Below are 57,671 nucleotides of genomic sequence, written 5' to 3' on the forward strand. Positions count from 1 at the left end.
CGCCACTAATTACTTAAGCAAGCTTAAGTAACTCGTTCGACTTGCATGTGTTAGGCACGCCGCCAGCGTTCGTCCTGAGCCAGGATCAAACTCTCAAATTAAAACTAATTTTGCTGGCATTACTTTTGTTGCTTTGTTGCTTACAACTTTCATCGTAAGTCTTATACTATTTTGTTTAGGTTGTGTGCACTATTCTATTTTCAAATACCTATGTTGTTCTTCCTTATATCTACAATGCTTACTTCCTAGCCTTGTCCGCTTCTCTCGGAGCGACTCTTACTATTCTAGTGCAATTCATCAATTTTGTCAACTGTTTTTTTCATTTATCGTCATTATAATTTATACCCTTTATAATCAAATACTAAACATGCAATTTTAGCTTTCCACTATTAAATTTCTATTCTTCAGAACAACTTGTTAGTGGATTTCTTATTATAGACTCTCTTCTTAACATTGTCAACACTGTTATTGATAGTAATTTTTCCCATATGATTGTACTCATCTTTATCAATGTATATTCTGTCCAATAGCAAACATTAAAGTTTTAAGAATCCTCATAATCGGATTATGAGGATTCTTCATTGTAATATTTGTTGTTAAATATTCTTAAGTATCACTTGTGTCATCTCTTTAGTTCCTAATGCATTATCCCCTTTAGACACTATATCTAAAGTTCTATGTCCCTCATCAAGAGCTTTTTTAACTGCAAACTCTATATTTTCTGATTCTTCACTTAAATTAAATGAATACTTCAGCATCATAGCAATTGACATAATTGTTGCTATAGGATTTGCTTTTCCTTGCCCTGCTATATCAGGTGCTGATCCATGTACTGGTTCATACATACCCTTATTATTTTCTCCTAGACTAGCTGAAGGTAACATTCCAATAGACCCCGTTATCATACTTGCTTCATCTGATAAAATATCTCCAAACATGTTTTCTGTTACAATTACATCAAATTGTTGTGGATATCTCACTAGCTGCATTGCTGCATTATCTACGTACATATGATTAAGGGTTACATCTGGATAGTCTTTAGCAACCTCTTCTACTGTTTTTCTCCAAAGACGCGAACTCTCTAAAATATTAGCTTTATCTACACTAGTTAGAATTTTGCTCCTTTTTTGAGCCATGTTAAATGCCACTTTTGCTATTCTCTCTATTTCTTGTTTTGAGTAGATCATAATATCATATGCAGCCATACCCATTTCAGTTTCTTTATACCCTCGATCACCGAAATAAATACCGCCTGTTAATTCTCTTACCACACAAATATCTAATCCCTCTCCTATGATCTCCGGTTTTAATGGGCATGCGTCAGATAGTGCTTCAAATAATATTGCAGGTCTTAAGTTTGCATAGAGTCCTAGTCCTTTTCTCAAACCTAACAATGCAGCTTCTGGTCTTTTATCTCCTGGTAGATCATCCCACTTAGGTCCGCCTACAGCCCCAAGTATTACAGCATCACTATTTCTACATATTTCTAGAGTTTCTTCAGGTAATGGATTATTGTAAACATCATAAGCCACTCCACCTGCTAAAACTTCCTCGTATTTAAAATTATGCTTGTATTTTTTCCCTATTTCATTTAAAACTTCAATTGCCGCATCTACAACTTCAGGCCCTATTCCGTCACCTTTTATTACTGCTATATTATACTCCATCATATTCCTCCTATGCTCAGCATTTATATACTCTTGTTATATACTAGTATCGATGTTATCTACCTTTTCCTAAAGTTATTCTACCTTAAAAATCAAACTATACCCTATTTGATGTCGCCACCTTTATCCCCACATTAACAAGCACTAAGACTCCCGTCTTAGGTTGCGGGCTTCTAGCTTCTTTCAGTCGCTACAAGCCTCGCCAACCCTGATAGGGGCAATACCATTCAATTTCTTTAACCTTTCAGGTTAGACAAACCGGGTATTGCGCCCGCTTCAAGATTTTAAGATGATAAAAAAGATAAGTGAGGGATGAAGAAAACCCCTTCTGCATAGAGTTTCACTTTATTTTTCTCGAGTTTCTATATCTTTAGTTAATTTATATTCTATTGAATCTACTAATGCATTTACACTTGCTTCAATAATATTTGTAGAAACTCCCACAGTTGTCCAATAATCCTCGCCATTTGTAGATTCTATCAGTACTCTTACTTTTGCTGCAGTATTTGTCCCATCTAATACTCTTACCTTATAGTCTGATAAATGGAAATCTTTTAATTTTCCATAAAATAGCCCTAGTGCTTTTCTTATGGCTTTGTCGATCGCATTTACTGGTCCATTTCCTTCTGCAGCGGTTATTTCTGATTTACCATTAACCATAACTTTTATCATAGCAGAAGCAGTACAACCATCTTTCCTACCTGCTTCTTCTTCTATTATCTTATAATATTCTAAACTAAAAAATGGTTTATAAAGTCCTAAGTGTTTTCTAATTACTAATTCAAAAGAAGCTTCAGCGCCCTCAAACTGGTACCCTTGGTTTTCTAAACTCTTTAATATTTCCACAATTTCCTTAGTTTCAGTAGAGTTTTTTGTTATAGATGAGTCAATTTTATTTATCATATTTATAACCATATTTTTACCAGAAACTTCTGACATCAAGAATTTTCTATCATTGCCTACTTTTACTGGATCTATATGTTCAAATGAGCTCTTTTCCTTTATAATACCATCAATATGCATCCCACCTTTATGGGCAAAAGCATTTACTCCCACATATGGCATGGAATGATCTAGTGTAATATTTGAGACTTCTGCAATATACCTAGCTGACGGCGTTAACTCACTCATCATCTTATCTTCTATGCATTTATATCCCATCTTAATTTGTAAATTCGGTATTATCGTAGAAAGATTCGCATTTCCTGTTCTTTCCCCAATGCCTAGAAAAGTACCTTGGACATGTCTCGCCCCAGCTTTTACTGCCATAAGCGAACTAGCAACTCCAACTCCTATATCATTGTGACAATGAATACCTAAATCACAAGTTAAATTTAATAATAATTGCTTTGTAATATCATAGACATCATCAGACAGAGTTCCACCATTAGTGTCGCATAGCACTAGACAATCCGCCCCTGCTGACTCAGCAGCTTTTAAAGTTTCTAACGCATATGTGGAATTAGACTTAAATCCATCAAAAAAATGTTCTGCATCGTATATAACTTCTCTTCCTTGGCTTTTAAGGTATTTTATAGTATCATAAATCATCTTTATATTTTCTTCTAATGTAGTCATTATTACGTTTTTAACATGGAAATCCCAACTCTTTCCAAATATGCTAATAGCTTTCGTATTGGCAGATAAAAGATCCTGTACATTTTTATCTTTAACTACATCCGTGTCTTTTCTCCTTGTACTACCAAAAGCTACTAAAGTCGCATTTTTAAACGGATACTTATTTATTACATCAAAATATTCTCGATCTTTTAAGTTGGATCCTGGATTACCTGCTTCTATATAATCTATACCTAAATGATCTAGTTGTTTTGTAATCTTTATCTTATCTTCTAGGGAATAGGAAATTCCACTTCCCTGGGCTCCATCCCGTAGGGATGAATCGAATATATGAATCTTTTCATTCATGTGTCTCACCCGTTTTTCCTTAACTTTTAAATTTCCAAACTAATCTGCCGCTGGATTGATTTCACATTACATATTTACTATCTCACCTTGCCCACCTTCAGATGTTCTCTATTCTCCAGCATTTATAGGATTTTTGATGTGGTCATATCTAATACTGGTCTGCTATGAAATCTTCTATGGCCTCTCCTGGAGGCACAATTGGCAGTACACAATCATCTTTGTCTACTTTACATTCTAATAATATCGGACTAGACAATTCTCCTAAATTATCGACAAAATCTTCAAGATCATCTAAATTATCAACTTTTTTAGCTTTTATGCCATATGCTTTAGCCAAACATATATAATCTAATATATCTGAATTATCTGTTGCCATATATCTTTTTTGACTAAACATTTTTTGCCATTGTCTTACCATACCTAATGTACTATTGTTAACTAGTACTATAAGAATGGGTATCTTATACTCTGCAATAGTTAATAACTCATTACAGGTCATTCTAAATCCACCATCTCCGATGAATAAAATAACTGGTTTTCCTGGATTGCCAATCTTACTCCCAATAGACGCTCCTATACCAAAACCCATAGTTCCAAGACCACCCGATGTAACGAAGTTTGTTTGTTGATTAAAATTCCAGTATTGAGCTGTCCACATTTGATGTTGCCCAACATCAGTTACAATGATAGCTTCTTCATCATATTTTTTATTAATGGTCTCAATAATATTCTTCGCGACGAAGTCTCTATCGCTACAGGCAACTGGCATTTTCCATTGGTTAATAGTTGAGTTCCAATCCTGCCGACTATTTATCTCTACTTTTTCAATTACCTTTTCAAGAGAACCTTTAATATCACATATATAGGATAAATATGTGATCATATTTTTATCTATCTCGGTATTATCAATGTCAAAATGGATTATCTTTGCATTTGGAGCAAACCTATCTTTTTTTCCTATTACTCTATCGCTAAACCTAGCTCCTATAGCTATAAATAGGTCGCATTGTGTCACTGCTAAATTTGCTTCTTTAAATCCATGCATTCCTACTAATCCCAATGATAGGGGAGCCTTACGGTCTATAGTAGATAATCCCATCAGAGTATTTACTACTGGTATACCAGCCTTTTCAGCTAATTCGACCATTACCTGCGACGCTTTAGAAATTTTGACTCCTCCACCAGCATATATAACAGGTCGTTTTGAATCATTAATTAAGGTTGCAACAATTAAAGCATCTTCTTCTTCTATAACTTTCTCGGTACCATTATTTTGTACTATACTTCTGGGTTTAAAATCAATCTTAGTCATAAATACATCTTTAGGAATATCAATTAGTACAGGTCCGGGTCTATCTGAATTAGCTATATCAAAAGCCCTAATAACAGCACCTTCTATATCGTCAATACTTCTTACCAGAATATTATGTTTTGTTATAGGCATGGTCACACCAGTTATATCTATTTCTTGGAATGAATCTTTTCCAAGTAGTGCATTTCCAACTTGACCAGTAATTACTACCATAGGGACAGAATCCATATATGCTGTAGCAATTCCTGTAACTGTATTTGTAGCACCGGGTCCTGACGTAACCATGCACACTCCTGTTTTGCCAGTAGTTCTAGAGTATCCATCTGCTGCATGGGCAGCACCTTGTTCATGAGCAGTTCTATATATCTTGAAGTGCTCTTGTTCATCATACAACGCATCGAATAAAGGTATTACTGCTCCACCAGGATATCCAAAAATAGTATCTACATCTTGCTTCTTTAGACACTCTAATAATATTTGAGCTCCACTCATTATACCCATAATATGTTCCCCCTTAAAATCCAGATGTGCTAATGTCCTACCCAATAGTTTTTACCTATTCACTCAGTTCCCCAACTTTTTTATCTATATTTATTTGTAGTATTTCTCATAAAATTAGTTATGCACAGCTCCTGTAGATGCAGAAGACACGCTATCACGGTATTTTTTCAAAGCTCCCTCTACTTCTGGCAGTTTTATTACTAATCTTTTTCTTCTTTCTTCTAATTCATCATCGTTTACTTCCATATTTAGGGTTCCATTAATAATATCAATATTTATTCTGTCTCCATTTTCAACTAAAGCTATAGGGCCACCTTCACATGCCTCAGGAGAAACATGTCCAATTGCTGCACCTCTTGTCCCACCAGAAAATCTACCATCGGTGATAAGTGCAACGTCTTTATCTAACCCCATTCCAGCCAGCGCTGCTGTTGGAGCAAGCATTTCTCTCATTCCAGGACCACCTTTAGGACCTTCAAATCGAATGACGATACAATCCCCTTTATTGATTTTGCCATCAAAGATAGCTGCAGATGCGTCTTCTTCACAATCAAAAACTCTAGCTACTGTTTGTTTACACATCATTTCTTTTGCTACAGCAGATTGTTTTACTACTGCTCCGTCTGGAGCAATATTACCTCTAAGAACACGTATCCCACCTGTTTCACTATAGGGTTGTTCGATATCTGCAATTATATCATTACCAACTTTTTCTTTACCTTTGATCTGTTCGCCAATTGTGAGACCGCTAACAGTTAAAGCCTCTAGGTTTAACAGATTTTTCTTGCTAAGCTCATTCAAAACAGCCATTATACCACCTGCTTCATGTAGATTTTCTATATGGTTCGGTCCTGCAGGACTTAATCTACATAGATTTGGTGTTTTTTGACTTATTTCATTTATTTTATCTAAGTCAAATTCTACTTTTGCCTCGTGGGCAATCGCTGTTAGATGCAAAACAGTATTTGTTGAGCATCCTAAAGCCATATCAGCAGTAAGTGCATTTTCAAAAGCTTTATCATTTAAAATATCTCTTGGTTTGATATCGTTCTTTACAAGCTCCATTATCTTCATACCTGATAATTTGGCCAACCTTTTTCTATCAGCATATACACTAGGTATAGTCCCATTACCAGGCAAAGCCATTCCTAGAACTTCAGTCATACAATTCATAGAATTAGCAGTAAACATACCAGCACAAGAACCACATGTTGGACATGCTGAATTCTCTAATTCTATCAGTTCTTCTTCTTTCATATCCTTGTTACTAACCGCTCCAACGCCTTCAAAAACAGTTATAAGATCTACTTTATTCCCTTTGTATTTACCAGCAAGCATTGGTCCACCACTAACTACTATAGCAGGTATATTTAATCTAGCTGCTGCCATTAACACGGCAGGCACTGTCTTATCACAATTAGGTATTAATACAATACCATCTAATCCATGCGCTTTTACCATAATCTCAATGCTATCAGCTATTAACTCCCTACTAGGAAGTGAATACTTCATTCCAATATGATTCATACTTATGCCATCACATACTGCTATAAAAGGAAATTCCATGGGGGTTCCCCCAGCCATGATCACCCCTTTTTTGGCAGCCTCTGCAATAGTTCTAAGTTCCACATGTCCTGGTACTATCTCATTAAATGAATTTGCTATTCCAATTAACGGTTTTCTCAGTTCCTCATCGGTATATCCGCTGGCTTTAAATAGAGATCTATGTGGTGATTTTTGAAATCCACTTTTTACATCTTCGCTGCTCATTTATTTCATCTCCTTAATTTTTTGCTTTAAGCCAAGGCATCATGCTTCTTAATTTCTTGCCAACTTTTTCTACTAAGTGATCACTTTCAATTCTTCTCATAGAGTTAAAATATGGTCTATTAACATTATTCTCGCTCAACCATTCTTTAGCAAAAGTTCCATTTTGAATTTCTTCTAATACTTTTTTCATTTCTTTTCTAGTATCTTCTGTTACAATCCTTCTACCAATTCTATAATCTCCATATTCAGCAGTATCACTGATTGAATATCTCATTTTTTCAAATCCACCTTCTGCAATTAAATCGATAATTAGTTTCATTTCATTTACACACTCAAAATATGCACTTTCTGGTTGATACCCTGCTTCGACTAAAGTATCAAATCCAGCCTTCATAAGTTCAGTAACTCCCCCACAAAGAACAGCTTGCTCTCCAAATAAATCTGTTTCTGTTTCTTCTTTAAAAGTTGTTTCTAGTACTCCTGCTCTTGAACCACCAATTCCTGCCGCGTATGCTAATGCAATTTCTTTAGTGTCTCCGGTAACATCTTGATGAATTGCTACTAAACAAGGAACTCCTTTTCCTTCTTGATACATTCTTCTAACTATATGGCCTGGTCCTTTTGGAGCTATCATAAATACATTTACATCTGTTGGTGGAACAACTTGACTATATAGAATGTTGAATCCATGTGCAAAAACTATAGATTTTCCTTTTGTTAAGTTCGGTAGAATATCTTCTTTAAACAAAGAAGGTTGTTTTTCGTCATTTACTAATATCATAATAACATCTGATTCTTTCGTTGCTTCAGAAGTAGTAGCTACTTTAAGTCCAGCTTCTTCTGCAATAGACCACGATTTGCTTCCTTTATATAATCCAATTACAACGTCAACACCACTTTCTTTTAAATTAAGAGCATGAGCATGACCTTGACTCCCGTATCCTATAATGGCTACTTTTTTTCCTTTAAGATAATCTAAATTACAATCTTGTTCATAATACATTTTACTCATTGATAATTCCTCCTAAGATTTGATTAATTATTTTATACTTACTATCATATAATAAAAATCCTTCATTCCTACAAGTATAAATATACTCATAGGGACGAAGGATTTATAATCATCGTGGTACCACCCTAATTTACAGTTTCTTAAAACTGACTCAACTTTTCAGGTCGGAAGTTAATCTACAACCCTATTTATATATCGGTAAAAACCGTCCTAACCTACTAAGAGTACTTTTCAGCTAAGATACTCGGAAGTGAGTATTGCATACCAACCTAACGCTAATTTCCACCATTCATTAGCTCTCTTTAGTTAAGTCTATAGGTACTTTTCTCTTCGTCATCGCATTTATTATATTAAATTATATTAGACATATTATAAGTCTACTAAGGTAAAGTGTCAAGTGATTTCTAATATTTTCACTTCATTTTTAAAGTGTTATACTCTCTGTACCCTTATGTCGTTGCTACTTCGCTCTTTATGCTACTTTTATACATACTTCTTCCATCTAATGAAAAACTCCGTTCAGAAAATTCACCTTCACTCACATTGGACAATAGTTTATTCATTGCATACATTCTTGCATCTACTATGTCTAAATAATGTAACAATTCTGCCTCTGGTATAAGAGGCTTTTTAGGACTACCATACTCTGGATGATAGTGATGAGATAGTATCATATGTTGTATTAATAACTTAATTTCATCATCAATATCTAGCTCTCTAGCAACCCTGTCTATTTCGTTAATGCCTTGAATAATATGTCCCAATAATTTTCCTTGTGTTGAGTAATTCTCCACTATCCCTAATTCATTTGATATAATTTCATCAACTTTTGAAAGGTCGTGCAGAATAACTCCACTATATAGTAAGTCTGTATTAATAAATCCATAGGACTCACTAATTTTTTCACCTAAATTAAGCATAGTGGTTATATGAAATAGCAAACCACCTTTAATATCATGATGATGCGTTTTTGCTGCAGGATAATATTTTAATTTTTCTTCTTTACTATTAAATAAGACCCTCGTTAATTCTTTAATTTGATCATTAGATATTTTATCTATATACTCATTTACTTCTTCTATCATACACTCTGAGGAAGTTGGAGCAGCTTCTACATAATCTTCGATATTCACCTCATCAGACTCTACTACTAATCTAATTTTATCAATATTTAATTGCTTCTTATTATTATATTTTTGAACCATACCTGATACTTTAACCATAACTCCAGTCTTAAACTTATTTAAGTCTATTTCTACAGCACTCCATATCTTTCCATTTATTTCTTCTCTATTGGTGTCAGCTAGATTTACGTCTATATATACTGACTCATTTTTAGAAGTTCTTGCTTCTATCTTCTTTATTATAAAAAATTCTAGGATTTTCTGATTGTAATTAAATTCTTGAATATTCATTTTAATCTCCTTTTCATACTATATTTAGAGTAGCTTGATTAACATTAATCAAGTACAATCTTGTTTAATTAACAAATAGCCCAATAAGACCAAACAATGCTAAAGTACATATATACGTTAACTTTCTAAGATGTCTATTGGAGTTTTTATAAAATCCTAATGCACCCAAAGCGCCAAACCAAGCAAATACTGGATTATAATATTTTAAAAAGTACAAAGCACACAATCCTGATAGCCAAAAATATTTATTTTTACTAAAAACACGTTTTACTTCGCTTTTAGCTTCTTCATACCGTAATTGTCTATTGTCAATTTTATAATTATCTTTTTTTTTCTTTTTTCTTTTCATACTCCTACCTCACTTCACTTCACTTAGAATTATAGTATTTTTAAGATAAATATTCAACATATTATATATTACAGATTTCTACTATACTATCAAGTCGATTATTATACTTGTAGCTTTCCGTCAATTCTTAAAAGAAGGTTATCATCTACTACCAAATGTCTAAGATCGATTTAGCGTATACTTTTATAGATATTCTTACCAAGTCAGGCTCCTACTCAACTACAAGAAACACGCTTTGCGAGTTTCTCGTGGTTACCCGGTAGTCGCCAAATGTCTGCAATCAGCCACTTGGCTCATTTACTTCGCGATAATAAAAAACAGAGCCAAAAGATGACTCTGGTCTATTATACTTGTCTTTTTGTTCACAAAAGCTAACTAGCTAACTACTTTAACCTATGGTCTTGTATCTACTTCCTGTTTATCAGCGCCCATCAGTGTCACTTTAGTAGTCTCTGTTTTGCCATTGAGAGTATACCTTACTTGTACTGATTCACCAGGAAGCTTATTATATATAATTTCTCTTAATTTCAACATGGTATTTACTTCAATGTCATCTATATGAGTAATAATAGCATCTTTAACTAAGCCTGCTTTCTCTGCTCCTGATTCTGGTTGGACTTCCATAATTAAGATTCCCGCTTTTAGGTCAATATCTTCGTCGGAGCTATAATATCTTGCTATTTCTCTATCTAAACAGCTTATACCCATCATAGTTGGCTTAAATTCGCCATTATTAATAATCTGATTAACAATAGGCTTCGCTATATTAATTGGTATAGCAAAACCCATACCTTCCCCGCTATCAATCTTATAAGTATTGATACCTATAACATTCCCTCTATTATTCAATAAAGGTCCCCCACTATTTCCGCTATTAATTGAAGCATCTGTCTGAATTAAGTCTTCGGCAATTGTATTCCCACTAATAATACTTCTATTTAACGCACTAACTATGCCAGCAGTTACTGTTCTTTCAAATGTTAACCCTAATGGATTTCCAATAGCTATAGCCATCTGTCCTACCGCTAAACTTTCTGAGTCTCCAAGTATTGCCACAGGTAACCCAGTTGCATCGATTTTGATGACTGCTAAATCCAAAATAGCATCTGACCATATTTTTGTAGCCTCCAAAGAACGCCCATCCTTTAATGATACTGTAATTTTTTTGGGGTCTTCTGTTACTACATGATGATTTGTGAGTATGTATCCATCTTGTGTTACTATAAACCCTGACCCAATCCCAGTGCTTGTGCGCTCGCGCATAAACATATCTTGTGATATTTCAACAGTTTGTACTCCTACCACTGTTGGAGTCACAAGCTCCGCAACCGCTTCTACAGTTGTAGGTGGATCATCAGAAGTTGAAATTGACTCCATAAAGTCATTATTTACATTAGGTTGTTCTTGAGTAATATTTGTTTCCCTAAAAAAATTAATAGCTATAATTCCTACAATTATTCCACCTATTAGAGCTCCCACTAGTCCAACTGCTAATATCTTCATTAAGCTTAAAACTCTATAATTACCATTTTCGTTCATAGCTAATAGCCTCCTTTTAAAAACTAAATAATGTACTAGGATTAAATCGTGATGCAACTTCTAGCACTACATCTTTTTGAACCTTTATATTATTCTGAGTTAATAATGAACTTGTAGTTTCAAAGGCTAATTCTGGAAAGTTATTTTCTTCACTTAAATGTGCTAGAATAACTTTATTAAGTCCTTCATTTACGAGCCTTAAAATAATTTCCGCAGCATCCTCATTTGATAAGTGACCTATTTTGCTTAAAATTCTTTTCTTTAGATAATATGGATATCGTCCTACTTTTAACATCTGAACATCATGATTTGATTCAATCATTACTAAGTCACACTCTTGTAAATTACTTAATATTCCCTCCGTTACTTCTCCTGTATCTGTTATAATTCCAATTTTCTGTTTACCATTTGTAATAGAAAATCCAACTGGCTCACCTGCATCATGATGTATCAGAAATGGCATTATAGATAAGCCATTAATACACAGTTCATTATTTGATTTAAATATTATACAGTTGTCTGCTGCTATCTTTCCAAGACTTTTTGATGCAATATCCCATGTTCCTTGGTTTGAATAAATCGGTATATTATATCGTCTAGATAAGATTCCTACTCCTCTTGTATGATCAATATGATCATGTGTTATTAGTAATGCATCTATTTCTTCGGGCTTCACGTCAATTTGTTTTAGATTTTCCACTATTTTTTTCCCACTTACTCCTCCATCTATGAGTATTTTTGTGTTGTTATCCTCTAAGAACAAGCAATTTCCGCTACTACCACTATATAAGCTACAAAATTTCATATATTACTCCTTTTATTTATACTTTCATTGCTATTAAAATGAATAATCTTATATAATAATATCAGAATTTATAATTAAATAATATCCTTAGTTCCTTAAATCAAGCTTAATTCAAGCTTTCCGTGATTAATATATCTATCTAACTAGAATTCGATATACATAAATAACACTAGTGTGACTTAGATAAATCAAGTACGCTAGTGTTACTTATGTTACTTCTTTAATATAAGTATAATCTCTTAACTTCGGATTCCAAAAACAATAATCAAGTATTAGAAAGTTTTTAGTATTTCCAACGTAGTTTAAGTTGAGCTTTTGCTAATTTTTGCTCCTAAACTTCTTAACTTACTCTCTAAGTGTTCATAACCTCTTTCTATATGTTTCAAATCTGTAACTTCAGTCGTACCTTCAGCAACTAGTCCAGCTATAACCATTGCTGCTCCAGCTCTTAAGTCTGTAGCTTTTAAGGTAGCTCCACTAAGACTCTTCCCTCCATTTATTACTGCTACTCTACCATCAACAATAATATCTGCTCCCATTCTTCTTAATTCATCTACATATTTAAACCTATTTTCAAAGATACTCTCAGTAATTGTACCTGTTCCTTCTGTTAAACACATCAAGACAGCCATGGGCTGTTGAAGATCAGTAGGAAATCCAGGATATGGTAATGTTTTTACGTTTATAGATTTCAAGTGTTCTTCTCCAATTACCCTAATAGAATCATCATACTCAATTATTTGAGCTCCCATTTCCAAGAGTTTTGCAGAAATAGATTCTAAGTGTTTTGGAATAATATTTTTTATAAGCACATTACCTTTAGTTGCTACAGCAGCTACCATATATGTACCTGCTTCAATTTGATCTGGAATAACCATATATTCACAACCATACAATTTATCTACGCCTGTGACCTTAATTACATCTGTACCTGCACCTTTAATATTAGCACCCATTAAATTTAGAAAATTTGCTACATCTACTACATGGGGCTCTTTTGCTGCATTTTCTATAACAGTCACACCTTCTGCTTTAACAGCTGCTAACATAATATTAATTGTAGCACCAACGCTGACAACGTCTAAGTAGATAGATGCACCAATAAGGCGCTCTGCCGAGATATTAATAATACCATGTTTCAACTCTACTTTAGCACCTAAAGCCTCAAACCCTTTAATGTGTTGATCTATAGGTCTCACGCCTATGTCACAACCTCCTGGAAAAGGAATAACAACTTTCTTAAACCGACCTAATAATGCACCTAGTAAATAATATGACGCTCTCATTTTACGCGTTTCATCATCTAACATCTCATATTGCTTAATATTCTCAGCATCGAATATTACAGTATTATCATTTAACTGTGTAGTTTTAATACCTAATTTTTTTAATATATTAATAAATCTATTGACGTCTTTTATGTTTGGAATATTTTCAATTTTACATAAACCTTCTGAAAGAATGGTAGCAGGTATCAACCCTAACGCAGCATTCTTCGCTCCGGCAATAACAACCTCACCATGTAGAGGAGTTCCTCCTTCAATTATAAATCTTTCCATAATACCTTCCCTTCATTTCGTTACTCGCTTCATCGCAAAATTATATCATATTTTAATACGAACACAAAATAAATATATAGTAATTAAAGTGTAAATTTTTACTACACTTTATTATATATCTTATTTAGCTTATAGTAAATATTAAACAGTGAAGTATTATTATATCCAATTACTAGAAACTATAAACTACATTAGGTTAATGATTTTCTACCTTTGAAAAAGAAAATGACAATAATCCTATGGAAAGTGCAAACAACTTAATCAGCTACTCCTTTCAAGGGAGCAAGTGACAACGACGGTCACTGCGAAACTACAGGTTAAATCTATGTCATTGAGTTATACTCTACATACTGTCACAACGATTTATGATATAATATCCGAACCAGCAGATTGGTTCGCAGAAGTCATATGATTTTCCGTTCTTGCACGAGAAAAACAAATGACTTCTATGAACAAGTGCCAACGACTGAGACCGCAAAGCGGTCGAAGCAATCTGCGTAGGATAAAGCAGACTCTACTTACAACCACCCAAAATATGATATAATTAAGTTATACAGACATTGAGCTAAATCGCAAATAGGAAGGTGTACAACTTGAATAATTTTAAATTTTTAATTAATAATGATGACCTTGGAGTTAGTATAGTTGAGAATATTTTCATTAACCATTATATGCCAAATGCACAAGGTGATTTTGTAAAAGTATATTTGCTAGGCTTAAAATACTGTAGAAATAGCGATCTTTCCTCTATTTCTAATAATATTATAGCAAAAACCTTAAATATATTAGAAAGCGATGTAAAAAAAGCATGGGAGTATTGGCAAAATCAGGGTATAATCTCTTTTGAAAAAGAAAAAGAGGATAACTACATAATTAAGTACTACCATATATCATCTTTAATGCTCAAAGGTAAGACTTTGCCAAATAATGAAGATGAGCCAGATACTTCTGTATTACAAGATATGTACAAAGCTGTTGAATTTATATACGGAAGACCATTAAGTCAAAAGGAGCTCTCTACTATATCAAGCTGGCTTGACGATTTATTATTTATTCCAGAAATGATTCTTCTATTGGTTGAATACTGCTTTGACCTAGGTAAACGGGATATTAATTATTTAAATAGAGTTGCACTAAACTGGTATGATAAAAAACTTACATCTTATGATGAAGTAATGCACTATTTAAGCGATTATAAAGTTAAGAGAGAGCAATACTACAAAATCATGAATTATCTGGGTTTTAATCGTTCACCTACTAAAGCAGAGATAAACATAATGGATAAATGGCTAACAGATTATAATATGAGTTTAGAAATGATATTTGAGGCCTGTAAACAAACTCTAGCGATAGACAAGCCTAATTTTAAATATATAGATAAAATACTAACTGAATGGAATAATAAAAAATATTCTAAAATAGAAGACATAGAGGACAAGAAGACAATCTCTAGAAAGCAAAGTAAAGAAATCAAATCTTCACTAGGTGGCTATGATTACGATTTATTAGAAAAAAAATTAGAAGAAAAAATGTGGAGTGAAAATAATGAATGATAATATATACAAAGAAACTATTATGGAATTCCAAAAAAATAGGACTCTAAAGGAAATAGCATTAAATAAACGTCGTCAGGAAATCTATAGCAAGCACCCTCGTTTAGAAGAAATTGCTACCCAATTAAATTATTTAGGAATAGAATTAGCTAAGCTATCAAGTTTTAATAACCTTGATATTTCTCAGAGTATTAAGAGATTTGAAAAAATGTCTTGTGATTTAATTTCTGAAAAAAAAAGCATCTTAATAAATAATGGCTATCTACCCAGTTATCTCGAAATAAGCTACGATTGTGAGTTGTGCCTAGATACAGGTATTAATAACAATAATACTTGTTCATGTTTTACAAAATCCTTAATTAACAAGTATTATCAGCAATCTAATTTAGATACCGTTTTATTAATAGAAAATTTCGATAATTTTAATCTTGACCTGTATGATAACAATAGTGAAAAATTTGGAGTCTCTCCTAAATTAAATATCCAAAATATTTTTCTCAAAGTTTTAAACTTTGTTCAAAAGTTTGATAATGAATATACTAATTTGTACTTATATGGTAAACCTGGTCTTGGAAAAACGTACCTATCTCATTGTATAGCAAAAGAATTATTAGATAAAGGTCACTCTGTAATATATCAAACTGCTACTGATTTGATTGATTCTATTAGGAGAAATAAGTTTAATAATAATGGTGAAAATAGCATAGTAAATTTTCTATACGAGTGCGAACTACTAATCATTGATGACTTAGGAACAGAAAGTCTTACAGACTTTGCCAACAATGAGTTATTTAATTTAATTAATAAGCGTTTAATGGATAAAAAAAAGAATGTAATCTCTACTAATTTAACACTGCAAGAACTTCAAAATAGGTATAATAGTCGCCTTACATCAAGGATAATGGGTAATTTCAACTTTTTAAAATTTGTAGGCGATGATATTAGATTGAAACAAGCAAACCTCCTATAAAAAGTTTGGTTATTGTATCCATGCTAGTAAAGGCACCTTGTCTTACAGTAAAAAAGCACCCGTATGGGTGCTTTTTTACTGTAAGACATATGCTGTCATAGTTCTTCTTCCAAAATTCACTGCTTCACTTCGTGTATTAAAATATATATCAATTTTATTACCTTTAATAGCGCCACCTCTATCTTCTACAACGAACACTCCACCATTAGATGAGTTTTTAAACCCTGGTATATACATTTTAGTTCCAAAAGAATAATTGGCTGATGCCGCTATAGTTCTATTCGCTTTAGGTGTAGTTCCTGAGGCAGTAGTATGCCCAACATAATAAGCAGTTGCCTCAACAGTGATAGTTTTTGTAAATTTGTGATTACCGCGGGATGATGCAATAAGATTGTTTGTTCCCACTTCTTTAACTTGGTTTATTGGTTCTTTAGTAATCTTTTCCTCCACTACTTCTCTATCATGTTCTACCCCATTGTGGTATGTCACTTTTTCTTTTATCACTTTTGTTCCATTGCTACCTCTTTGAACAATCTTAGAATTACCAATATCTAATTTATTGTTCTTTTTTTCTAGAGACTTATATTTTAAAACAATATTATCAGTTTCAAATTCTTCTTCTACTCTTATTATATCAATATATTTTTCGTTATCTTCAGTGATATATTCAACAATATCTAGTTCTCTAATTTCTATATTAAGATTTTCTAGAATTTTCACTTCTTCTTTTTCTGATGATAAAAAATTATATTCTTTACTATCCACTGTGACGGTCACGGGTACTGCTTTGACAATGTGGATTTCATCTCCGTCAACTATATTTGTATCTAATGAAGGCTCAACTTTATCTTCTTCTCTTAGACTTATATTTTGGGCAACCAAAATTTCTCCTACTGTGTGCTTCCCTCTAAATGAATGCTCTGCCTTATTATCATCAAGATTTATAACAATGCTTTTTTCTGCAAAGCTAATGACTAGTATCATTACCAGTAAAAAGAATGTGACTATTCCCATGAATAAAAGTTTCTTATTTGTTAATAAGATCCTCATTTTACTCAGGTCCATTATACTTTACCTCCTAGTTTTTTAATCAACGACGTCATAATATACTAAATATATTTATTTGTCAACTTTCAGTATCAATACAGTTACAACTTTGTTACATATTAGTTATTATACTATCAAATCTATTCAATTATACAAAGATTGTTGACAATATCGATATATTTTATACTTATTTGAAAGTTTTTTTAGTTGATTAAGTTTTAACTAGTGGTTTATAGAACGATTTTGTCAAATAGTTCTAAAGTATTTTTCTTTATATCATTCATAAATATTTTAATATCTACCTCTCTTAATTTACATATTTCTTGAGCAATATACTTTACATATATTGGATTATTTGTTTTGCCACGATATGGTACAGGTGTAAGATACGGGCTATCTGTCTCAATTAAAATTCTATCTTTCGGTACCTTTACAGCTATCTCAGGCAGTTTATGAGCATTTTTAAATGTTATAGGCCCAGATAAAGAGATATAAAAACCTATATCTAAATATCTTTTTGCTAATTCCCAACTCCCACTGTAACTATGTAGAACTCCTCTAAGATTATTACTATTATTTTTCAATATATTATAAGTGTCTTGATGAGCATCCCTACTATGAACAATTATAGGTAGATCCCTTTTTTTAGCTAGGTCTATCTGTGCCTCGAAGACTTTTTTTTGAATATTTTTAGGTGAATACTCATAATAATAATCTAATCCAATTTCACCAATTGCAACTACTTTTTTATTGTCAGTTAGCGTATCTAACTTTTCAATTTTTTCTTCTGTTGCATCTTTCGCTTCGTGAGGGTGATATCCAACTGCTGCATAGATAAAATCATACTTCTCCGCTAATTCTATACTTGATATTGATGTTTCTAAATCTACTCCTGGATTAATTAAAATAGTCATTTTTTCTTTCTTAATTAAATTTATAATCTCATCTAAATTATCTTTATATCTATCATCGTTCATATGCGCATGTGTATCAATCAACATATATTTCTTCCCCTAAAAAATTATTTTTTACAGTTAAAACTTTTAATATTAAATCTATAGTAAAGACACCTCTTAATCATACTTAAGATGCTCTGTTTAATTTTATATAATAAGTTTATTGCCTTCTTCGTTTAACCAATTTTGCCTACGTTCATAGTCAGGCATTATTTTCTTAACTTCTAGCCAAAAGCTTTTAGAATGATTTAGTTGTATAAGATGGCATAGTTCATGAACCACCACATAATCTATTATCTCATCCGGTAGCATTGCACACCTTAAATTAAATTTCATATTGCCAAAGTTTGAACAACTTCCCCATCGATAAAACAGTTTTTCGATATAAATTTCTTTTGGTTGTACATTTATTATTTTCTTATATTTTGTTATTTTTTCGACAATAATTTTTTTCGTCTGATTCTTTAACCATTCATCAATTGCTATTTTTACAATTTTTGAGTTTTCACTATTTGTGTATAGTGAAAAATAGTCTTTTTCCTTAGATAGATAAGGTATCTCTACTGCCGTTATAATTGTCTCCAATGGATAATTATTTCCAAGATAAATTATCTCACCACCTAGTATGTATGAATCTATTCCATCAAATCTCTTTTCTATCCAAGATTTATTATCTACTAGTACTTTTTCTATTTCTTCCTGGGGAAGATTTTTAGGCGCCTTAACCAATAAATTTCCATATTGTAGCCTTAGTTGAACTACTTTATTTTTTTTTATTTTATAATTTATTTCTTTATCTTCTAATTTAAGTGTAGGCATGTAATCATCCTTTTCAAATTTTCTACCTAATCGGACTGTAGGAACATTTGGCTTAATTCTTCGCGATAGATCAAAATCCTCTTAGATACAATAAATAATTGATATTTATTGCATCCAACAGGATACTTAGCACCATCTCTACCAAAATATGATCAATCTATAAAGACTCTCTACTCTTCTTAATGATATCTAATTTGTCGATCAATTTTGGATCTTCTTTTTCAATTAACATCTTAAATGATTCAATGCTTGTTAGAAAATTATCTAATACATTTACTAGTTTGTCTTTATTAGCAATAAATAATTCGCTCCACATCTTAGAATTTATCATTGCTATACGTGTCATATCTTGAAAGCTTCCACCCTCGTAATTTGAAATATCATCGTCAACATTTATATCTACCATAGAAGAAGCTATTACATGGCAAAGTTGGCTTGTAAATGCAATTTTCTCATCATGCTTTTCTGGATCAGTATATACGACATTTTCAAACCCTATAGCTTTAATTATTTTCTCTAAATAGTCGACATTATCACTTTTGTTAAATTTCGTAGGCGTCAATATATAGTTTTTACCTTTGAATATTTTCTTATCTGCATATCCAAATCCTTGCCTTTCCTTACCTGCCATAGGATGCCCTGGTATATAGTCAATATCATCTCTTAATACTTCCTGAACAGATGATACTATTTTTCTCTTAACTCCAACTATATCTGTAATAATACATCCTTTCTTAAAACCATCCATGTTTTTGCAAATGAATTGAACTGCATCATCTAGATACAAGCATATCATAACAAAATCACATTCCCCTAAAATAGCGGAATTTATTTTTGTTAAACCTTCATCTATCAATCCTTTTTGTTGAGCATAATTTGTTATTTCTTTATTTATATCGAATCCATATATTTTTTGAGGATATAGATCTCTAAATGCATCAGCAAACGAGCATCCCATCAGTCCTAGTCCTACAATTAAAATATTTTTACCTTTGAAATCACTATTATCCATTTTGTTATATTACCTTTCCTTCGATCTGAGCATAGCTTCTTAACTTATACATTAAATCGTCAAAAACAGTTGGTTTTAATGATTGTTGCCCGTCACATAGCGCATCCTCTGGTGAATTATGCACCTCTATGATTAGCCCATCTGCACCTGCAGCTATTGAAGCTTTTGCCATTGGTTCTACTAACCACCATAGACCAGTTGCATGACTAGGATCTACTATAACTGGTAGATGACTCTTTTTCTTTAAAATTGGTATTGCGCTTAGATCTAAAGTATTTCTCGTCATATTCTCGAAAGTTCTAATTCCTCTTTCACATAAAATTACATTTTCATTTCCTTCCTTCATTATATACTCTGCTGACATTAACAGCTCTTCTATTGTCGCTGATAAACCTCTCTTTAATAGTATAGGTTTTTTTAATTTGCCTAATTCTCTTAATAATATAAAGTTTTGCATATTTCTTGCACCGACTTGTATTATATCTACATCGTCATTAAAAGCTTGAATCATTTCCGTTGACATAATCTCTGATACTATAGGTAGGCCAGTTTCTTTCCTCGCAATCTTTAGTAAGTTTAGTCCATCTAACCCTAAGCCTTGAAAACTGTATGGCGAAGTTCTAGGCTTAAATGCTCCTCCCCTTAAAAATTTAGCTCCCGATTTTTTTACATCACGGGCTATACTAATAATCTGCTCTTCACTTTCTACAGAGCATGGTCCTGCAATAACTCCAAAGTTGCTGCCTCCAATAAGATTTTTGTTTACATCTATCACTGTATTGTCTGGATGAAAAAGTCTATTTGCTTTTTTATATGGTTCTTGAACACGCAATACCTTTTTTACTATTTCATGAGACTCAATTGAACTTACGTCAAGTGTTCTTGTATCTCCAATTAGCCCAAGTATAAGATTATCTAAACCCTTGGAGTAATTTACCTGCAACCCCGACTTTTCTATCAAATTTAGTAATCTTTTAATATCTCTTTCTTCAGCATCAGCTCTTACAACAATAATCATTTCTATTCCTCCTTCAGATTTTAAGAATAGTATCTTAGATACTTATTCAAGTTTGTATTAAAGTTTGGACGCGAACCAAGCAGGTCAAACTTATAAAGTATAAAAAAAAAGACTCTATCGAGTCTTACAAAATACAACATATTTGTATGGGACTACTCCATTTTTAGATTTATAACACATCTATTTTTTTGTACGACAAATTTACCAGCGTTATAATAATAACCCCAGCTAAAGCTATAAAAATAATCTTGATTTATCATTTTTATACTTGTTGTATCCATTTGCCATCCTCCTAGTAATTATATAAGGTGTCCCTATACTTTATTTAACATATTTTTACCAAATGTTAAATGTTTTTTTCATTATACTTGATAAGCTAATTGAAAGTCAATGTATATATTAATTTAATTACAGTAGTATATTAGCTCTTCAATTTCACAATAATATTTAGTGCAATTTTAAGACAGTCGTACTAGTAGATTTACTTTAACATACTGTCTTTAAAATCACACATTATATTATATGCTTTCCATCTGGCATGGACACTTTCGTCTTGGCTTGCTATTGTCAACTCTTAGCTAACTATGTTTCCTGGTTCTATATCTCCATCTGTAGTAATCAAATTCAACTCATTTTTATTACTAGCAGCGAGAATCATGCCTTCCGATTCTATTCCTCTTAGATTCACTGGTTTTAGATTGCATATAACTACGACTTTTTTACCAATTAATTTCTCACAACTGTAGAACTTAGCTATCCCAGAAACAATTTGTCTTATTTCAGTCCCTACATTTATTTTAAGTACTAAAAGTTTATCTGCATTCGGATGTGCATCTGCTGAAACAATAATTCCTATTCTTAAATCAATTTTATCAATATCGTCTATAGTAATTTCTTTTTTTGATTCAGTCTTTTTGTTTTTTTCTACCTTTTTCTCTTTAACTATTTCTTGTTTTTTTATTTCTTCTATAGATATATCTATTCTAGGGAAAAGTTGATCTCCCTTAGTCACTTTTACTCCATCAGGATAATTACCAAAAGATAAAATACTTTCCCACGTAATATAATTTCCAGATACATTGATTTGTTTTAATAGCTTACAAGATGTAGAAGGCATAAAAGGATAGATCAGTACGCCAACAATTCTTAGCACTTCTGTCAAATTGTATAGTACCTGACCAAGTCTTGGATGATTCTGTATATCTTTTCCTAGTATCCAAGGTGTAGTTTCATCAATATACTTATTTGATTTAGCTATTAATTTCCAAATGCTAGATAATGCGTTACTAAATTCAAGTTTCTCCATGTATTTTTCTACTTCTCTAGTAGTAACAATGGCTAACTCTCTTATTTCGTCGTCAAGGGGATCTTTTTCTTTCAAAGTTGGTATTATTCCATTAAAGTATTTCTCTGTCATACTAACGGTTCTACTCAGTAAGTTTCCTAAATCATTTGCTAAATCAGAATTAGTACGATTAATGAGGGCATCTTCATTATATACACCATCCGACCCAAATGGCATTTCTCTTAATACATAATACCTTAAGGCATCAACGCCATATTTTTCTACTAGTAATACAGGATCAATAACATTCCCTTTGGATTTGGACATTTTTCCACCTTTTAATAAAATCCATCCGTGACCAAAAATTTGCTTGGGTAGTGGTAGATCTAAAGCCATTAGCATAATCGGCCAGTATATAGTATGGAATCTTAATATGTCTTTTCCGATCAAATGTACATCTGCTGGCCAAAATTTTTCCATTAACTGAGGATTTTTATTTAAGTACCCTAAAGCAGTAATGTAATTTGATAGTGCATCTATCCAAACATACACAACATGACCCTTATCAAATTCAACAGGTATCCCCCAATCAAACGACGTACGCGACACACATAAGTCTTGCAATCCAGGCAAAAGAAAATTATTTAACATCTCATTTTTTCTAGAATCTGGTTTTATAAAGTCCTTGTTATCCTGTATATGTTTTATTAATCTATCCGCATATTTGCTCATCTTAAAAAAGTAAGCTTCTTCCTTTTCTTGCCTAACTTCTCTACCGCAATCTGGACACTTATTATCTACTAGTTGAGATTCTGTCCAAAATGCCTCACATGGTGTGCAATACCAACCTTCGTAATGAGACTTATATATGTCGCCTTTATTATATAGGGTATTAAATATTTTTTTGACTGATTCTTCATGATAGTCATCTGTAGTTCTAACAAAATGATCGTATTTAATATCCATTATGTCCCACAATTCTTTAATATCCTTTACTATACAATCTACGTATTCTTTTGGAGTGACACCTTTTTCATTTGCTTTTTCTTCAATCTTTTGACCATGTTCATCAGTACCTGTTAAAAAAAACACATCGTAACCCATAAGCTTTTTATATCGGCTCATTGTATCCGCGGCTACAGTCGTATAAGTATGCCCTATGTGTAATTTATCACTTGGATAGTAGATTGGTGTTGAAATATAGTAACTCTTTTTCATGACTTCCTCCTTGAATCTATATTATTTCCTATTCTAAGACTAATACATAAGGTAGCGGACATTCGCCAAGCTATTATTTGCGTAGACATGAGATTTCTCAGACAAATCGGCACGCCGTTTGTACATATCTACACTTTAGAATCTCCTGCGTCGATTCTGCTGTCGTGACATTCGCCAAATGAAAGCTAGCTTTCATTTACGGATTCTAATCCTAACCTAGTCAAATTAGCAAGCTATTTGACTTTCTTAGGTTTATGCTCACTTTCCTTCACCTTGTAATCGACAAGCGATTCCAAGTTCGCGGACATTCGCCAAATGAAAGCTAGCTTTCATTTACGGATTCTAATCCTAAGAAAGTCAAATTAGCAAGCTATTTGACTTTCTTAGGATTAGAATCCTATCGAAAACAAGTTTTCGCTTGGCTCATTATTATCACGCAAAAAAAAATCCTCCCCTGTTAAGGGCGAAGGAATATCCGCGGTACCACCTTATTTCACAATACTTAGTTTGTATTGCATCTTCTGTGCTTTTCACATTCTTTTAACGCCTAACAGCGGTACATGCTTAAAAACAAGTTTCTCACATATACAGTTCAGGGGCCATATTCTATTAATATTAAATAATCAGTTTTCACCAAACCTGACTCTCTATATATCTTATATTAATATACTCTTCCCATCATTACTTTTCTTTATATTATAATTAGTATTATACCTTTTTATACCTATAATTCAAGTGAATTTATGAAAATAATATATAACAAACGATAATTGAAGAAATAAACCCTGCTGTATCCGCTAATAATGCCGCTTTAACTGTGTACTTGTATCTTTTTATACCAATAGACCCTAAGTAAAGTGCCACTACATAAAACGTTGTTTCTGTTGATCCCATCATCGTTGACGCCATCTTCCCTATCAAACTATCTGGATGATGGTTAATTAAGATATCTGTTAACATGGCTGTACTCCCTGATCCAGATATAGGTCGCATAATACCTAGGGGAAATACTTCTTTGGGTATGTTTACAAAATCCAATATCGGCGAAAGTATAGATATTATAAATTCTAATAAACCTGAACTTCTAAATATGCTAATAGCTATTAACATGGTAATTAAGTAAGGAAATACTGATAGGGCAGTGTTAATGCTTTCCTTTGCACCTATTGCAAAAACATCATACATATTCACTTTCTTTTTTTTACCATACAATAGTATGCTAAGTATTATAATAGGTATTACCATATTGGATAAGTAATTAACCATATGATTTTCTCCTTCCTTTTGCTTCTTCCTTTCTTCTAATAATAATTGTTGCCCCTACTCCTACAAAAGTTGATATACATGTAGTTATAATAGATGATAAGACGATAGCTGCCGGCTCAACTGATCCCATTGAAGCTCTTAATGCTATTACAGTAGTAGGGATTAACTGTATTGAAGATGTGTTTATTACTAGGAACATACACATGGCATCCGATGCAACTCCTTTATCTCTATTTATACTTTGCAATTCTTTCATTACCTTGAGACCGAATGGAGTTGCAGCGTTGCCTAATCCTAATATGTTTGCAGAGAAATTTAATGAGATAGCGCCTAAGGCTGGATGATCTTTAGGTACCTCTGGAAATAATTTTTTAATAATGGGATACATTATTCGTGATATAGTATTAATTAACCCAGATTGTTTAACTATCTCCATTAGCCCTAACCAGAGTGCCCAAACTCCTACAAAAGTAATGCATAGTTCAACTGCTTGAACTGATGATTGAATTACTCCATCTGTAATTTCATTTACATTCCCAGTAAACAATCCAAATATTATGCTGACTACAATCATATAGAACCATATATTGTTAATCAAAAAATATCACCTCTTATTAAATCTATATTTATTCTCGCTAAATATGACTGATATTTAAACTTCCTTAAACTTAATTTGCACCTTAATCTGATATCTATTAATTTATCATAATGGTCTCTCCTATTTATCAAATTTAAGTTTTAGCAATGATTTACTATTCTTTTGTCTCTATACAATAGTACATAATCTCACTAGCATTACAATTTTCCACTTTTTTTCATATAAATGATTGAATACTTAATGTATTCTTGATATAATGTAAAGTAATTACAATGTCGAATATTGTATAAGAGGGGAGAGTTTTAAAATGAAGTCTACAGGAATAGTAAGAAAAGTTGACGAGTTAGGGAGGATTGTTATCCCTATAGAGCTGCGAAGAACATTAGATATAAATATTAAGGATTCTTTAGAAATATTTGTTGATGGTAGCTATGTTGTGTTAAAGAAATATGAGCCTGCTTGTATATTCTGTAGTAATGCAAAAGATGTACATAATTATAAAGGTAAAAATATTTGTCCAGATTGCATGGAAGAATTAAAAAAGTAAGAACTTCGAAAGAAGTTCTTTTTTTTATCGTGAAGACAATGAGCCAAGAGAAAAGGAACTTTTCGTAGGCGTGTTTATTGTGGTTTATCCCAGTAGATAAGCAAATAGTTGTTGGATTTCTACAACAACTGGCGAAAGGATTATTTTAGTCTATTTCTTCATTATTTGCTCGTATATTTCTCGTTTAGGTACTCCTCTATCTTTTGCTATTAATTTCACTGTTTCTTTTCGTTCTATATTCTGGTTCAAATAATAGGCGAGGTGTTCTTCTATACTAATATTTTCCCATTCCAGCTCTTCTGAAATAGTCTTCTTATGACCTTCAATTACGATTACAAACTCACCTCTAGGATTTTTTTGTTGAAAATGGTCTATTGCCCGGGAAATACTTCCTCTAAAAATCTCCTCGTGGATTTTCGTCATTTCCCTTGCAATCGCTATATTTTTTTCACCTAGGTTTTCTTTTATATCTAAAAGCGTATTTCTAATTTTATGCGGAGCTTCATACAATATAATCGTAGATTCTAAAAAACGTAAGCCTTCAAATTGTTCTTTTCTTCTTTTCTTATTCATGGATAAAAATCCAGCAAAATAGAAATCAGATGTATCTAGTCCAGAAATAACCAATGCGCTTATAGCTGCACTTGGACCGGGTATTACTTCAACAATAATTTCATTTTGTATGCATTTTTGTACCATCGTTGTACCAGGATCTGATATGCCAGGCATTCCCGCATCTGAAACAATGGCGATTTTTTTACCCTCTTTGATTAACTCACAAAAGTAGTCGGATCTCATTTGTTCGTTATGTTGATGAAAACTCATTAGCTTTGCCTTTATATCATAATGATTCAATAGTTTCACAGTATTTCTCGTATCCTCACAAGCGACGATATCAACTTCTTGTAGAATACGTATTGCTCTATAAGTTATGTCTTCAAGATTTCCTATAGGTGTGGCTACCAAGTAGCATCGTCCCTGTTCATCCATATCTCAAATTCCTTTCTTATACTTTCATTAATATATTATATAAAAGGGTCGCTGTTAAAAGCGACCTCTAATATTCTAATATATTTTTTTCCTCAGAACAATTCCTTTACAAAAATTGTTTCTTTTCTATTTGGACCTATAGATATAATCGATGTAGGAGTACCTGTTAACTCTTCTATTACTTTTATATATGTTTTAGTAGTCTCTGGTAATTCATCATAAGTTTTACACCTAGTTATATCTTCCTTCCACCCTTTTAATTCAATATACACAGGCTTATACTTTGCTAACTCATCTAAGTCAGCAGGAAAATCTGTTATAATATTTCCATTATACTCATAACCAGTACAAATTTTTAGAGTTTCAATTCCAGCTAATGTATCTAATTTAGTAAGTGCCAAAGAAGTAAGACCATTTACTCGAACAGCAAAATTTACAATTACTGCATCAAACCATCCACACCTTCTTGAACGACCTGTAGTTGTCCCATACTCATGCCCTTTTTCCCTAATATACTCTCCCATATCATCAAATAGTTCTGAAGGAAATGGTCCTTCTCCTACTCTTGTAGTATACGCTTTTACTACTCCTAGTACATTATCTATATATCTTGGCCCTACTCCGACCCCTATAGTCACTCCACCTGAACCTGGATGTGAAGATGTTACATAAGGATATGTACCTAAGTCCATATCTAATAGCGTTCCCTGTGCTCCTTCAAACAGCACTTTCTTATCTTCTTTTATATACTTGTATACATCCACTGTAGTATCTGTTACGTATTTTTTTAAACTCTTGGCATAAACCAGGTATTCTTCTAAAATATCTTCATACTTTAATTCTTTACTATTATAGATCAATTTTAATACTTTATTTTTTTCCTTAAGATTAGTTCTTAATTTTTCTGCAAACTTCTTTTCACTCATAAGATCCGTAATTCTAATACCGGTTCTCTCCGTTTTATCCATATAAGCTGGTCCAATACCTTTTTTTGTTGTTCCTAGTTTATTATCTCCAAGATTTTCTTCAGAAAGTTGATCTAGTATTTTATGATATGGCATAATCACATGGGCTCTATCGCTTATACGGAGGTTACTCGTATCAATTTTATTGTTTTCTAAATAATCTATCTCATCTAATAAGGCTTTTGGATCAATAACTACTCCATTACCAATTAAACACGGCTTCCCTTTATTTATTATACCTGACGGAATTAAATGAAGTTTATAAGTTTTATCATCAACTTCTACAGTATGACCTGCATTATTTCCTCCTGCATATCTAACTACAACTTCTGCTTGTTGTGCTAAATAATCTGTGATTTTACCTTTTCCTTCGTCTCCCCATTGGGCTCCAACAATAACTAAACTACTCATATAAATGCCTCCTTATTCAACACTACCTGCTATTTTTCTAGCTACGTAAACTCCATTTGCTGAAGCTTGCATCAATCCCCTTGTTATTCCCGCTCCATCACCTAATACATACATATTTTGAATATTTGTTTGAAATGTTTCATCTACTTTAACCTGATTTGAATAAAATTTAACTTCTACGCCATATAATAATGTTTCATCGCTAACAAGACCTGGGCTTACATTGTCAAGGGCTGTTAGCATTTCTTCAATATCTTTTAATATTCTATATGGTAATACCAAACATAAGTCACCTGGAACTGCATCTTGTAACGTAGGTTGGATATTATTTCGGTATAGTCTTTCCATTGTTGTTCTTCTTCCTCTTTTAAAATCGCCATATCTTTGAACTATGATTTTATTTCCAGATAACATATTCCCAAGACCTGCAATGTGTTTACCATAAGCAATGGGCGAATTAAATGGCTCTGTAAAACCCTTTGAAACTAGTAATGCAAAATTCGTATTGTTAGTTTTTAAATCATCAGCCTTATAGCTATGACCATTTACTACTGCTAAGTTGTTATCATAATATTCTGTTGCAACAACTCCTCCAGGGTTAGAGCAAAACGTACGCACTTTATCATCGAAGGTTGGCGTATAATAGACAAGTTTTCCTTCATACAAAGATTCATTTATTTCTTCCATAATTTCATTCCTGCATTCTACTCTCACACCAATATCTACTTTTCCGACTACAGTATCAACATTATATTTATTGCAAATATCATGGAACCATTCAGATCCATCTCTCCCTACTCCTACAACAATCTTTTCAGCATAGTAGTCATCATCTGCTTTTACTCCAAGTACTTTGTTTTCATCTATTATTAATTCTTTTACAGGATTTCTAAATTTGATAGTTACTCCTTTGTCAATAAGAGTTTGCTGTAAACTGCTATATATATTATAGCCTACCTCAGTTCCCATGTGTCTTACCGGGCACTCGATAAGTTTCAGGTTGCTCTGTATTGCTTTTTTTCTAATGTTTTCTACTTCATTTTCATTTTCTATACCGTAAATTTTAGTATCTGCACCAAAGCTTAGGTAGATATTATCAACATAATCAATGAGTTCCTTTGTCTCTTCATACCCTATATAAGCTGGTAACTCACCTCCTACATCAGGAGATAAAGATAATTTACCGTCAGAATAAGCACCTGCCCCAGCAAATCCTGTTGTTATATTACAGGGTTTACATTCAATGCATTTTCTGGTCTTTCTTTTAGGACAAATCCTCTTTTCTATAGAGTTTCCTTTTTCAAACATAAGTACCTTCAAATCTTTATTTTTATCCATTAATTCCATAGCGCAAAATATTCCAGCCGGTCCTGCGCCAACGATTATAACATCATATCTCTCCATTGTTTTACCACCTCTATATCTGTCTTCCTGTAGATACTAATAACTACTACAATCTTCACTTAAACAATAGTCCCATTTAAACATACACTAGTTATATTATCAGATAATTTGATTAATAGCAACACTCTATGCGAACATTTTTCTTTTTAGTATTAAAAATGTTCGTGAATGTAGCCATTTTTTTTATAATTGGCCTTTAGTTTGATTTTATTATAAGTATGATAACTCTAATGTACTATACCTATAAGTATTAGCTTGATGTATTAAAACTACTCGTAAAAGCAGCACCCATGAGGGTGCTACTTTTGTGTATATCCGCATTCTTCGTCGGGACAATATATTTTTTTTCTATTACCAAATCCCTTTTGCAAAAGAAGACCTTGACACTTAGGACACTTTTCTTCTATTGGCCTATCCCAAGTCATATAGGTACATTCAGGATAATTTTTGCACCCATAAAAATTTCTTCCTTTTTTCGTTTTTCTAACCACTAAGTCACCATCAGCACACTCTGGACACTTTACTCCTAATTCCTCTAAAAATGGTTTTGCATTTCTACAATCAGGAAATCCGGGACATGCTAGGAATTTCCCGTATCTTCCAGTTTTTATAACCATAAATTTTCCGCAATTTTCACATTTAACATCAGATACTGGATCTTCTATTTTTATCTCTTCCATTACTTCTTCTGCATACTCTAGTTCTTTAGCAAAATTTATATAAAACTTTTCAATAATATCTTGCCATTCTCTATTTCCTTCTGCCACGCTATCTAGTGACTCTTCCATATCTACGGTAAAATCTAAATCAACAACATCTTTAAAGTATTCTTCCATTAAATCATTAACTAAAAAGCCTAACTCTGTTGGATGAAATTTCTTTTCTTCAACCTCTACATATCCTCTATTTAAAATTGTTTGTATAGTTGGAGAATAAGTACTTGGCCTACCAATACCCTTTTCTTCAAGTATTTTAACTAGAGATGCTTCTGAAAACCTCGCTGGTGGCGAAGTAAACTTTTGGTCTTGTTCGATTTTTTCTATTGTTAACTTATCACCATTAATAAGGCTAGGTATCCTATTTTTTTCATCATTACTCTCATCTTTTTCATCTGAAGAGTCATCATACACCTTCAAAAAACCTTTAAATACTTGTTTAGAACCTGAAGAACGAAAATTATACTTGCCACTAGTAATGTCAATACTCAGTGTATCATATAATGCTTCTGACATTTGACTTGCTACAAGTCTATTCCAAATTAACTTATAGAGACGATATTGATCTCTTTTTAAAGAATCTTTTACTTTTATTGGTTCAAGTTCCATTGATGTTGGTCTAATAGCTTCATGTGCGTCTTGAACATTTTTTCCCTTTAATTTCGCTTTTGAATTATTCCCAATATACTCTTTTCCGTATTGAGTTAGTATATAATTCTTACAACTTTCCTTTGCTGTATCAGATATTCTTATAGAATCGGTTCTCATATACGTAATAAGCCCGACATGCCCCTGGCCTTCAATACTTAATCCTTCATACAATTGTTGCGCAATACTCATAGTTTTTTTAGTCGAAAAGTTAAGTTTTTTAAAAGCTTCTTGTTGCAATGTGCTTGTGGTAAAAGGAAAAGGTGGTTTTCTCACTTTTTTACTCTCTTTTATCTTTGACACTAATATATCATCTTTCAAATTGTCGACAATCTCTTCTATTTGTTCTTTACTCTTAATTTCTACTTTTTTATTATCAATACCATAAAATTTTGCTTCAAACTCTTCACTTTCTCCATCTTTAGTAAGTTTTAAAGACAAAATCCAATACTCTTCACTTACAAAGTCCATAATTTCTTTTTCTCTATCTACGATAATCCGAGTTGCTACCGATTGGACTCTACCTGCACTTAAACCTTTTCTAACTTTTTTCCATAAAAGAGGGCTAATACTATACCCTACTAATCTGTCTAATATCCTTCGCGCTTGTTGCGAATTTACTAAATTCATATCTATTTTTCTTTTATTGTTAATAGCATTTTTTATAGCTTCTTTAGTAATTTCATGAAATTCTATTCTATAGATTTCATTTTCATCTAACTTTAAGTACTTTGCTATGTGCCATGAGATTGCTTCTCCCTCTCTATCAGGGTCAGTAGCAAGTAAAATTTTATCAGCGGAATTAGATTCACTCTTAATCTTTTTTAATATATCTCCTTTGCCTCTGATAGTTACATAAGAGGGTTCGAAGTTATTATCTATGTCTATTCCTAATTTACTCTTTGGCAGATCTCTAACATGTCCCATTGTTGCTTCAACATTGTAGCCTCTTGGCAAATACTTATTTATTGTCTTTGCTTTTGCTGGAGATTCTACTATTACTAATGTTTTTGCCATCTTTTTCCCCCCATATATTAACAGTTGTAAATTATAACAGATATATTGCCTTTATTCAAGATTATTATTAACAGTCTTGTACTATTATATCAAATAAAAACGCAAAAGACTTTTTTATAATTTACAAGGTCTTTTGCGCTTTACATGATTTCAAGCTTATAAAATATTATAAAATTTATTAACTTGTCTTATTAAACTACATAACATTATTAATATATGTACCATGTATTTAGAAAACTATGATTTCTAATGCGCATTATCATAATCTGCAAATTGAGTAAATTCTTCTAACCATGCTAACTCAATTGTCCTTGTAGATCCATTTCTTTGTTTAGCTATATTTAATTCTGCCATTCTCATATCCACAGGATCTTTTGAATAATAATAATTTCTAAACAAAAGCATAACTACATCAGCATCCTGCTCAATAGCTCCAGACTCTCTTAAGTCAGAAAGTATTGGTTTGTGGTCTGCTCTTGCATCTGGTGCTCTACTCAGCTGGGAAAGAGCAACTACTGGACAATTCATTTCTCTTGCTAGCGCTTTTAATGATCTGGATATTTCAGATATTTCTTGTTGTCTATTATCAGTTTTTTTAGAACCCTCCATTAGTTGCAAATAATCTATTAGTATCATATCTAGACCATGCTCTAATTTAAGTCTTCGACATTTCGAGCGCATTTCCATTACCGTGACACCTGCTGTATCATCTATAAATATATTGCTCTTTGAAAGTATTGAACTTGCATATGCTAATTTTTGCCAATCTTTTTCATCTAAATTACCTGTCCTAAGTTTTTGACTGTCTATATGTGCTTCACAACATAGCATCCTCTGTGTCAACAGCTCTTTTGACATTTCAAGGCTAAATACTGCAACAGAATTCTTTCCTTTTACTGCTGCATTTTGTGCAATATTTAATGCTAATGCTGTTTTACCCATTGAAGGCCGAGCCGCAATCAAAATTAAATCCGTCTTTTGTAGACCCGCAGTAATATTGTCTAAATCTCTAAACCCGGTTGATACACCAGTTATAGCACTGTTATTTTTTTGTACTTCTTCAATTCTTTCTAATGTGTTTACTAATGCTTGTTGTATATGTACAAAGTCTCCTGTTGATTGTTTCTGCGATATATCAAATATCTTCTTTTCAGCTTTTTCAAGTACTACTTGCGGCTCTTTTGAAGCTTCATAACAGTCACTTATTACTTCTGATGATGCTTTAATTAATTCCCTTAGAAGTGCTTTTTCTTGTACAATATTACAGTAATGTTTAACATTAGAATACGATGGTACACCATTAACTAGTTCAGTTAAATAGTTGACTCCTCCTACCCTTTCTAAGGTATTTGAATCTTTTAATTTGCTCGATAATGTAATTAGATCTACCGGTTTGTTTTCTTTAAACAAATCTACTATAGCAGAATATATCTCCTGGTGTTGTGGATTATAAAATTCCATAGGATCAGTGATAATCTCAGTGGCTGATAGGATTGCATCTTTACTTAATAGCATCGACCCAATTACTGACTGCTCAGCTTCTAAATTATAGGGTGGAACCCTTGCCTTTAAATCCATCTAATATTTACTCCTTTTTCAATTGCTACTATTCTATTTGTCAGATTTCAATAACTATAAATTTTTGTGATATTACTATTTATTGTGGTATTACCTTAATTTTTAATTCTCCAAATATATTTGGTTGAATTTTGATTGTTACTTCTACACTTCCAATATTTCTAATAGGTTCATCTAGATTAATCTTTCTCTTGTCAACTTCTATACCTTGAGTTGTTTTTAATGAATTGTAAATATCTTTACTAGTAATAGAACCATACAGCTTTCCATCTTCAGCTGCTTTTGCTTGTATTGTTAGTGTTGTATTAGAAATCTTCTCTGCTAATAATTTTGCCTGCTCTGTTTCTTTTTGCTTCTGCACTAGTTTAGCCTTGTTTTCTTCTTCATTTCTTTTTAAATTTGTATTTGTTGCCTCTATTGCCAAACCTTTTGGAAACAAAAAATTTCTAGCATATCCGTCTTTCGCTTTTACTAATTCCCCTTTTTTACCTAAACCTTTTACATCTTCACTTAAAATAACTTTCATTTATCTTCACCTTCCCTAATATAATCTTTTATCTCTTGCTTAAGCATAATCTTTGCTTCTTCATTACTTACATTTTCAAGTTGTGCACCTGCAACACTCAAGTGTCCACCACCACCAAGTTTTTCTAAGATCACTTGAACATTCACATCTCCAAGGGATCTTCCACTGATGATAGCCACACCATCATCTTGCGCAATTACGAATGATGCATTAACACCTTGTAAATTTAATAATTCATCAGCAGTTTGAGCAACTATAAGTTTTATTTTATCAGATGTGTAGTCTATTGATGCTATTGCCATATTTTCTTCAGTTATTTCGGCATCTTTTACTGCCTCTATTTTGGCGACGAATATATCTTTATCATCTTTTAATAACTGTTTGCATTTGTTTATATCTGCTCCTTTTCTTTTTAGAAAGGAAGCAGCTTCAAAAGTTCTTACACCTGTTCTAAATGAAAAGTTTTTAGTATCCATATATATGCCAGCTAAAAGTGCAGTAGCCTCTACTTCTTCTAATTTAATGCCTTCATCCATGTACTCAATTATCTCTGATACTAATTCACAAGTTGAAGATGCATACGGTTCTAGATATACCATTACCGCATCATCTATAAAATCTGAACCTCTTCTATGGTGATCAATAATTATTATTTTTTCTGCCTTATCTAAAATATTGCTGTCTTCGACGAAGCTCCTTCTATGGACATCAACTGCAATAACTAATGTATTGCTTGTAATATTTTTACTCGCGATTTCAGATGAAATAAACACATCACTGTAATTATTCTTAATCAGTGTTTCATATAGAATATCTACAGATGGATTTGACTTATTGAAAATAATATTGGTTTCTTTGTCTAGAAACTTACTACATCTATATATTCCTAAAGCAGCGCCTAAACAATCAACATCTGGTATCTGGTGCCCTAGTATATATACTTTGTCTGAATTTTGTATCAATTCCTTTATACCATGAGCTTTAACTCTAGCCTTTACCTTTGTTCTCTTTTCTATTGCCTGAGATTTACCACCATAGTATGAAATTTTTTCATCTTTTTTTACTACACATTGATCTCCACCTCTTGCAAGAGCAATGTCTAGAGCAGACTTTGATAATCTTTGGCTATCCATAAAAGATAGTGAGTTTTGAGAATTTCCTACCCCAATACTTAACGTAACAGGTATCTTATTTCCGCTTTGCGTTTCTCTTATAATATCAAGTATATTAAATCTCTTTTCCTCCAAGGGAGATAAATATTTTTGTTCAAATACCATTATATATTTATCAGTTTCATATTTTTTAATGAAAGCATCCAACTCTTTTGCCCACGCATTAATTTTTCTATCTATTACTGCGTTAATTAGAGGTCTGTAACTCTCGCTACTATCTTGAAGTACTTCATCATAATTGTCTATTTGAATATACGCTATTAAAGGTTTTTCTGATATATAGTTTTGTTTTATTAACTCATAATCTGTAATATCCAACCAATAAAGCATAAGAATATCTTCACTATTAATACTCTCCACAGCATTTGAAAAAACTTTAAAAATCTTTTCACCAAGGGAGTAATTTATTGAGTTTTTATTTCCAATAATTTTATTAATATCATTTAAGTCTATATCGGTTAATAAATCTGTTATTTTCATAGACAGAATATTGGTTTCCACTTTACATGCTTCTCTAAAATAAGAGTTATACCATATAACTTCTCCATCTTTTTTTATTATTAAAAGAGGAAATGGCAGGTCTAGCAATATATTTTGTGTAGCTGCATCAATGTCAAGTGTAAGATTTTCGACTATTTCTTTCCATCTTTCTTCACTTTTATAAGTAGTAGTCGCTTTGTAGTAAACTAGATACACAAAAATAACACCACCTATTAAAGATATAATTATATTATATCTGAAAAGTATCAATACCAGTATCCCTATAATCCATAAATATATGTTCTGGTTTGGAATAAAAAACTTAATAATTTTTTTGCTATTCACTGTCTTCACCACTCCTGTGAACTTGAAGTTCACGTTTATATACATTCTTTAATCATTAATAAAAAATGGTTCCTAACAGGAACCATCTATTAACTTTATTTATTCTGCTGTGTATGGTAACAATGCAACACTTCTAGATCTCTTGATCGCTATCGTTACTTGTCTTTGATGTTTTGCACAATTTCCAGTAACTCTTCGAGGAAGTATTTTGCCTCTTTCTGTAATATACTTACCTAGAGTCTTTATATCTTTATAATCTACATGATTCAATTTGTTTTCACAAAAAAAGCATACTTTTTTCTTTCCTCTTCTAAATGGTTTTGCCATTATCTTTTCCTCCTTATCCTAAAATGGAAGATCATCATCATCTTCTTCCATTGGATGAAAATCATCTAATGGAACTCCAAAATCTTGATTACCTTTATCATTATTTGGATGATTATTGTCTTTCTTGTTAGATCCTAAGAAAGTAACTTCTTCAGCTATAACCTCAGTAACATACCTTTTGGTTCCGTCATTTGCTTGATAGTTTCTAACTTGTATTCTTCCATACACTGCAACTTGACTACCTTTACCAGTGTATTTAGCTGTGTTCTCACCTTGATTACCCCAAGCTACTATAGGTATAAAATCAGTTTCAGTTTCTCCATTTTTTGATTTAAACTTTCTATTTATTGCAATAGTAAAACTGGCTACAGCCGTACCTTGTCCAGTATATCTCAACTCTGCATCTTTAGTTAATCTTCCTATTAATACTACTTTATTCATACGGTCACCACCTTTATTAATCTTCTTTGCTTAATATCATGTGACGTATAAAACCTTCATTTACCTTGAATTCATGCTCAAGATCAATCAATACTTCATTATTAGCATTAAAGTACATTAATACATAATATCCTTCAGTGTATTTATTGTTTATAGTATAAGCTAATTTTTTCTTTCCCCATTCTTCAACGGATTCAATCTCACCTGATTTTTCGATAATTGCTTTAATCTTTTCTACTATTTCTTTTACAGTGTCTATAGCTAGTTCTGGGTTTAGTATAAACATAGTTTCATATTTTCTCATTATAATTCACCTCCTCTTGGACTATGGCTCTTTAAAAAGAGCAAGGAAAAAAACATGTTGTAATATTGCTCAACACATTATATTAAAATATATCACATCTCTTCTTATTATACAAGTTTTTTTCATACACATCTATATTAATTTTCTTATATCAACTATACAATTCTTTATTATGTATTTATATCTATCATTAATACTTTTGATTCTAACGGTGTATAACTCTTATTCTACAATTTTTTTAACTCGTTTTTCGAACTTCTCTCTGGACAACATAACAATTCTTCCACATCCTGTGCATTGTATTTTTATGTCCATACCTATCCTAATTACTTTCCATGTATCACTGCCACATGGATGTTTTTTTTTCGTTTGGACCACTGAGTTCAAATCATAATCCATACCATTCCTCCTCCTATTGTAATTCTAACATTATTAATAAAATACGTACCCTATATAAAAATAGGGCGCAATTACTGAGTTGTTTAATGAATTTACTAGCCCTTCATGACTCCCAACCATAGCGACAGTATATATTATAGTGACAACTACTAAATTAACTACTACTCCCTGTATTATCCCAATAAACGCTCCGCCAGCTTTATTAAAAAAGTTTAATACTGGTAATTTTGCTAATGCATCCACACTTCTTGCTAGAATATACAATACTAATCTAACAGACATAAATATTACTATATAACTTATTATATGTATAAAACCTGTTGTAATAATATCATCCATTCCAGAAGTTATGTTCAATGAATTTCCATTAACCATTTGTGTTATGTACCCTTGGGCTCCACTTGGTATATTATCAACCACTTTACCGCTCATCCATGTATCAGATCCTAATAAACTGTTTCCCATTCCTGATGAAAACAGCGAATTCATGTTTTTATAGAGACTTGTTCTTTCTATTATATATCTTGCTAGATCTCTATAAAAGAAATTTGCCACCAATACAGATGCAAAAAATGACAGTAATGATGTTAATGTTAAGACTAAACCTCGCCTAAACCCTGACAATATGCTACCAATAAATATTAAAACAATAGAAACATCTATCCAAGACATCAACTTAATCCTCCCGCATAATTATAACTACTTTATATTATCACAAATTCTAACGATATTACTTAAAACTAACTTTATTACATATTTCTCCTCAGCAGCTCTGTAGCCACCGTTGTTTGCACTTGCTCCTTTGAGAAGTGAGGAGTGAGAAGTAATATGCTTGATACTAGAGGTTTACAGCTTTCAGTTAGATAAGCTCTTTTGACCATAAGCTCCAGTCCTTCATCCAGCTTCTCGCCCTCTAGCTTCCCAATTGCATCCAATCTGCTGCAGATTTCACCTCGACCGCTTTGCGGTCTCAGTCGTTGGCACTTGTTCATAGAAGTCATTTGTTTTTCTCGTACAAGCACGGAAAATCATATGACTTCTGCGAACCAATCTGCTGCAGATTTCACCTCGACCGCTTTGCGGTCTCGGTCGTTGGCACTTGTTCATAGAAGTCATTTGTTTTTCTCGTGCAAGCACGGAAAATCATATGACTTCTGCGAACCAATCTGCTGGTTCGAATACTATATCATATTTTGGGTGGTTGTACTTAGATCCTGCTTTGTCCTACGCAGATTGCTTCGACCGCTTTGCGGTCTCAGTCGTTGGCACTTGTTCATAGAAGTCATTTGTTTTTCTCGTGCAAGCACGGAAAATCATATGACTTCTGCGAACCAATCTGCTGGTTCGAATATTATATCATATTTTGGGTGAAAGTACTTAGATCCTTTTCTTCTTTACCATAATTTCGCAATAGTTATTTTATTGTTTTTATCGTAAGTAACTCTTCAAGAATTACTATTAATATTTTATGATTTCAGTATTGGTTGTGTTTTTTCATTTTTAACCTCTCCCGAGAATCGCCTCTATCGCTTTTAATCTTCATTCTCTAGTATAAGTGTCGTAATTTAAAACAAAGGGCTGTATAGCCTCTTTTTAAGGATTTCATCGACGTCTTTTGCATTCTTATTCTTAATGTCTATAAGTAGCACTCCACTCGTATTTGCGGAATTCATTAGGCTTGAGTTATTTATATTTTCTAGAATGCCTTTTTCATATCCGCTGTGATATAATACTGCATCTACTTTTTCTTTTGAATCTGGACTTGTAATATGATACCCTTTTTTTATTAACTCTTCTGATATATTTTTATGTGATTTATCTATTGCTAATATCAATAATAACACCTCCATTGATATTATGAAGGTGTTATTATTTTTTATACCTTATTTATTTAGTTAATTCATTTTTACTCATATATTTTCTAGTAACAAGACCTAAATATCCACCTATAAATATAATTAAAAATACAACTGCAACATTAATATCTAGCTGAATGTATATATTGCTTTCTCCGAATAGGTTCATAATTAAAACAAATGGTTTATTCCAAAATAGTACTGGTGTCCCTAAGAAGTAGAAAAGACTAAAGTGTTGAATTTCGCTAATATTACTTAATCCTTCTAAAACCTGGCAAGCTATTAAGTAAATAGTTATAGGTAATATGCTTACTAAGCTCAACATCATCATTTCCACTTCATTCTTTCTATCTGGCCTTATCCCAAATGCGAATCCTGTCAATAACCATATAGTTACTGTGAGGGCTAGTATAGCACCCGATACCGCCATACTCTTCGATTCATCAAATGTATAAATGTATGATACTATTAAATGGAGAATATTCCCCACAACTGCAAACTTTATTATGTCACTCCACTTTTTTTTCATTACTATCCTCCGAACTTTTTATGTGTTAGCACAATTTATTCTTTAAAATAGCTGCAGATTAATGTTTCACGTGAAACATTAATCTATTAACTGCCTTATAATGCGCTCTAAATCATCATCGCTATAATATGTAATCTCTATTTTCCCCTTAGAATTTTTATGTTTAATACTCACTTTCGTGCCCAATAGATTCTGAACTTTTTCTTGTAGTTCTAAGACAAAGTCGCTATTCCTTATTTCTTTTTCATTTATTTTAACTTCATCAATTCCATTATTCTTAATGTGTACTGCTTTCTTTTCCGTTTCTCTTACAGATAATTTTTCTTTTATAATTCTTTCTGCAAATCTTTCTCTGAAAATTTCTGGTATAGATAAAATTGCCCTAGCGTGACCTGCTGTCAATTTGTCTTCTATGACTAGTCGCCTTATATCTTCTGGTAGCTGCAGTAATCTTAAAGTATTTGCTATTGCCACTCTGCTCTTTCCAAGACGTATAGATATTTCATTTTGTGTCAGTGCATGCTTATCCATTAGTTGTTTATACGCAATAGCTTCTTCAATGTCATTTAAATCTTCTCTTTGCAAGTTCTCTATTAAAGCTATTTCCATTACTTCTTTGTCTGAAATTTCTTTTATTACTACAGGTATTGTCTTCATACCTGCCTTCATAGCAGCTCTCCATCTTCTTTCACCTGCTATAATTTGAAATCCATTCTCAATTTTAGACACTATAATTGGCTGTATAATACCATGTTGTGCTATAGAGTCAGATAACTCCTGTAGTTTTTCTTGATTAAATTCTTTTCTCGGTTGACTCTTATTAGGAACGATTTCTTGAATATCTATTTCTATATTATTATCTACGTTTTTATCAGCAGCCTCTGGTATCAATGCATTTAATCCTTTACCCAATCCTTTTTTAGTCTTATTCACTGACTCTATTTCCTTTCTCTATAAATTCCTTTGCAAGGTTAAAATACGATAGTGCACCTTTTGATTTATCGTCGTATTCTTCTATTGTCTGACCGTGACTTGGTGCTTCAGCAAGTCGTACGTTTCTTGGTATAATAGTTTTATAGACCTTTTCTCTAAAATACCTGCAAACTTCATCTACCACTTGTAACGATAAGTTTGTCCTAGCATCAAACATTGTAAGAACAATGCCCTCTATCTCCAAGTCGTTGTTCAGACTTCTTTTAACTAAATTAACAGTATTCATGAGTTGACTTACACCTTCAAGAGCATAATACTCACACTGAATAGGTATTAAAACAGAGTCGGATGCTGCCAGAGCATTTATAGAGATCATTCCCAGTGATGGAGGACAATCAATAAATATATAATCATATCTACCTAAAATAGGCTCAAACAAATTCTTAAGCCTTAGTTCCTTTTGGGAAAGTGCGTTAATTTCTACCTCTGCACCTGCAAGACTAGGATCAGAAGGCACAATATCTAAATTATCATACCCAGTTTTTAAAATTATGTCTTCTAATATTACTTCATTTACCATGCCATCATATAAAGTGTTTTCCAACTTATCTTTTTGTATTCCAAAACCGCTCGTAGTATTTCCTTGAGGATCTGCATCAACTACTAATACCTTATATCCTAATATACTTATATATGTACTTAAATTAATATTTGTAGTAGTTTTTCCAACTCCACCTTTTTGGTTAAACACCGAAACTACTCTTGTCATATTTAGTCTCCTTTTGTTAATATACTACTATTCTAACACTTCTAGTATAGATATTAAAGATATATGTTTCACGTGAAACATATATCTTTAATAAATGATGCACTGGCTAACAATATTTAAGTGATCCTTTGTATATTTTATAGAAAACATTGAAATGATGGACGACTTATATGGTAATAACCTCTAAATAGATCTTTTGGATATTCACTTGTATTAGTAATAATAAAAATACCTGACTTGATTTCAAACAAGGTCAGGTAATATGTGTATCATTATTTTTTATTGAGTATTATCTTGACTTCTATGTAATCCCCTAAATCTTTTTCTTGATATGAGGCTTTAATACCAGTTTTGAGCACTTCATTAAATGCGCTCTTTATGGTATTTAAATATATTTTCATATTAATAAAGCTTTTAATTCTCGCTCTGGAATTTTTAGTAATCTTTTCTTCATAATTATTGATTAAGACTTTATCCCTTATTTTTTCAATTAATTCCTCTGATTTTTTTACATTGAGCTTCTTTTTGACGATGCTATCTAAGGCTTCCTTTTGCAAAACCTCATCTGGAAGTCGCAATAATGCTCGTGCATGTCTTTCCGATAAGTTATTATCTAATACTTCTCTTCTTACATCTTTGTGTAGTCTTAGTAATCTAAGTTTATTAGCAACAGTAGATTGATTTTTACCTACTTTTTTAGCAATTTGTTCTTGTGTTAAATTATGTAATGTCATCAACTGATTATAGCTTTCTGCTTCTTCTATATAATTTAAGTTTTCTCTTTGAATATTTTCAATTAAAGCCATGATAGCTGAGTCTACTTCAACTACTTCATTAATTAGAGCTGGTATCTCAAGTAATCCTGCCATCTTAGAGGCTCGTAGTCTTCTTTCACCCGCAATTAACTCATAGGAGTTATCACTAAACTTTCTAACGTTTATTGGTTGTAGAACGCCATACTCCTTAATAGATTGGGTCAATTCTTCTAAAGCACTTGTTGAGAATTTTGTTCTAGGTTGATATGGGTTCGGTCTAATATACTCAATTGGTATATATTCGATCCTCATTTTAATATTTTCCATATATTACCTCCTCTATAACGGGTTCTTATTTGGCATACCAGGTTTTCTAGGATAAGTCTTTGGTGTCTTACTTGACTTTCTAATAGTAACTATATTTCTTTCTAATAGCGCAGTAGGTATGCATATATTTTCAATATTAGGCTTGTCTCCTCCTAGAAGAGTAATAGCAGGTCCTGCTAGCTTAATTTCCTCCATACACTTAGGTCCTTTTGAAGCTATCATAAGTCCTCCCACTTTAGCAAGTGGTAGACATAATTCTGTTAATGTTTGCATATTAGCAACCGCTCTTGAAACAACTATATCATACTTTTCCCTATTTTCTATATCTCTACCTAAATTTTCAGCTCTCTCATGTATTAAATTTACTTTAATATCAAATTTACTACACGCTTCGTCAATAAATTTCAACTTTTTTTCTACAGAGTCTACTAAAGTAATATCAATAAAGGGATATAGTATTTTTAATGGTATACCAGGAAAACCTCCCCCAGTTCCTATATCAATGATTTTAATGCCATCGTATACATAATCTTTATTAATCATTATTAGGGAATCAACAATATGTTTATAGATGAAATCACGTCTATCTGTAATTGATGTTAAATTTAAATATTTATTTTTTTCCAAGAGGTATTCCATAAACTGAAGTATCAAATCTATTTGTAACGGACTCATTTCAATCTTTAATTTATCTAAACACTCTACTAATAACTCTCTTTCATTCATTAAATCACCTTTTTTTATAGTATTCAATAGCAACCATCAATACTGATATGTCAGCTGGTGAAACACCAGATATCCTCGAGGCTTGTCCTAGTGATAGTGGTCTTATTTTATCAAGTTTTTGTCTTGCTTCAATTCTCAAACCTTTAATTGTTCTATAATCTATATCCTCCGGTATTATTTTATGTTCTAACCTTTTGTGTTGTTCAACTTGTATTCTTTGTTTTTGTATATATCCTTCATACTTAATTTGTATCTCTACCTCTTCAGTTATATCCTTAGTAATATCTGGTCGATTCACATCAATAATTTTTGACTCATTGTATTTCACTTCAGGTCTTTTCAATAATTCATAATATGATACAGCATTTTTTAATGGAGTACTCCCAATTGTTGTTAAATAATTATTTGTTTCTTCACTATTCTTAATTATTGTTTTACGCAATCTTTTTAATTCGTTCTCTATTCCAAAACATTTAACTTTAAACTTTTGATATCGTTCCTTTTTTATAAGTCCAATATCGTAACCTATTTGTGTTAATCTAATATCCGCATTGTCTTGCCTCAACAGTAGTCTATACTCACACCTAGAAGTCATCATTCTATAGGGTTCAGTAATACCTTTTGTAACAATATCATCTATTAAAACGCCTATATACGCTTCTGATCTATCTAAAATTATTGGTGGCTTGCCTAACACGTATTGAGTTGCATTTATACCGGCTATTAAACCTTGTGCACCTGCTTCCTCATAACCAGATGTCCCATTAATTTGGCCTGCAAAAAATAAACCACTAATAGCTTTGTACTCTAATGTCGTCTTTAATTGCAATGGATCTATATTATTATACTCGATTGCATATGCAGATCTCATTATCTCTGCATTTTCTAATCCTTTAATAGTATTTAACATCTTAATTTGTATTTCTTCAGGTAGACTTGATGACATTCCCTGTACATAGAGTTCATTAGTATGTATACCTTCAGGTTCAATAAACAATTGATGTTGAGGTTTATCAGAAAATCGTGTTACTTTGTCTTCAATTGATGGACAATACCTTGGTCCCACACCTTTTATGTCTCCACTAAATAAAGGGGATAAGTGTAAATTATCTCTTATAACCTTATGTGTATCTTCATTTGTATATGTCAAATAACAAGGAACCTGTTCTATATCTATTTCGTCTGTTTCAAATGAGAATGGAACTATATCTTGATCTCCATACTGAATTTGCATCTTTTCAAAATCTACTGTTCGTTTATCTATTCTCGCAGGGGTACCAGTCTTAAATCTCATTAATTCTATATTCAGTTCTACTAAATTATTAGACAGTTCAACTGAAGGAAATAATCCATTTGGTCCTCCATTAAAACTTACATCTCCAATAATCACTCTAGAATCTAAATATGTCCCCATAGTTAATACTACGCTTTTCGACTTGAAAATCGCACCTGTCTTAGTTATAACACCTCTAACATTTTTTTCTTCTACTAGCAAGCTAACTACTTCATGTTGCTTTAACACAAGATGCTCTTGATCTTCAATAGTTTTTTTCATTTGTGTTTGATATACATACTTATCAGCTTGTGCTCTAAGAGAGTGTACAGCAGGTCCTTTTGCAGTATTTAACATTCTACACTGTATCATTGACTTATCAATATTTTTACCCATCTCTCCACCAAGAGCATCAATTTCCCTTACTAGATGCCCTTTTCCTGTTCCACCTATAGAAGGATTACAGGGCATTAAAGCAACAGAATCTAAATTCATGGTTAGTAAAATAGTATTCAGCCCTATTCTAGCACTTGCAAGTGCCGCTTCACAACCTGCATGCCCTGCACCTACAACAATGACATCATAGTCTCCACCATTATATTGCATCCATTTCACCTACTTTCCTATACAGAAATTCTTGAATATTTGATCTATTAGATTTTCGTGTATTGTATCTCCTGTAATTTCTCCTAAGAGATTCCAAGCTTCTTTTAGATCAATAGAAATAATTTCTAATGGCATTGATATATCAATAGTATTAATTACACTTTTCAAACATATTAAAGATTGTTGTAGTAAATTAATATGCCTAATATTTGATATTATCTCAAATGACTCAATTTCAAAACCTTTTGCACTTATTAAGTCTAGTATCGTTTTCTTGAGTATATCAATACCTAGCTCTTGAGTAGCAGAAATTTCAACAACTTCTTTATCATACGTCTTAGCAATATTGTCGACGCTTACTATACTATCTTTATCTGCTTTATTTACAACTATTATTGCCTTTTTGTCTTTTACTAATTCTAATAGAGCTATATCCTGTTCTTCTAGCTCTAAGCTTCCATCTAACATCAATAAAACTAAATCACTTTGTTCTAGTATTTGTACCGTTTTCTCTATTCCCATTTTTTCAATAATATTTTCTGTTTCTCTTATTCCTGCAGTATCAATTATCTTAAGGGGAATACCTTCAATATTAATATACTCTTCAATTGTATCTCTTGTAGTCCCAGCAATTTCAGTTACTATTGCTCTTGACTCTCCTATCAACGCATTCAATAATGAAGATTTGCCCACATTGGGTTTCCCAATTATAGCAGTATTAACACCTTCTCTAATCAATCTACCATTTTCTGCATTATAAATTAGTTGTTCAACTTTTTCTACAGTGCTTTTTGTCTTATCTAATATAAGGTCATAAGATACGTCTTCGATATCATATTCTGGATAATCGATAGATGCTTCGATATGAGCTAGCATTTCTAAAATACTATCTCTAATTTCACTTATTGTTCTAGAAATACTCCCTCCCAATTGCTTCATAGATATATTTAAACTTTTATTCGTTTTAGAATTAATTATATCAATAACAGCTTCTGCTTGTGCCAAATCGATTCTACCATTTAAAAATGCTCTTTTAGTGAATTCACCTGGTTCAGCCAATCTAGCACCACAGTCTACTAATAAGTTCAAAATGTTTTTTACAGGTATAATACCACCATGACAGTTTATTTCCACTACATCTTCTCTAGTATATGTGTTTGGAGAGATCATTTTTGAAACTAAAACCTCATCTATAACTATACCATCCTTAGGATTAATAATGTGACCATATATAATTTTTTTATCTTCGTAACTCTCAAAAGCTTTTGCTTTTGATTTAAATATTTTATCAATAATATAAAATGACTTTAATCCTGTCATGCGAACGATACCTATACCAGCAAATCCTACTGGTGTAGAAATCGCTGCAATAGTATCTTCCAAATAAGCGCTCATATTTTCTCACTTCACTCTCTTTATCATATTATTAGTTGTTTTATGTAAAAAAACCAGCTTTAGCTGGTTTTCTTTATATCTATAACAACTTTTCTAAAGGGTTCTTCTCCCTGGCTAAAAGTATATATCTTATTATTCTTTTGCAACGTAGCATGAATAATACGTCTTTCATATGGATTCATAGGCTCGAGTTCTATCTTCTTTTTTGTACTTATAACTCTATGAGCCAGTTTCTCCGCTAAATCTTTCAAGGTTAACTCCCTTTTCTTTCGATAATTCTCAGTATCTAATACTACTCGTACATACTGCTCTGTCAATTTATTTATAACTAAACTTGTAAGATATTGTAGTGAGTCTAGAGTTTGACCTCTCCTACCTATTAGAATACCCATATCTTGACCTGTCATAACAATACTTAACACGTTTTCATCAAGGCTAGTTTCGATATTTGCTTCTATGCCCATAGCAGATACAATATTGTTCAAATAGGTCTTAGCAATCTTACAAAGATCTGTATTTATTATTACCTCAACTTTAGCATACCTGTTGCGAAACAATCCCATTATTCCACCACTAGGTAGTTCTAATACTTTGGTTTCTACATTTTCTCTACTGGTATCTAATTCCTTTAGTGCAAGGCTTATAGCCTCTTCTACAGTTCTTCCCTTAGTTACAACCTTTTTCATTTATTTATTACCCCCTTACGGGCAGTACCTCTCATAATAAAAAATTGTTGTATATATGTGAAAATATTTTGTGTTACCCAATAAATAGCTACTCCCGATGGAAAAGTCCACGCAAAAAAGCCAATCATTAAAGGTGACATTATTTTCATAGTTTTATTCATTTGTTTCGCCTGATCATTGCCACCAGATTGTGAAGGCATATTAGTCATATATAGGTAAGTAGTAGCTGCAGCTAAAATAGGTAATATATGCAATGGATCAGGATCTCCTAAACTAGGCAACCATAAAAAGGATTTTTCTATAGCTGCGTACGCCGCTTCTGATCCGAAAACATATTTAGCTGGTTGTTGTAACACCCTAAATAGTCCTATAATTATAGGAAATTGAATTAATAAAGGTAGACAACCACCCATAGGATTCACATTATGCTCTTTGTATAACTTCATAGTTTCTTCATTAATTTTTTCTTTATTGTTAGCAAACTTTTTTTGTATTTTCTGTATTTCTGGCTGCAGTTTCGTCGTTTCTTGTAAAGATTTTGTTTGCTTAATGTTAATCGGTAATAGTAGTAACTTTGATATAATCGTAAATACAATTATTGAAACACCGTAATTGTTTACTAGATTAAATATAAAAAGTAACAAACTCCCAAATACTTCGTAAAGTATAGACATACTGTCCCCCCTAAATTATACCTTTCATACTAAAGGATCGTATCCCCCAGGATGAAATGGATGACATTTAATTATTCGATTAATAGATATTTTCATTCCTTTTAATACACCGTACTTATCAAAGGCTTTATAACAATACTCTGAACAAGTGGGGTAGAATCTACATCGTCCAGGAATCAATGGTGAAATAAACTTACTATATAAACTTATACAAAATAATATAATTTTCTTTAACATAGAATCACTTTTCTAATAAATTATTTTTTTTCATCAAATGTTTTAATGCACTTTGAACTTCGCAGTAGGAACTATTTTCTATCCCGACTCTTGCAATGAAAATAATATCATATCCTTTTACAAATTTTTTGTCATTTAATCTGTAGCTCTCCTTGATAAGCCTTTTAACACGATGCCTAACAACACTATTTCCATTTTTTTTGCTTACTGTAATTCCTAATCTATTATAATCAAGCCCATTACTTACATAGTAAATAACCAATAATTTATTACCATAAGATTTTCCGCTTTTGAATATGTTTTGGAATGTCCTGTTATTAAATGAGATAATCTTATCCATTATTAAATTCGCCTACTTTTTTAAAGATTAACAAAAAGGCCACAGTATGCGGCCTTAAGCTGATAAGCGCTTTCTTCCTTTTCTTCTTCTTTCACTCAAAATATTTCTTCCACTTTTAGTAGCCATTCTTTTTCTAAAACCGTGAACTCTTGATCTTTTCCTCTTTTTAGGTTGATAAGTCATTTTCATTTTAAAACACCTCCTAATGGAAATACATTTATATTAAACATATTTATAGTATTTGCTATTCTTATGTTTCACCCTAGAATTATATATTTAAAGACAAAGCTTGTCAATAACATAATTAGGAATTAGCTCTCATTTCTCGGTCTAGATTACATAGGTATTCCTGACGCTCCATCTTGATTATAAGTTCTTCTTCTAATAATTCTTTTTTCGCTATAAGAACTTCAAGTTTTACAAAATCACTAACATTATTAGTTATTTCTAAGTCAACATGCTCTAGCTCATTTTCAAGCTTTAATAAATCTATATCAATACTATCATACTCTTTTTGTTCGTTATAGGTAAACTTACGTTTAATTCTTTTTTCTCTATCCGTACTTTCTAATGGGCTAGTTTTTTTATCATTTTTAATATTATTTATGAGTTTATTATTATCTGATACTTCATATAGTCCTTGACTCTCTCGGTATTCAAAGTAATTACCTGTATACTGTACTACTTTACCATTACCTTCACAATCTAAAATCTTATTGCAGATTCTATCCAAAAAATATCTATCATGAGACACAGCAATAATAGGTCCTGAAAAATCGTCTAAATAATTTTCTAAAACTTTTAAGGTGTCAATATCTAAATCATTTGTAGGTTCATCAAGGATTAGTACATTAGGCGCCCCCATAAGAATTCTCATTAGGTATAATCTTCTTCTTTCTCCACCAGATAGTTTAGAAATAATTGAATACTGTAATGATGGCGAAAACAAAAACTTTTCCATCATTTTAGCTGCACTAATTTGAGTTCCGTCAGCAGTAGTCACTATGCCTGAGTTTTGTTTAATATAGTCAATTGCTCTTAATGATATATCCATATCTTCTGAATGCTGATCAAAATATCCTAATTTAACTGTTTCACCTATTGTAATAAAGCCTTTATCTGGAGCTATTTTTCCTGTGATTAAATTTATTAACGTACTTTTACCTGCACCATTATCTCCAATAATTCCAATCCTGTCAGTTCTTTGTAACATATATGAATAATCTTGTATAATTATCTTATCGTCATAAACTTTAGTTACATTACTTATCTCAATTATCTTATTACCTAGACGAGTGTGAGCAGTAGTCATTTCTAAATTAGCCTCATCAGTACTTACTTTGGTGTCTCGTAGTTCTTCAAACCTTTGAATTCTTGCCTTTTGCTTTGTAGTTCTCGCTTTTGCACCTTTTCGTATCCAGTCTAATTCTTTTTTAAAAAGATTATTCTTCTTGCGTTCTAAAGAAGATTCTATATCTTGTCTCTCTATTTTTTTCTCAATATAGTATGTATAATTTCCCTCATAGCTATACAAATTACCATTATCTAATTCGATTATTCTATTTACTGCTCTATCTAAAAAGTATCTATCATGTGTAATCATGAGAAGGGAACCTTTTCTACTTTTTATATGACTTTCTAACCAATCAATCATTTTACTATCTAAATGGTTTGTAGGTTCATCAAGAATTAACAAATCACAAGGTGAGACTAATGCACCAGCTAAGGCTGTCCTTTTTTTTTGACCACCTGATAATGTATTTATCTTAGCATAAAAATCAGATATACCAAGTTTAGTAAGTATTGTTTTTATTTGACTTTCCATATCCCAAGCACATAATGAATTCATTTCATCAGTAAGTTTATAAAATTCATTTTGAACCTTCACATCTTGAGGACTTTCATCCATTTGTAGTAAAACTTTATGATACCTATTAATTGTCTTAATTATTGGAGATTCACTTTTGTAAACTTGCTCTAAAACTGTAGCGTCTCCATTAAAATTTGGATTCTGTGGAAGGTATTCTATTCTCATACCATTTGTTTTCTTAATTGTTCCTGTTTCACTGATCTCATGACCAGCAATAATCTTTAAAAGTGTAGATTTCCCAATCCCATTTATCCCGATTAATCCTACTTTTTCGTCATTAATGCTTAATGACAAATTATTAAATAGAACCTTATCTCCATAACCTTTTGATATGTTCTCAGCTGTTATTATACTAATAGTAAACATCTCCTTTTGGATGAACATCACTTGCAAATAATAAATGATGTGCTATTATTGGATTTATAACTTTTTATGGAAACTTCATTATCCAAGAAAAATAATCATTTTCTTCATTTTTCTCATAAGATAGATAAGCTTCAAATCTTTTTCCTTTCTTACTCACAAATTGATTGCCATATACTTTCCCATCTTTTAATAGCTTTTTCACTACTTCTTTTGTTGGTCTTACTTTTAACGATGCTAAAAATTTATCTTTTTTCCATATAACGTATTTACATCCAGCTTTCCAGTTACTACAACCATATCCTTTTGAGCCCTCTAAGATGTCACCTTTGCATATAGGACATTGTCCCAAAATCTCTATATCTCTATTATTATCTGTTTCAATATTATTAATTATATGAAACTTATCTTCTTTAATTGTCGTAATAGCATTTTTAGTAAAATCACATATTTCATCCATAAATTGCTCTTTTTTAATATTGCCTTTTCCTATTTCCGATAATGTTTTTTCTAATCTACCAGTATATTCTAGGTCAAACAACTCTTTTACTGGAAATTTTTCCACTAGTTTTTTTCCTATATTAGTAGTAATTAAATTTTTACCTTGTGTTTCAATATACCCTACAGATTTTAATTTTTTAATAGTTTCTGCTCTTGTAGCAGCGGTTCCTATGCTAAAACCATTTAATATTGCCCTCATAATTTCAATATTATTTTCAATTTCGTCTTCTTTGTACTTCTTACCACATGTTTCCATAATACGTAGCAATGTTTTTTCTGTATGCCTTTTTGGAGGCAATGTTTTTTTAGAATCCACTTTAGAATTTATTGTTGTTACTTCATCACTGATATCTAGAGTAGGTAAGTTTTTATCTTTAGATTGTATATTTTCTACTTTTTTCCATCCTTTTACTAATTGTATACGCCCTTTTGAAATGAAATTTCCTGTAGAAATTTCCACATCTACTCTCGTAGTAATAGTTGCTTCCTCGTGTTGTGCTACAGGCATAAACTGCATAATAAATCGGTTTTTAATAGCCTCGTATACTGTTTTTTCATTATCATTTAAACTCTTGGGAATTAAATATGTAGGTATAATTGCACTATGACTTTCTACTTTGCTATTATCAAAAACCCTTTTTGAGTTAATAAATAAAATTTCATTTTCATAAGGTAATCCTTTTTTTAAAATATTTAATACTTTCTCTGCCTTACCAGTTAGAGATTCTTCTAATGCTATACTAGAAGTTCTCGGATATGTGATATACTTCTTTTCATACAAACTTTGGGCTACTTTCAATACCTGATCCGAAGTCCAACCTTTATACTTGCTACTTATATGACCTTGTAAGTTTGAGAGGTTAAATAAATTTGGTGGATATTCCTTTTTTTGTTCTACTTGCTTATCTATTATCTTTCCAATAGTGCCTTGTATTGCTTCTGAAACAAGTTTGACATGTGCTTCTTCTGGAAATTTTTCGTTGTTTTCCAATGTATAAATGCCTTCGTATTCTTCTCCTTGTTTTGTCTTAAATACTGCAATGAGCTTATAAAATGCTTCTGGTACAAAATTCTCTATTTCCTTATCTCTATCGTATATTATTTTTAAAGTAGGTAATAATACTCTCCCAATATTTAATGGTGCACTAGATCCTCTTTGATATTTAAGTGTTGCAACAGATGTGAGATTAATACCTATAATCCAATCAGCCCACTGCCTACTTATTCCTGCATCACGTAGAGGCCTCATTTTTACATTTGATATCAAATTTTTTAGCCCATTCTCTACCTCTGTAGGTGTCCACTCATTTAAAAGTAATCTATCAACATCTTTATCTACTTTAAGATAATCTAAAATAATATCACCAATGATTTGCCCTTCACGATCATAGTCACAAGCAGATATAACTCCTGATACATCTTCTCTATTAATCAATGATTTAATAATTTCAATCTGTCTTAAAGCACCTTCATCAGTTTGAGACCTATCTTGACTATTTGATTTAACTTTGTACTCAAATTCTATAGGAATAAAAGGATAGTTTTCTAATCTCCAACTAGACATTTTTGAATCGTATTCTTTAGCATCTAATAGTTCTAACAAATGACCAAAAGCCCAAGTAACAATATAATGAGATCCTTCATAGAAACCATTATTTTTCTTATTTGATTTTACAGCTTCTGCAATATTTTTAGCTACAGAAGGTTTTTCAGCAATAATCACTTTCATATTTAAACCCCTTAAATCTTCAAAAACACTCTTATATCTTGATAATAGTTTTATTTGAAATAATATAACTTATCTATAATAAGTATCTTTAAACTATAATAATAGATAATCACTCATATCATTATATCACTAAATAAAACAAATCTAAAAATTTGACAATTATTAATAACTTTCTACTAGTAATATCATAAGATACCTACAAAAAAATAGTCATTTTTTATCTTACTATCTATTGTAATAAAAAAATAATAACTGAATAGTATTATTTAAGAGGTGATGATTGAATGTCGTTAAGTAAGAAATCAAAACTAAGAACAGTTCTAAACAATCCAGAAGGGAAATTAATATTAGAAAATTATTTTTCTGAAGCTTTAAAGAGCCCTTTATTAAAGATGGCTTTAGGATATACTATTGAGGAGTTAGCTCAAAAGGCAGGAAAAAAAAATGTTCCTGATGCCCTTTTAGAACAAATAGATATAGAATTAAGAAAAATATAGTTATACATCGTCAGCACTTACCTCCCTTAAGAAGCGAGAAGTAATAACCTCATCCAATATATAAACCATAGACTATATTAGATATCTAATATAGTCTATTAATAAATCATCCAAAAATAAACCTAAGAGTAATTATAATACACAATACCCTTTACACAAACATGTTACAAATTGTATAATTCTAGTAGGTTATTTAAGGAGGTTTCTATAATGTCTCGTTCAAAAGGAAATTGGATTTTCGGATTATTAATCATTTTTTTAGGTGTACTTTTGTTTTTTAACAATTTAGGGTTTACAGATATTGATTTAAGTAATTTATTTTCTACATACTGGCCAGTAGTATTTATTTTATTAGGTATAAATTTTCTGTTGAATAGAGGAAGTACTGGTGAAACAATCTCTGGATTAGTTTTTATTTTAATAGGAGCATTGTTGCTAGGCAATCGTACTGGGTTATTAAATATTGATTATCTAAGATTTGTAAATTTATTTTGGCCTATTATTATTATTATTATAGGTTTCACATTTATTTTTGGTCATAAAGGAAATGGAAAAACAAATTTTGCTATAATGGGTGCTATTGAAAGAAAAACACAACCATGGATTTTAAAAAGCAGCTCTTTTATTGCCTTTTGGGGTGGTATAGATTTAGATTTAACATTAGCAGAAATCCCTAATGGAGAAACCATTGTTGACCTTTCTGCTATTATGGGTGGTATAGATATTATTGTTCCTGATGATATATCTATTGAATGTCATGGAACTGCTATTTTAGGAGGAGTAGAGTTGCTTGACAAATCAACTGGTGGTATATTTGCAAGCACCTCCTCTTCACAAAATGATACTAAAGATTCAAATAAAGTAGTTAAATTTTACTGTAGAGCTATTATGGGTGGAATAGAGATTAAACAAAAGAAACGAATATCATGATATTCGTTTCTTTTTTATGGCAAGTATATTAATACAATTGTATTTCTTAGGAATTCTCTAGTTATAAATCTATAGCAAATCTTTCTACCAAAAGACCATTTACTTCTACCTTTTCATTCCACATATTCAAGGGCCTTACCCATATCCCTCTTTCTCCATATAATGCTTGGTATACAACTAATTCTTCCATAGTCTCAGAATGACGTGCTATATATAAGACTTGATATTTACCACCTTTAAAATGTTTATATATTAAATTTGCTTTAACTTGATTCATATCATCACCATATTCTTATAGTCAAATTAATATTTTAATAATAGTATATATTCTTAAAATCCTCTAGAGCTTCCACCACCGCCAGAGCTTCCTCCCCCACCGGATCTGCCTCCACCTCTGCCTCCTCCTGATCCTCTACTTAACATCCTTATTATACTAAAGGTGATAAGACCACCTGTAAACTTAAAATCTAAAATAATAAGAGGAATCATTATGGCAATACCTATGAATATAAAAATTGGTGGAATACTTTCTTCTTCATTTGATTCTTCAGTATTTTCTATTAAATTTTTATCGCCAACTAAGTATTCATCATATCCATATTCGTTGTAAATCTCATTGACAATTACATTAAATCCTTCTAATACACCTCTACTATAATCCCCAACTTGATAATGAGGAAGAATATACTGGTCTTGGATTCTCCCTGTCTTACCATCTGGCAATGCTCCTTCTAGCCCATATCCTACTTCTATACGGGATCTACCTCCTCCTAAATCAAGAATTAGTAAAACACCATTATCTTCTATCCTATCTCCAATTCCCCATTTTCTGAATAAATCTGTAGCAAATTCTTCTATAGAGTTATCACCAATGTCATCGATTGTTACGATTACTACTTGTGCTTTAGTTTTATCCTCTAACTCAGTAGCAATATTTATTATATATTGCTCAGTCTGATCATCAATTACATTTGCATAATCGTTAACATAAAAAACAGAAGTATGTGATGGGATATTACTTGCGTGAGCTAATTGAAAAAATATTATTAGTATAAAAAAGGCTATAGAAAGTGCCTTTAATATTCTTCTCATATTATTCACCAAATAAATCTCCTATATTAGGATTATCGCTAGCGCCTTCCTCCGCCTCAAAATACACTACACTTTCAAATCCTAATGATGTCGCAAAAATATTAGTTGGAAATCTTCTTATAGATGCATTATATTTTTTTGCAGAATTATTATAGGTTCTTCTAGCTGTAGCTATTCTATTCTCCGTTCCTGCTAATTCATCTTGCAAATTTATAAAATTTTCATTAGCCTTTAGGTCTGGATAATTTTCTGAAATAGCTAATAATCGCGATAATGCACCAGTCATAGCAGCATCTCCTTCTGCTTGTTCAGCAACAGTATTTGCTCCCATTAATCTACTTCTAGCTTCAGCAATATCAGTAAATATCTGTTCCTCATGTTGTGCATACCTTTGTACAGTTTCAACTAAATTAGGAATTAAATCATTTCTTCTTTGCAATTGTACTGATATTTCACTAAGAGATGCATCTACCTCTTCACTGCGATTAATCAACGAATTATAGCCACCTACCCCACTCATTATTATTAGTAGTACTATTACTACAATACCTATTAGTACTTTCATAGAATTTTTCATAAATATGCCTCCTCAAACTTTTTAGCTTTTTTATCGATTTTCTTTATAACTTATTTATTATTATATGTTAAATTTCTCAAAAATAAAAGACTCCTTTCATTTGTGGATAAGTTTTAAAAAATAAAAACTAATAAAAAATTTTAGTTATTAACATTGTTATTGATTCGATGAATTTTTTTTGGTATCATATAAACAGATGTTGATAACTATTAGTAACATATCCACAATATATTGATAACTTGTGGATATGTTTTAGTGTTTTTAGATAAATATAAATATTCTTATTTGTTTTCCTCAGTAATGATGTTGATAACATTTTATCAATAGATGTTTATAATTTTTTTATAATTGTATATTTTTTTATTTATCCACATAAGTATCAACACCATATAGCTTCAGGAGGAAGAATAATGGATAGAAATCTCGATAAATTATGGAATGATGCCCTACAAATTATTAAAGAAGAATTAACACAAGTAAGTTTTGAGACTTGGGTTAAACGTATAGAACCTATTTCTTACCAGGACAATACTATTGTTTTAGGCATAGAAAATGATTTTACTAAGGGTATCTTAGAAAATCGATATTCTGTTCTAATTGTAAACTCTCTAAAACATATTACAGGGAGAAATATTATGGTGGAGTTTGCAATTCCATCATCTTCTCCAGTAGACAATACAAAGGGACAAGTTAGTAACAATCAAACTTTATCAGAACTAATAAACCACTCTAATTTAAATCCCAAATATACATTTGACACTTTTGTTATTGGAGAAAGTAATCGCTTTGCCCACGCAGCATCAGTAGCTGTTGCTGAAGCTCCTGCACAAAGATATAATCCACTTTTCATATATGGAGGTGTAGGGCTTGGTAAAACACACTTAATGCATTCTATTGGACATTATACTTTAGAACAATCTCCAAATAAGAAAGTTGTGTATGTATCTTGTGAGACATTTACTAATGAATTTATAGATGCTATTCAAAATCGAAACAATGTTTCATTTAGAAATAAATATAGAAGTGTAGATGTTTTATTAATAGATGATATCCAATTTATTGCAGGCAAAGAAGGTACACAAGAAGAGTTTTTTCACACATTTAATGCCTTACATGAGGCAAATAAGCAAATAATTATT

The 57,671-nt window shown here is 31.8% G+C and carries 56 protein-coding genes, 1 rRNA gene and 2 other annotated features (1 of these 59 running past the window's edge); of the genes, 6 read left to right on the top strand and 51 right to left on the bottom strand.

All coding sequences use genetic code 11. From position 1 onward, the window contains the following. From GC105_RS05665 to GC105_RS05715, 11 genes are all read right to left on the bottom strand, one after another. Positions 1–101 (bottom strand): 16S ribosomal RNA (locus GC105_RS05665); the annotation flags it as partial. Positions 102–596: 495 nt separating this feature from the next. After that, positions 597–1,667: a 3-isopropylmalate dehydrogenase gene (gene leuB, locus GC105_RS05670; RefSeq protein ID WP_343029965.1), complete on the bottom strand. Its 1,071-nt coding sequence runs from the start codon at positions 1,665–1,667 to the stop codon at positions 597–599. A gap of 345 nt (positions 1,668–2,012) precedes the next feature. Further along, the gene (cimA, locus tag GC105_RS05675; protein WP_152802613.1) at positions 2,013–3,593 is read right to left on the bottom strand and encodes a citramalate synthase; all 1,581 of its coding nucleotides are present in this window, start codon (positions 3,591–3,593) and stop codon (positions 2,013–2,015) included. 148 nt (positions 3,594–3,741) lie between these two features. Beyond that, a complete protein-coding gene (gene ilvB / locus GC105_RS05680; protein ID WP_343029966.1) occupies positions 3,742–5,406 on the bottom strand; it encodes a biosynthetic-type acetolactate synthase large subunit in 1,665 nt (554 codons plus the stop codon). Positions 5,407–5,520: 114 nt separating this feature from the next. After that, positions 5,521–7,176 (bottom strand): dihydroxy-acid dehydratase, encoded by a 1,656-nt coding sequence (ilvD, locus tag GC105_RS05685; protein ID WP_152802615.1) that lies wholly within the window; start codon positions 7,174–7,176, stop codon positions 5,521–5,523. Between the two features lie 13 nt (positions 7,177–7,189). Next, positions 7,190–8,188, bottom strand: a complete 999-nt coding sequence (gene ilvC, locus GC105_RS05690; protein WP_152802617.1) for a ketol-acid reductoisomerase — start codon at positions 8,186–8,188, stop codon at positions 7,190–7,192. An 87-nt stretch (positions 8,189–8,275) separates the two neighbouring features. Beyond that, positions 8,276–8,534, bottom strand: a binding site (T-box leader). Between the two features lie 103 nt (positions 8,535–8,637). Then, positions 8,638–9,603, bottom strand: a complete 966-nt coding sequence (locus GC105_RS05695; RefSeq protein WP_152802618.1) for a 3'-5' exoribonuclease YhaM family protein — start codon at positions 9,601–9,603, stop codon at positions 8,638–8,640. A gap of 64 nt (positions 9,604–9,667) precedes the next feature. After that, positions 9,668–9,952 (bottom strand): hypothetical protein, encoded by a 285-nt coding sequence (locus GC105_RS05700; RefSeq protein WP_152802620.1) that lies wholly within the window; start codon positions 9,950–9,952, stop codon positions 9,668–9,670. Positions 9,953–10,345: 393 nt separating this feature from the next. After that, positions 10,346–11,491, bottom strand: coding sequence for a S1C family serine protease (locus GC105_RS05705; protein WP_246169740.1), 1,146 nt, complete (start codon positions 11,489–11,491; stop codon positions 10,346–10,348). 16 nt (positions 11,492–11,507) lie between these two features. After that, positions 11,508–12,296, bottom strand: coding sequence for an MBL fold metallo-hydrolase (locus GC105_RS05710; RefSeq protein WP_152802622.1), 789 nt, complete (start codon positions 12,294–12,296; stop codon positions 11,508–11,510). A gap of 302 nt (positions 12,297–12,598) precedes the next feature. Beyond that, positions 12,599–13,855 carry a UDP-N-acetylglucosamine 1-carboxyvinyltransferase gene (locus GC105_RS05715; protein WP_152802624.1) on the bottom strand — a complete coding sequence of 419 codons (1,257 nt, stop codon included), beginning with the start codon at positions 13,853–13,855 and terminating at the stop codon, positions 12,599–12,601. Positions 13,856–14,448: 593 nt separating this feature from the next. Here GC105_RS05715 and GC105_RS05720 point away from each other — a divergent pair. Together GC105_RS05720 and GC105_RS05725 are read left to right on the top strand one after the other, a co-directional pair. Further along, positions 14,449–15,408 (top strand): DnaD domain protein, encoded by a 960-nt coding sequence (locus GC105_RS05720; protein WP_152802626.1) that lies wholly within the window; start codon positions 14,449–14,451, stop codon positions 15,406–15,408. Continuing rightward, complete coding sequence (locus GC105_RS05725) at positions 15,401–16,378, top strand: ATP-binding protein (protein ID WP_152802628.1); 978 nt, start codon at positions 15,401–15,403, stop codon at positions 16,376–16,378. The genes GC105_RS05720 and GC105_RS05725 overlap by 8 nt, the downstream gene beginning before the upstream one ends. Before the next feature lie 75 nt (positions 16,379–16,453). Here GC105_RS05725 and GC105_RS05730 read toward each other — a convergent pair whose 3' ends face one another. From GC105_RS05730 to GC105_RS05765, 9 genes are all read right to left on the bottom strand, one after another. Beyond that, positions 16,454–17,443, bottom strand: coding sequence for a resuscitation-promoting factor (locus GC105_RS05730; protein WP_152802630.1), 990 nt, complete (start codon positions 17,441–17,443; stop codon positions 16,454–16,456). 212 nt (positions 17,444–17,655) lie between these two features. Beyond that, complete coding sequence (locus GC105_RS05735) at positions 17,656–18,426, bottom strand: TatD family hydrolase (RefSeq protein WP_152802632.1); 771 nt, start codon at positions 18,424–18,426, stop codon at positions 17,656–17,658. 102 nt (positions 18,427–18,528) lie between these two features. After that, positions 18,529–19,200, bottom strand: a complete 672-nt coding sequence (locus tag GC105_RS05740; RefSeq protein ID WP_152802634.1) for a M48 family metallopeptidase — start codon at positions 19,198–19,200, stop codon at positions 18,529–18,531. 157 nt (positions 19,201–19,357) lie between these two features. Beyond that, positions 19,358–20,212 carry a prephenate dehydrogenase gene (locus GC105_RS05745; RefSeq protein ID WP_152802636.1) on the bottom strand — a complete coding sequence of 285 codons (855 nt, stop codon included), beginning with the start codon at positions 20,210–20,212 and terminating at the stop codon, positions 19,358–19,360. 4 nt (positions 20,213–20,216) lie between these two features. Then, positions 20,217–21,230: a 3-deoxy-7-phosphoheptulonate synthase gene (aroF, locus tag GC105_RS05750; protein ID WP_152802638.1), complete on the bottom strand. Its 1,014-nt coding sequence runs from the start codon at positions 21,228–21,230 to the stop codon at positions 20,217–20,219. Positions 21,231–21,382: 152 nt separating this feature from the next. Next, positions 21,383–21,511 (bottom strand): hypothetical protein, encoded by a 129-nt coding sequence (locus tag GC105_RS17450; RefSeq protein WP_281350083.1) that lies wholly within the window; start codon positions 21,509–21,511, stop codon positions 21,383–21,385. Between the two features lie 293 nt (positions 21,512–21,804). Then, positions 21,805–23,733 carry a methionine--tRNA ligase gene (gene metG / locus GC105_RS05755; RefSeq protein ID WP_152802641.1) on the bottom strand — a complete coding sequence of 643 codons (1,929 nt, stop codon included), beginning with the start codon at positions 23,731–23,733 and terminating at the stop codon, positions 21,805–21,807. 456 nt (positions 23,734–24,189) lie between these two features. Then, positions 24,190–24,424, bottom strand: a binding site (T-box leader). Between the two features lie 50 nt (positions 24,425–24,474). Continuing rightward, a complete protein-coding gene (locus tag GC105_RS05760; RefSeq protein ID WP_152802643.1) occupies positions 24,475–24,999 on the bottom strand; it encodes a spore maturation protein in 525 nt (174 codons plus the stop codon). Continuing rightward, positions 24,992–25,597 (bottom strand): nucleoside recognition domain-containing protein, encoded by a 606-nt coding sequence (locus GC105_RS05765; protein ID WP_152802645.1) that lies wholly within the window; start codon positions 25,595–25,597, stop codon positions 24,992–24,994. The genes GC105_RS05760 and GC105_RS05765 overlap by 8 nt, the downstream gene beginning before the upstream one ends. A 307-nt stretch (positions 25,598–25,904) precedes the next feature. Between GC105_RS05765 and GC105_RS05770 the strand changes: the two genes are divergently transcribed. Continuing rightward, complete coding sequence (locus GC105_RS05770) at positions 25,905–26,144, top strand: AbrB/MazE/SpoVT family DNA-binding domain-containing protein (RefSeq protein ID WP_152802647.1); 240 nt, start codon at positions 25,905–25,907, stop codon at positions 26,142–26,144. 150 nt (positions 26,145–26,294) lie between these two features. Here the strand turns inward: GC105_RS05770 and rsmI are convergent, their stop codons facing one another. The 28 genes from rsmI to GC105_RS05910 form a co-directional block, all read right to left on the bottom strand. Next, complete coding sequence (gene rsmI, locus GC105_RS05775; protein WP_152802649.1) at positions 26,295–27,134, bottom strand: 16S rRNA (cytidine(1402)-2'-O)-methyltransferase; 840 nt, start codon at positions 27,132–27,134, stop codon at positions 26,295–26,297. 92 nt (positions 27,135–27,226) lie between these two features. Further along, complete coding sequence (locus GC105_RS05780; RefSeq protein ID WP_152802651.1) at positions 27,227–28,510, bottom strand: adenylosuccinate synthase; 1,284 nt, start codon at positions 28,508–28,510, stop codon at positions 27,227–27,229. Positions 28,511–28,522: 12 nt separating this feature from the next. Continuing rightward, complete coding sequence (locus GC105_RS05785) at positions 28,523–29,914, bottom strand: NAD(P)/FAD-dependent oxidoreductase (RefSeq protein WP_152802653.1); 1,392 nt, start codon at positions 29,912–29,914, stop codon at positions 28,523–28,525. A 299-nt stretch (positions 29,915–30,213) separates the two neighbouring features. Further along, positions 30,214–32,295, bottom strand: a complete 2,082-nt coding sequence (gene topA, locus GC105_RS05790; protein ID WP_152802655.1) for a type I DNA topoisomerase — start codon at positions 32,293–32,295, stop codon at positions 30,214–30,216. 246 nt (positions 32,296–32,541) lie between these two features. After that, positions 32,542–33,873, bottom strand: coding sequence for a replicative DNA helicase (dnaB, locus tag GC105_RS05795; RefSeq protein ID WP_152802656.1), 1,332 nt, complete (start codon positions 33,871–33,873; stop codon positions 32,542–32,544). 79 nt (positions 33,874–33,952) lie between these two features. Further along, the gene (rplI, locus tag GC105_RS05800; RefSeq protein ID WP_152802658.1) at positions 33,953–34,399 is read right to left on the bottom strand and encodes a 50S ribosomal protein L9; all 447 of its coding nucleotides are present in this window, start codon (positions 34,397–34,399) and stop codon (positions 33,953–33,955) included. Continuing rightward, the gene (locus GC105_RS17575) at positions 34,396–36,396 is read right to left on the bottom strand and encodes a GGDEF domain-containing protein (protein WP_193708298.1); all 2,001 of its coding nucleotides are present in this window, start codon (positions 36,394–36,396) and stop codon (positions 34,396–34,398) included. Before GC105_RS17575 ends, rplI begins: the two co-directional genes overlap by 4 nt. Positions 36,397–36,495: 99 nt before the next feature. Then, complete coding sequence (gene rpsR, locus GC105_RS05810) at positions 36,496–36,723, bottom strand: 30S ribosomal protein S18 (RefSeq protein ID WP_152802662.1); 228 nt, start codon at positions 36,721–36,723, stop codon at positions 36,496–36,498. An 18-nt stretch (positions 36,724–36,741) separates the two neighbouring features. Further along, a complete protein-coding gene (locus tag GC105_RS05815) occupies positions 36,742–37,164 on the bottom strand; it encodes a single-stranded DNA-binding protein (RefSeq protein ID WP_152802664.1) in 423 nt (140 codons plus the stop codon). 16 nt (positions 37,165–37,180) lie between these two features. After that, entirely contained in the window at positions 37,181–37,468 is a 288-nt protein-coding gene (gene rpsF / locus GC105_RS05820; protein ID WP_152802666.1) for a 30S ribosomal protein S6, read from the bottom strand. A 222-nt stretch (positions 37,469–37,690) separates the two neighbouring features. Next, positions 37,691–37,867: a DUF951 domain-containing protein gene (locus tag GC105_RS05825; protein WP_152802668.1), complete on the bottom strand. Its 177-nt coding sequence runs from the start codon at positions 37,865–37,867 to the stop codon at positions 37,691–37,693. Between the two features lie 33 nt (positions 37,868–37,900). Then, positions 37,901–38,539 (bottom strand): CvpA family protein, encoded by a 639-nt coding sequence (locus GC105_RS05830; protein ID WP_152802670.1) that lies wholly within the window; start codon positions 38,537–38,539, stop codon positions 37,901–37,903. Positions 38,540–38,616: 77 nt separating this feature from the next. After that, complete coding sequence (locus GC105_RS05835) at positions 38,617–38,802, bottom strand: hypothetical protein (RefSeq protein WP_152802672.1); 186 nt, start codon at positions 38,800–38,802, stop codon at positions 38,617–38,619. A gap of 630 nt (positions 38,803–39,432) precedes the next feature. Further along, positions 39,433–39,702, bottom strand: coding sequence for a YkuS family protein (locus tag GC105_RS05840; protein WP_193708299.1), 270 nt, complete (start codon positions 39,700–39,702; stop codon positions 39,433–39,435). Positions 39,703–39,754: 52 nt separating this feature from the next. After that, positions 39,755–40,252, bottom strand: a complete 498-nt coding sequence (locus GC105_RS05845; protein ID WP_152802676.1) for a hypothetical protein — start codon at positions 40,250–40,252, stop codon at positions 39,755–39,757. A 78-nt stretch (positions 40,253–40,330) separates the two neighbouring features. Further along, on the bottom strand, positions 40,331–41,185 hold the full coding sequence (locus GC105_RS05850) for a ParB/RepB/Spo0J family partition protein (RefSeq protein WP_343029967.1): 855 nt from the start codon (positions 41,183–41,185) through the stop codon (positions 40,331–40,333). Then, complete coding sequence (locus GC105_RS05855) at positions 41,178–41,954, bottom strand: ParA family protein (RefSeq protein ID WP_152802678.1); 777 nt, start codon at positions 41,952–41,954, stop codon at positions 41,178–41,180. The genes GC105_RS05850 and GC105_RS05855 overlap by 8 nt, the downstream gene beginning before the upstream one ends. A gap of 272 nt (positions 41,955–42,226) precedes the next feature. Then, positions 42,227–43,036: a nucleoid occlusion protein gene (noc, locus tag GC105_RS05860; RefSeq protein WP_152802680.1), complete on the bottom strand. Its 810-nt coding sequence runs from the start codon at positions 43,034–43,036 to the stop codon at positions 42,227–42,229. Between the two features lie 12 nt (positions 43,037–43,048). Continuing rightward, positions 43,049–43,789 carry a 16S rRNA (guanine(527)-N(7))-methyltransferase RsmG gene (gene rsmG / locus GC105_RS05865; protein WP_207706946.1) on the bottom strand — a complete coding sequence of 247 codons (741 nt, stop codon included), beginning with the start codon at positions 43,787–43,789 and terminating at the stop codon, positions 43,049–43,051. Next, positions 43,767–45,641, bottom strand: a complete 1,875-nt coding sequence (gene mnmG / locus GC105_RS05870; protein ID WP_152802684.1) for a tRNA uridine-5-carboxymethylaminomethyl(34) synthesis enzyme MnmG — start codon at positions 45,639–45,641, stop codon at positions 43,767–43,769. The genes rsmG and mnmG overlap by 23 nt, the downstream gene beginning before the upstream one ends. A 9-nt stretch (positions 45,642–45,650) precedes the next feature. Further along, positions 45,651–47,036: a tRNA uridine-5-carboxymethylaminomethyl(34) synthesis GTPase MnmE gene (gene mnmE, locus GC105_RS05875; RefSeq protein WP_152802686.1), complete on the bottom strand. Its 1,386-nt coding sequence runs from the start codon at positions 47,034–47,036 to the stop codon at positions 45,651–45,653. A 59-nt stretch (positions 47,037–47,095) separates the two neighbouring features. After that, complete coding sequence (gene jag, locus GC105_RS05880; protein ID WP_152802687.1) at positions 47,096–47,722, bottom strand: RNA-binding cell elongation regulator Jag/EloR; 627 nt, start codon at positions 47,720–47,722, stop codon at positions 47,096–47,098. After that, the gene (locus tag GC105_RS05885) at positions 47,719–48,396 is read right to left on the bottom strand and encodes a YidC/Oxa1 family membrane protein insertase (protein ID WP_152802689.1); all 678 of its coding nucleotides are present in this window, start codon (positions 48,394–48,396) and stop codon (positions 47,719–47,721) included. Before GC105_RS05885 ends, jag begins: the two co-directional genes overlap by 4 nt. A 24-nt stretch (positions 48,397–48,420) precedes the next feature. Beyond that, positions 48,421–48,633, bottom strand: a complete 213-nt coding sequence (gene yidD / locus GC105_RS05890) for a membrane protein insertion efficiency factor YidD (protein WP_152802691.1) — start codon at positions 48,631–48,633, stop codon at positions 48,421–48,423. A gap of 4 nt (positions 48,634–48,637) precedes the next feature. After that, complete coding sequence (gene rnpA / locus GC105_RS05895) at positions 48,638–48,973, bottom strand: ribonuclease P protein component (RefSeq protein WP_152802693.1); 336 nt, start codon at positions 48,971–48,973, stop codon at positions 48,638–48,640. A 54-nt stretch (positions 48,974–49,027) separates the two neighbouring features. Then, complete coding sequence (gene rpmH, locus GC105_RS05900) at positions 49,028–49,162, bottom strand: 50S ribosomal protein L34 (protein WP_152802695.1); 135 nt, start codon at positions 49,160–49,162, stop codon at positions 49,028–49,030. 115 nt (positions 49,163–49,277) lie between these two features. After that, positions 49,278–51,200, bottom strand: a complete 1,923-nt coding sequence (locus tag GC105_RS05905) for an ABC-F family ATP-binding cassette domain-containing protein (protein WP_343029973.1) — start codon at positions 51,198–51,200, stop codon at positions 49,278–49,280. Positions 51,201–51,273: 73 nt separating this feature from the next. Next, complete coding sequence (locus GC105_RS05910) at positions 51,274–53,436, bottom strand: type IA DNA topoisomerase (RefSeq protein WP_193708300.1); 2,163 nt, start codon at positions 53,434–53,436, stop codon at positions 51,274–51,276. Positions 53,437–53,720: 284 nt separating this feature from the next. Between GC105_RS05910 and GC105_RS05915 the strand changes: the two genes are divergently transcribed. Together GC105_RS05915 and liaF are read left to right on the top strand one after the other, a co-directional pair. After that, on the top strand, positions 53,721–53,933 hold the full coding sequence (locus GC105_RS05915; protein WP_152802699.1) for a hypothetical protein: 213 nt from the start codon (positions 53,721–53,723) through the stop codon (positions 53,931–53,933). Positions 53,934–54,143: 210 nt separating this feature from the next. Then, the gene (gene liaF, locus GC105_RS05920) at positions 54,144–54,863 is read left to right on the top strand and encodes a cell wall-active antibiotics response protein LiaF (RefSeq protein WP_152802701.1); all 720 of its coding nucleotides are present in this window, start codon (positions 54,144–54,146) and stop codon (positions 54,861–54,863) included. 61 nt (positions 54,864–54,924) lie between these two features. Here liaF and GC105_RS05925 read toward each other — a convergent pair whose 3' ends face one another. Genes GC105_RS05925 through GC105_RS05935 form a run of 3 tightly spaced genes read right to left on the bottom strand, consistent with a single transcriptional unit; the run spans position 54,925 to position 56,532 of the window. Then, entirely contained in the window at positions 54,925–55,140 is a 216-nt protein-coding gene (locus tag GC105_RS05925) for a DUF1653 domain-containing protein (RefSeq protein ID WP_152802703.1), read from the bottom strand. Positions 55,141–55,193: 53 nt separating this feature from the next. Further along, positions 55,194–55,955 carry a TPM domain-containing protein gene (locus GC105_RS05930; RefSeq protein ID WP_246169744.1) on the bottom strand — a complete coding sequence of 254 codons (762 nt, stop codon included), beginning with the start codon at positions 55,953–55,955 and terminating at the stop codon, positions 55,194–55,196. A 1-nt stretch (position 55,956) separates the two neighbouring features. Further along, a complete protein-coding gene (locus GC105_RS05935) occupies positions 55,957–56,532 on the bottom strand; it encodes a LemA family protein (RefSeq protein WP_152802707.1) in 576 nt (191 codons plus the stop codon). Between the two features lie 410 nt (positions 56,533–56,942). Here GC105_RS05935 and dnaA point away from each other — a divergent pair, with 410 nt between their 5' ends. Next, a protein-coding gene (dnaA, locus tag GC105_RS05940; protein WP_152802709.1) for a chromosomal replication initiator protein DnaA crosses the window boundary here: on the top strand, positions 56,943–57,671 show its 5' portion. Its footprint extends 615 nt past the window's final position; 729 of the gene's 1,344 nt are visible here — the first part of the coding sequence; the start codon lies at positions 56,943–56,945; its stop codon lies off the right edge, out of view.

Origin of the sequence: Alkalibaculum sporogenes, assembly GCF_009362815.1 — a bacterium.
GTDB classification, from domain to species: domain Bacteria; phylum Bacillota; class Clostridia; order Eubacteriales; family Alkalibacteraceae; genus Alkalibaculum_A; species Alkalibaculum_A sporogenes.

What these genes read in the sequence shown, in the direction of transcription:
- aroF (WP_152802638.1), bottom strand. Translation starts at nt 21,230, where the DNA reads ATGATTATTGTTGTAAGAGCTGATGCTGAAGAAAGAGATATTAAAAGA.
- GC105_RS05815 (WP_152802664.1), bottom strand. Translation starts at nt 37,164, where the DNA reads ATGAATAAAGTAGTATTAATAGGAAGATTAACTAAAGATGCAGAGTTG.
- GC105_RS05740 (WP_152802634.1), bottom strand. Translation starts at nt 19,200, where the DNA reads ATGCCTACACTTAAATTAGAAGATAAAGAAATAAATTATAAAATAAAA.
- noc (WP_152802680.1), bottom strand. Translation starts at nt 43,036, where the DNA reads ATGGAAAATATTAAAATGAGGATCGAATATATACCAATTGAGTATATT.
- cimA (WP_152802613.1), bottom strand. Translation starts at nt 3,593, where the DNA reads ATGAATGAAAAGATTCATATATTCGATTCATCCCTACGGGATGGAGCC.
- GC105_RS05885 (WP_152802689.1), bottom strand. Translation starts at nt 48,396, where the DNA reads ATGTCTATACTTTACGAAGTATTTGGGAGTTTGTTACTTTTTATATTT.
- ilvD (WP_152802615.1), bottom strand. Translation starts at nt 7,176, where the DNA reads ATGAGCAGCGAAGATGTAAAAAGTGGATTTCAAAAATCACCACATAGA.
- dnaB (WP_152802656.1), bottom strand. Translation starts at nt 33,873, where the DNA reads ATGGATTTAAAGGCAAGGGTTCCACCCTATAATTTAGAAGCTGAGCAG.
- liaF (WP_152802701.1), top strand. Translation starts at nt 54,144, where the DNA reads ATGTCTCGTTCAAAAGGAAATTGGATTTTCGGATTATTAATCATTTTT.
- GC105_RS05770 (WP_152802647.1), top strand. Translation starts at nt 25,905, where the DNA reads ATGAAGTCTACAGGAATAGTAAGAAAAGTTGACGAGTTAGGGAGGATT.
- ilvC (WP_152802617.1), bottom strand. Translation starts at nt 8,188, where the DNA reads ATGAGTAAAATGTATTATGAACAAGATTGTAATTTAGATTATCTTAAA.
- GC105_RS05760 (WP_152802643.1), bottom strand. Translation starts at nt 24,999, where the DNA reads ATGGTTAATTACTTATCCAATATGGTAATACCTATTATAATACTTAGC.
- GC105_RS05930 (WP_246169744.1), bottom strand. Translation starts at nt 55,955, where the DNA reads ATGAGAAGAATATTAAAGGCACTTTCTATAGCCTTTTTTATACTAATA.
- rpmH (WP_152802695.1), bottom strand. Translation starts at nt 49,162, where the DNA reads ATGAAAATGACTTATCAACCTAAAAAGAGGAAAAGATCAAGAGTTCAC.
- GC105_RS05855 (WP_152802678.1), bottom strand. Translation starts at nt 41,954, where the DNA reads ATGACAAGAGTAGTTTCGGTGTTTAACCAAAAAGGTGGAGTTGGAAAA.
- rsmI (WP_152802649.1), bottom strand. Translation starts at nt 27,134, where the DNA reads ATGGATGAACAGGGACGATGCTACTTGGTAGCCACACCTATAGGAAAT.
- GC105_RS05925 (WP_152802703.1), bottom strand. Translation starts at nt 55,140, where the DNA reads ATGAATCAAGTTAAAGCAAATTTAATATATAAACATTTTAAAGGTGGT.
- GC105_RS05785 (WP_152802653.1), bottom strand. Translation starts at nt 29,914, where the DNA reads ATGGAGAGATATGATGTTATAATCGTTGGCGCAGGACCGGCTGGAATA.
- GC105_RS05830 (WP_152802670.1), bottom strand. Translation starts at nt 38,539, where the DNA reads ATGTCTTGGATAGATGTTTCTATTGTTTTAATATTTATTGGTAGCATA.
- GC105_RS05935 (WP_152802707.1), bottom strand. Translation starts at nt 56,532, where the DNA reads ATGAAAAATTCTATGAAAGTACTAATAGGTATTGTAGTAATAGTACTA.
- mnmE (WP_152802686.1), bottom strand. Translation starts at nt 47,036, where the DNA reads ATGAGCGCTTATTTGGAAGATACTATTGCAGCGATTTCTACACCAGTA.
- GC105_RS05915 (WP_152802699.1), top strand. Translation starts at nt 53,721, where the DNA reads ATGTCGTTAAGTAAGAAATCAAAACTAAGAACAGTTCTAAACAATCCA.
- rplI (WP_152802658.1), bottom strand. Translation starts at nt 34,399, where the DNA reads ATGAAAGTTATTTTAAGTGAAGATGTAAAAGGTTTAGGTAAAAAAGGG.
- jag (WP_152802687.1), bottom strand. Translation starts at nt 47,722, where the DNA reads ATGAAAAAGGTTGTAACTAAGGGAAGAACTGTAGAAGAGGCTATAAGC.
- yidD (WP_152802691.1), bottom strand. Translation starts at nt 48,633, where the DNA reads ATGTTAAAGAAAATTATATTATTTTGTATAAGTTTATATAGTAAGTTT.
- GC105_RS05705 (WP_246169740.1), bottom strand. Translation starts at nt 11,491, where the DNA reads ATGAACGAAAATGGTAATTATAGAGTTTTAAGCTTAATGAAGATATTA.
- rnpA (WP_152802693.1), bottom strand. Translation starts at nt 48,973, where the DNA reads ATGGATAAGATTATCTCATTTAATAACAGGACATTCCAAAACATATTC.
- topA (WP_152802655.1), bottom strand. Translation starts at nt 32,295, where the DNA reads ATGGCAAAAACATTAGTAATAGTAGAATCTCCAGCAAAAGCAAAGACA.
- GC105_RS05695 (WP_152802618.1), bottom strand. Translation starts at nt 9,603, where the DNA reads ATGAATATTCAAGAATTTAATTACAATCAGAAAATCCTAGAATTTTTT.
- GC105_RS05780 (WP_152802651.1), bottom strand. Translation starts at nt 28,510, where the DNA reads ATGAGTAGTTTAGTTATTGTTGGAGCCCAATGGGGAGACGAAGGAAAA.
- ilvB (WP_343029966.1), bottom strand. Translation starts at nt 5,406, where the DNA reads ATGGGTATAATGAGTGGAGCTCAAATATTATTAGAGTGTCTAAAGAAG.
- leuB (WP_343029965.1), bottom strand. Translation starts at nt 1,667, where the DNA reads ATGGAGTATAATATAGCAGTAATAAAAGGTGACGGAATAGGGCCTGAA.
- mnmG (WP_152802684.1), bottom strand. Translation starts at nt 45,641, where the DNA reads ATGCAATATAATGGTGGAGACTATGATGTCATTGTTGTAGGTGCAGGG.
- GC105_RS05845 (WP_152802676.1), bottom strand. Translation starts at nt 40,252, where the DNA reads ATGAAAAAAAAGTGGAGTGACATAATAAAGTTTGCAGTTGTGGGGAAT.
- GC105_RS05710 (WP_152802622.1), bottom strand. Translation starts at nt 12,296, where the DNA reads ATGAAATTTTGTAGCTTATATAGTGGTAGTAGCGGAAATTGCTTGTTC.
- metG (WP_152802641.1), bottom strand. Translation starts at nt 23,733, where the DNA reads ATGAAAAAGAGTTACTATATTTCAACACCAATCTACTATCCAAGTGAT.
- GC105_RS05735 (WP_152802632.1), bottom strand. Translation starts at nt 18,426, where the DNA reads ATGTTGATTGATACACATGCGCATATGAACGATGATAGATATAAAGAT.
- GC105_RS05910 (WP_193708300.1), bottom strand. Translation starts at nt 53,436, where the DNA reads ATGAAAGTGATTATTGCTGAAAAACCTTCTGTAGCTAAAAATATTGCA.
- GC105_RS05825 (WP_152802668.1), bottom strand. Translation starts at nt 37,867, where the DNA reads ATGGATTATGATTTGAACTCAGTGGTCCAAACGAAAAAAAAACATCCA.
- GC105_RS05700 (WP_152802620.1), bottom strand. Translation starts at nt 9,952, where the DNA reads ATGAAAAGAAAAAAGAAAAAAAAAGATAATTATAAAATTGACAATAGA.
- rpsF (WP_152802666.1), bottom strand. Translation starts at nt 37,468, where the DNA reads ATGAGAAAATATGAAACTATGTTTATACTAAACCCAGAACTAGCTATA.
- GC105_RS05725 (WP_152802628.1), top strand. Translation starts at nt 15,401, where the DNA reads ATGAATGATAATATATACAAAGAAACTATTATGGAATTCCAAAAAAAT.
- rpsR (WP_152802662.1), bottom strand. Translation starts at nt 36,723, where the DNA reads ATGGCAAAACCATTTAGAAGAGGAAAGAAAAAAGTATGCTTTTTTTGT.
- GC105_RS05730 (WP_152802630.1), bottom strand. Translation starts at nt 17,443, where the DNA reads ATGGACCTGAGTAAAATGAGGATCTTATTAACAAATAAGAAACTTTTA.
- GC105_RS17450 (WP_281350083.1), bottom strand. Translation starts at nt 21,511, where the DNA reads ATGGATACAACAAGTATAAAAATGATAAATCAAGATTATTTTTATAGC.
- GC105_RS05715 (WP_152802624.1), bottom strand. Translation starts at nt 13,855, where the DNA reads ATGGAAAGATTTATAATTGAAGGAGGAACTCCTCTACATGGTGAGGTT.
- GC105_RS05745 (WP_152802636.1), bottom strand. Translation starts at nt 20,212, where the DNA reads ATGGATAATAGTGATTTCAAAGGTAAAAATATTTTAATTGTAGGACTA.